Annotated in this window: 42 protein-coding genes, 2 tRNA genes and 1 riboswitch; of the genes, 24 read left to right on the top strand and 20 right to left on the bottom strand. The window is 70.2% G+C overall.

The genetic code is table 11. The annotated features are described in order from the left end of the window. Nucleotides 1-3 precede the first annotated feature (3 nt). The 6 genes from ACFHWS_RS02090 to ACFHWS_RS02065 form a co-directional block, all read right to left on the bottom strand. Nucleotides 4-3072, bottom strand: coding sequence for an AAA family ATPase (locus tag ACFHWS_RS02090; RefSeq protein WP_416567522.1), 3069 nt, complete (start codon nt 3070-3072; stop codon nt 4-6). A 312-nt stretch (nt 3073-3384) separates the two neighbouring features. Continuing rightward, a complete protein-coding gene (locus ACFHWS_RS02085; RefSeq protein ID WP_416556319.1) occupies nt 3385-3573 on the bottom strand; it encodes a hypothetical protein in 189 nt (62 codons plus the stop codon). 828 nt (nt 3574-4401) lie between these two features. Continuing rightward, a tRNA-Val gene (locus tag ACFHWS_RS02080) sits at nt 4402-4473 on the bottom strand. A 205-nt stretch (nt 4474-4678) separates the two neighbouring features. After that, nucleotides 4679-5143, bottom strand: coding sequence for a peroxiredoxin (locus ACFHWS_RS02075; protein ID WP_416567521.1), 465 nt, complete (start codon nt 5141-5143; stop codon nt 4679-4681). Between the two features lie 14 nt (nt 5144-5157). Continuing rightward, nucleotides 5158-5595, bottom strand: coding sequence for a DUF3052 domain-containing protein (locus ACFHWS_RS02070; RefSeq protein WP_123602854.1), 438 nt, complete (start codon nt 5593-5595; stop codon nt 5158-5160). Nucleotides 5596-5704: 109 nt separating this feature from the next. Beyond that, nucleotides 5705-8068 (bottom strand): transketolase C-terminal domain-containing protein, encoded by a 2364-nt coding sequence (locus tag ACFHWS_RS02065; protein WP_416556357.1) that lies wholly within the window; start codon nt 8066-8068, stop codon nt 5705-5707. 407 nt (nt 8069-8475) lie between these two features. On the opposite strand from ACFHWS_RS02065, the gene ACFHWS_RS02060 reads away from it, so the two are divergent. The 4 genes from ACFHWS_RS02060 (at nt 8476) to aceE (ending at nt 13569) form a co-directional block, all read left to right on the top strand. Further along, nucleotides 8476-9387 carry an ATP-binding cassette domain-containing protein gene (locus ACFHWS_RS02060; protein WP_416556317.1) on the top strand — a complete coding sequence of 304 codons (912 nt, stop codon included), beginning with the start codon at nt 8476-8478 and terminating at the stop codon, nt 9385-9387. After that, on the top strand, nt 9374-10171 hold the full coding sequence (locus tag ACFHWS_RS02055; protein ID WP_416556316.1) for an ABC transporter permease subunit: 798 nt from the start codon (nt 9374-9376) through the stop codon (nt 10169-10171). Before ACFHWS_RS02060 ends, ACFHWS_RS02055 begins: the two co-directional genes overlap by 14 nt. Nucleotides 10172-10256: 85 nt before the next feature. Next, complete coding sequence (locus ACFHWS_RS02050) at nt 10257-10661, top strand: YjbQ family protein (protein WP_199757666.1); 405 nt, start codon at nt 10257-10259, stop codon at nt 10659-10661. 145 nt (nt 10662-10806) lie between these two features. Beyond that, the gene (aceE, locus tag ACFHWS_RS02045) at nt 10807-13569 is read left to right on the top strand and encodes a pyruvate dehydrogenase (acetyl-transferring), homodimeric type (protein ID WP_416567520.1); all 2763 of its coding nucleotides are present in this window, start codon (nt 10807-10809) and stop codon (nt 13567-13569) included. Nucleotides 13570-13642: 73 nt separating this feature from the next. Here the strand turns inward: aceE and ACFHWS_RS02040 are convergent, their stop codons facing one another. Then, nucleotides 13643-14113: an SRPBCC family protein gene (locus ACFHWS_RS02040; RefSeq protein WP_416556314.1), complete on the bottom strand. Its 471-nt coding sequence runs from the start codon at nt 14111-14113 to the stop codon at nt 13643-13645. A gap of 190 nt (nt 14114-14303) precedes the next feature. Here ACFHWS_RS02040 and gltX point away from each other — a divergent pair, with 190 nt between their 5' ends. Beyond that, a complete protein-coding gene (gene gltX, locus ACFHWS_RS02035; protein WP_416556313.1) occupies nt 14304-15737 on the top strand; it encodes a glutamate--tRNA ligase in 1434 nt (477 codons plus the stop codon). Nucleotides 15738-15753: 16 nt separating this feature from the next. On the opposite strand, the gene ACFHWS_RS02030 is transcribed toward gltX, so the two are convergent. Then, a complete protein-coding gene (locus ACFHWS_RS02030; protein ID WP_416556312.1) occupies nt 15754-16326 on the bottom strand; it encodes a copper resistance CopC family protein in 573 nt (190 codons plus the stop codon). 267 nt (nt 16327-16593) lie between these two features. Here ACFHWS_RS02030 and ACFHWS_RS02025 point away from each other — a divergent pair, with 267 nt between their 5' ends. Continuing rightward, the gene (locus tag ACFHWS_RS02025; RefSeq protein ID WP_278170509.1) at nt 16594-17241 is read left to right on the top strand and encodes a hypothetical protein; all 648 of its coding nucleotides are present in this window, start codon (nt 16594-16596) and stop codon (nt 17239-17241) included. A 35-nt stretch (nt 17242-17276) separates the two neighbouring features. On the opposite strand, the gene ACFHWS_RS02020 is transcribed toward ACFHWS_RS02025, so the two are convergent. Both ACFHWS_RS02020 and ACFHWS_RS02015 read right to left on the bottom strand, forming a co-directional pair. Continuing rightward, nucleotides 17277-17522, bottom strand: coding sequence for a hypothetical protein (locus ACFHWS_RS02020; protein WP_416556311.1), 246 nt, complete (start codon nt 17520-17522; stop codon nt 17277-17279). After that, complete coding sequence (locus ACFHWS_RS02015; protein ID WP_416567519.1) at nt 17522-18214, bottom strand: phosphatase PAP2 family protein; 693 nt, start codon at nt 18212-18214, stop codon at nt 17522-17524. Before ACFHWS_RS02015 ends, ACFHWS_RS02020 begins: the two co-directional genes overlap by 1 nt. A gap of 58 nt (nt 18215-18272) precedes the next feature. On the opposite strand from ACFHWS_RS02015, the gene ACFHWS_RS02010 reads away from it, so the two are divergent. The 5 genes from ACFHWS_RS02010 (at nt 18273) to fabF (ending at nt 23350) form a co-directional block, all read left to right on the top strand. Further along, nucleotides 18273-19475, top strand: coding sequence for a PucR family transcriptional regulator (locus ACFHWS_RS02010; protein ID WP_416567518.1), 1203 nt, complete (start codon nt 18273-18275; stop codon nt 19473-19475). 137 nt (nt 19476-19612) lie between these two features. Continuing rightward, nucleotides 19613-20818 carry an acyltransferase domain-containing protein gene (locus ACFHWS_RS02005; protein ID WP_416567517.1) on the top strand — a complete coding sequence of 402 codons (1206 nt, stop codon included), beginning with the start codon at nt 19613-19615 and terminating at the stop codon, nt 20816-20818. 38 nt (nt 20819-20856) lie between these two features. Next, the gene (locus ACFHWS_RS02000) at nt 20857-21801 is read left to right on the top strand and encodes a beta-ketoacyl-ACP synthase III (RefSeq protein ID WP_416556307.1); all 945 of its coding nucleotides are present in this window, start codon (nt 20857-20859) and stop codon (nt 21799-21801) included. A gap of 86 nt (nt 21802-21887) precedes the next feature. Next, a complete protein-coding gene (locus tag ACFHWS_RS01995) occupies nt 21888-22127 on the top strand; it encodes an acyl carrier protein (RefSeq protein WP_123602866.1) in 240 nt (79 codons plus the stop codon). Beyond that, nucleotides 22124-23350, top strand: coding sequence for a beta-ketoacyl-ACP synthase II (fabF, locus tag ACFHWS_RS01990; protein WP_416556306.1), 1227 nt, complete (start codon nt 22124-22126; stop codon nt 23348-23350). The genes ACFHWS_RS01995 and fabF overlap by 4 nt, the downstream gene beginning before the upstream one ends. 84 nt (nt 23351-23434) lie before the next feature. Here fabF and ACFHWS_RS01985 read toward each other — a convergent pair whose 3' ends face one another. Both ACFHWS_RS01985 and ACFHWS_RS01980 read right to left on the bottom strand, forming a co-directional pair. Continuing rightward, a complete protein-coding gene (locus ACFHWS_RS01985) occupies nt 23435-25174 on the bottom strand; it encodes a glycoside hydrolase family 3 protein (RefSeq protein ID WP_416556305.1) in 1740 nt (579 codons plus the stop codon). Between the two features lie 93 nt (nt 25175-25267). Further along, entirely contained in the window at nt 25268-25759 is a 492-nt protein-coding gene (locus ACFHWS_RS01980) for a DUF3145 domain-containing protein (RefSeq protein ID WP_416556304.1), read from the bottom strand. Nucleotides 25760-26153: 394 nt separating this feature from the next. Here ACFHWS_RS01980 and ACFHWS_RS01975 point away from each other — a divergent pair, with 394 nt between their 5' ends. Further along, nucleotides 26154-26483, top strand: coding sequence for a hypothetical protein (locus ACFHWS_RS01975; protein WP_278170518.1), 330 nt, complete (start codon nt 26154-26156; stop codon nt 26481-26483). Nucleotides 26484-26583: 100 nt separating this feature from the next. Here the strand turns inward: ACFHWS_RS01975 and ACFHWS_RS01970 are convergent, their stop codons facing one another. After that, nucleotides 26584-27243, bottom strand: a complete 660-nt coding sequence (locus ACFHWS_RS01970) for a carbonic anhydrase (RefSeq protein ID WP_416556303.1) — start codon at nt 27241-27243, stop codon at nt 26584-26586. A 509-nt stretch (nt 27244-27752) separates the two neighbouring features. Here ACFHWS_RS01970 and ACFHWS_RS01965 point away from each other — a divergent pair. From ACFHWS_RS01965 to ACFHWS_RS01950, 4 genes are all read left to right on the top strand, one after another. After that, entirely contained in the window at nt 27753-29897 is a 2145-nt protein-coding gene (locus tag ACFHWS_RS01965) for a HelD family protein (protein ID WP_416567516.1), read from the top strand. Nucleotides 29898-29942: 45 nt separating this feature from the next. Next, on the top strand, nt 29943-30851 hold the full coding sequence (locus ACFHWS_RS01960; protein ID WP_416556301.1) for a cation diffusion facilitator family transporter: 909 nt from the start codon (nt 29943-29945) through the stop codon (nt 30849-30851). Nucleotides 30852-31019: 168 nt separating this feature from the next. Then, nucleotides 31020-31150, top strand: a riboswitch (cyclic di-AMP (ydaO/yuaA leader). A 4-nt stretch (nt 31151-31154) separates the two neighbouring features. Beyond that, complete coding sequence (locus tag ACFHWS_RS01955) at nt 31155-32339, top strand: coiled-coil domain-containing protein (protein ID WP_416567515.1); 1185 nt, start codon at nt 31155-31157, stop codon at nt 32337-32339. A 410-nt stretch (nt 32340-32749) separates the two neighbouring features. After that, a complete protein-coding gene (locus ACFHWS_RS01950) occupies nt 32750-35707 on the top strand; it encodes a glycosyl hydrolase (RefSeq protein WP_416567514.1) in 2958 nt (985 codons plus the stop codon). A 161-nt stretch (nt 35708-35868) separates the two neighbouring features. Here ACFHWS_RS01950 and ACFHWS_RS01945 read toward each other — a convergent pair whose 3' ends face one another. Continuing rightward, nucleotides 35869-36747 carry a serine/threonine-protein kinase gene (locus ACFHWS_RS01945; RefSeq protein WP_416567513.1) on the bottom strand — a complete coding sequence of 293 codons (879 nt, stop codon included), beginning with the start codon at nt 36745-36747 and terminating at the stop codon, nt 35869-35871. 112 nt (nt 36748-36859) lie between these two features. Then, the gene (locus ACFHWS_RS01940) at nt 36860-37219 is read right to left on the bottom strand and encodes an STAS domain-containing protein (protein WP_278170530.1); all 360 of its coding nucleotides are present in this window, start codon (nt 37217-37219) and stop codon (nt 36860-36862) included. Nucleotides 37220-37650: 431 nt separating this feature from the next. On the opposite strand from ACFHWS_RS01940, the gene ACFHWS_RS01935 reads away from it, so the two are divergent. Next, a complete protein-coding gene (locus ACFHWS_RS01935; protein ID WP_416556298.1) occupies nt 37651-38046 on the top strand; it encodes a hypothetical protein in 396 nt (131 codons plus the stop codon). An 84-nt stretch (nt 38047-38130) separates the two neighbouring features. Here ACFHWS_RS01935 and ACFHWS_RS01930 read toward each other — a convergent pair whose 3' ends face one another. Beyond that, complete coding sequence (locus ACFHWS_RS01930; protein WP_416556297.1) at nt 38131-40851, bottom strand: cellulose binding domain-containing protein; 2721 nt, start codon at nt 40849-40851, stop codon at nt 38131-38133. 243 nt (nt 40852-41094) lie between these two features. Here ACFHWS_RS01930 and ACFHWS_RS01925 point away from each other — a divergent pair, with 243 nt between their 5' ends. Continuing rightward, entirely contained in the window at nt 41095-41532 is a 438-nt protein-coding gene (locus tag ACFHWS_RS01925; protein ID WP_416556296.1) for a hypothetical protein, read from the top strand. Nucleotides 41533-41708: 176 nt separating this feature from the next. Then, a complete protein-coding gene (locus ACFHWS_RS01920; RefSeq protein ID WP_416556295.1) occupies nt 41709-42125 on the top strand; it encodes a hypothetical protein in 417 nt (138 codons plus the stop codon). Between the two features lie 104 nt (nt 42126-42229). Here ACFHWS_RS01920 and ACFHWS_RS01915 read toward each other — a convergent pair whose 3' ends face one another. Together ACFHWS_RS01915 and ACFHWS_RS01910 are read right to left on the bottom strand one after the other, a co-directional pair. Continuing rightward, nucleotides 42230-43546: a hypothetical protein gene (locus ACFHWS_RS01915; protein ID WP_416556294.1), complete on the bottom strand. Its 1317-nt coding sequence runs from the start codon at nt 43544-43546 to the stop codon at nt 42230-42232. 523 nt (nt 43547-44069) lie between these two features. After that, nucleotides 44070-44828, bottom strand: a complete 759-nt coding sequence (locus ACFHWS_RS01910; RefSeq protein WP_416556293.1) for a S1 family peptidase — start codon at nt 44826-44828, stop codon at nt 44070-44072. A gap of 285 nt (nt 44829-45113) precedes the next feature. Here ACFHWS_RS01910 and ACFHWS_RS01905 point away from each other — a divergent pair, with 285 nt between their 5' ends. Further along, nucleotides 45114-49046, top strand: a complete 3933-nt coding sequence (locus ACFHWS_RS01905) for a patatin-like protein (RefSeq protein ID WP_416567512.1) — start codon at nt 45114-45116, stop codon at nt 49044-49046. Here the strand turns inward: ACFHWS_RS01905 and ACFHWS_RS01900 are convergent. Then, a complete protein-coding gene (locus tag ACFHWS_RS01900) occupies nt 49011-51110 on the bottom strand; it encodes a prolyl oligopeptidase family serine peptidase (RefSeq protein ID WP_416567511.1) in 2100 nt (699 codons plus the stop codon). The genes ACFHWS_RS01905 and ACFHWS_RS01900 overlap by 36 nt on opposite strands. 263 nt (nt 51111-51373) lie before the next feature. Here ACFHWS_RS01900 and ACFHWS_RS01895 point away from each other — a divergent pair, with 263 nt between their 5' ends. Beyond that, nucleotides 51374-52966 (top strand): restriction endonuclease, encoded by a 1593-nt coding sequence (locus ACFHWS_RS01895; protein WP_416556290.1) that lies wholly within the window; start codon nt 51374-51376, stop codon nt 52964-52966. A 65-nt stretch (nt 52967-53031) separates the two neighbouring features. On the opposite strand, the gene ACFHWS_RS01890 is transcribed toward ACFHWS_RS01895, so the two are convergent. Then, nucleotides 53032-54288, bottom strand: a complete 1257-nt coding sequence (locus ACFHWS_RS01890; protein WP_416557622.1) for an FAD-binding protein — start codon at nt 54286-54288, stop codon at nt 53032-53034. 78 nt (nt 54289-54366) lie between these two features. Here ACFHWS_RS01890 and ACFHWS_RS01885 point away from each other — a divergent pair, with 78 nt between their 5' ends. From ACFHWS_RS01885 to ACFHWS_RS01875, 3 genes are all read left to right on the top strand, one after another. Then, a complete protein-coding gene (locus ACFHWS_RS01885; protein ID WP_416567510.1) occupies nt 54367-55371 on the top strand; it encodes a 2-hydroxyacid dehydrogenase in 1005 nt (334 codons plus the stop codon). Nucleotides 55372-55634: 263 nt separating this feature from the next. Next, on the top strand, nt 55635-56456 hold the full coding sequence (locus ACFHWS_RS01880; RefSeq protein ID WP_416567509.1) for an alpha/beta fold hydrolase: 822 nt from the start codon (nt 55635-55637) through the stop codon (nt 56454-56456). A 512-nt stretch (nt 56457-56968) separates the two neighbouring features. Then, nucleotides 56969-57042 (top strand) — tRNA-Ile (locus ACFHWS_RS01875). Nucleotides 57043-57671 lie beyond the last annotated feature (629 nt).

Below are 57671 nucleotides of genomic sequence, written 5' to 3'. Positions count from 1 at the left end.
TCGTCAGGAGCGCCGATCAGCGGCGACCTGCCCGTTCACCGAGTCGGCGCCGAATTCCCCCGCCGACAGGATCTTGCCCATTTTTTGATACTCACGTCTGGTCGCGTGAAGCAGATGTGCCATGGTCACCTTGCCACCGTCGGCGGCGGCGAGGAAGGCGCCGGCGAGGGCGATGTTGCGGATGTTCCCGCCGGGCAGATCGACCTGCCGCGCCAACAGGTCGAGATCGACCGCCGGGTCCAGCGGTGCCTGCTCGGGCCAGACCTGCGCCCAGATGCGGCGGCGGTCCGCCTCATCGGGGACCGGGAAGTCGATGGTGGCGTGCAGCCGGCGGGTGAACGCGTCGTCGAGGTTCTTCCGCAGGTTCGTCGCCAGGATCACCACTCCCTCGTGCTGCTCCATCCGCTGCAGCAGGTAGCTGACCTCCAGGTTGGCGTACCGGTCGTGCGCGTCGCGGACCTGGGAACGCTTACCGAACATCGCGTCGGCCTCGTCGAAGAAGAGCACCGCGTTGCTGGTGGCGGCCTCGGCGAAGATCCGGGACAGGTTCTTCTCGGTCTCGCCGATGTACTTGCTCACCACCGTCGACAGGTCGATCCGGTACAGATCCAGGCCGAGTTCGTGGGCCAGCACGTCGGCGGCCATCGTCTTGCCGGTGCCGGACGGACCTGCGAACAGCACCGCCAGGCCGCGCCCGTTGGCCAGCTTGCGCTCGAACTCCCAGGACTCGTAGACCAGCGACCGGTAGCGGAGCTGGTTGGCAATCTCCCACAACTGTTCCATCCGGTCGGCGGGCAGCACGATGTCCGACCAGCCGTAGTGCGGCGTGATCCGCTGCGCCAGGTCGGCTAGCTTGCGGTTTGACTGCAGGCGGCACGCCGCGTACAGGTCGTCCTGGGTGATCCCGGGAGCCTCGGGTGTCCGGGCGTACGCCAGGTTGTGAGCGGTCGCCGCGGCGTCGCGGATCTGGCCACCGGTGAGCCGGAACTTGCCGGCGACGGCGGCCAGGTCCAGCGTGCCCTGGTCCGCCTCGGCGAGCGCGCCGCCCCAGATGCGCAGCCGCTCGGGGTAGCCGGGCGAGGGAAACTCCAGCCGGGCGAAGGTCAGGCCCGCCGGCAGGTCGGCCAACTCCCACGAGGTGTCACCGGCCAGAAACGCCGGAGCAGGGTACGCCGCCAGGGCGGACAGCAGCAGCGACAACCGCGGTCGGGCCTGCTCGACGAGCAGGGAGTCGACGTCCGCCCAGCACATCACCGCGCCCTGCAGCCGGGCCTCCCGCTCGACCAGGCCGACCAGCGTGGCGAACTCGTCGAACGGGCGGTCGGCCAGCAGATCGGCCGACACCACCAGCAACGGCGCGTACCAGTGGCGCGCGCACGCCGCCGCGACGCTGCGCCGGCCGACACCGTAGTCCCCCTGGCAGTAGACCACCAGGTCGTCGCCGGCGTGCTCGCTCAGCCTGGCCAGTGTCTTCCCGAACTCCGCCGGGAAGTGCAGATCATCGAGGGTCAGGGTCGGTGCGACGATCCGGGCGTACGGCTGAAGCTGCTCGGCGAGGTCGTCGTCTTCCAGCAGGAACCCGACGACCCGTGGGTCCAACCGGAGGTTGTTACCCAGCAGTGAGTGCACCGGTGCGGTCGGGTCCTCTGTCGACGTGACGAGCCGATGCCGGAGCAACGGTGCCGACGGCGCGAACCGGGCTCGCGCGGCCATCCGCGACTGACGGTCCGCGCACAACATCGTGAGAACGAGATCGACCGTCGGCAGCCGGCGGGTCAGATCGTCGTGCAGGTAGCCGTACAGCCGCTCGTAGCTCCGGTCGATCTCGGGCGCGAGGCAGGCCACGATCACTTCGACGTCGAACGGGGCGAGGTCGAACATTCCGGCCAGCGTGACCAGCCGCAGACCCACACCGCCCCGCAGGCTCTGTGCCACCCGCTCGCCGATCTCGTGGGACAACTTGTCCAGCTCGGCGGCGGTCCTCGGGTCGTCGTCGCCCGGCGGCGCCCAGTCGGGTACACCGTCCAGCAACGCGTCGGCTTCGGCCTCGGAGACATAGAAGGTGGAGAGCTCGCCGCCGGGCCGGGGCCGAGCCTTCCGGACCCGCCTGACCTGCCTACCCAGCACCAGGTCGAGCCGGGAGAGTTCGGCCAGCAGGTGTTCCGTCGAGTTGGCGTACCCCGCACCGTCCATGGATCCCAGCACCTCGTCCCGGTTGTCCCCGACCGGTACATCATTGCCGCCGGAAGCGGCCGGCGCGATCGTGGATACGCCGACAGTCAGCACCGGTCGGCCGCTCCCCGGTCGGATGTCCGCCGCCCGGTCCGCCCGGATCTGCTGGTAGAGGACCGTGGTGTCCACCGACGGGCGCACCCCGAACTCCTGGTCCACCACCGACGTACACAGCTCGTACTGCCGGAGCGCGGCGATCCGGTCGCCGGCGGCGTAGTGCAGCCGCATCAGCTGCCGGTGGGTCCGCTCGCGCGCCGCGTCGTGGCGCAGCACGGTCTGGCCGAGGCCCACGCCCTTGGCGTAGAGACCACGGGCCTCGCAGTAGCCCATGAGCTGTTCCTGCATCGACAGGTAGGTGTCGCGTAGCCGGTCCCGTTCGGAACCACACCAGTCGTGGTACCAGGTGGCGAGGAGGTCTCCACGGTAGAGATCCAGCGCGTGCTCGACCGCATGCGCCTGGTCGTCGGAGAGCGCTTCGCCGGGCACGTCGCGGACCGCCGCGTAGCTCTCCTCGAACGCGTCCACGTCCAGCCAACAGGACGCCTCCGGGTTGATCCGCACCCAGCCGGGGTCGATGACGACGAGTTCGCTCGCCGGGCGCTGGTCGTTCGGCTGGTCCTGCATGCTCGTGTTGAGCCGCCACAGTGCCTGGCGCAGGTACTTGCGGGCAACGCCGGGCTCGGCCCCCGGCCACAGCAGTTCCGAGATGGATTCGCGGGCGTGTGTCCGGTTCCGATGAATGAGCAGGTAGCCGAACAGCTCGAGCGCCTTGCCCGGCGGCGCACTGAGCGGTTGGCCACGCCGGAGGATCGAGACATCGTCAAAGAGTCTCACCTGCACGACGTGTCTCCTTCGTACCGCGACGGCCCGGCCGGCCACCGCCCGCGCGGGCACCGAGCGGCGCTCGCCGTCAGGTTGCCGCACGTCGTCCCCGGGGCACCGTAGCAATCAGGACATACGGGCGCTACGCTACTCCACGATGGTCTGACTGGTCACCACTTCTGTCGTCGACTGGCCACTCGGCCACGACACCCGGGTCGTCGATCGGCCCCGACAGAATGCCTCCGCATCGACGTGACGGGTGGTCCTTCCGGCCCTTGGATCCGCGGTGACGAAGAGATGCGGACTGTCCCGGCACCCGCAGGCCGGCGGTCAACGCGCCCGTCGCCCCATCTGACTCACCAGCGCCTGGGTACGCCCCACCAGATCCGCGAGCTCCCGCCAGCTCGGCGCCGGCATGATGTCCGTTCCGAGTTGCGTGCCCAACTCCAGTCCGGCGAACCGGACCAGCGCGTCGAACCTGCCGGCGATGTCGGCAGCTGCCGTGTCCCCGACACCCATCTGTGCGACGGGATCCGTCCGTGCGCCCCGCCCCGGTCCTGCCCTTGTCGACCCGCCGCAAGCTGGGGCCGATGGCCAACCGTCGAGGAACATCCGTGCGTCCGCGTCCGGCAGCGTGGCGAGCCGCCGGTCGGGCAACCGCAGCGTCTCCCCCCGCGTCCGCCATCAGCATCCAACCGGCGGCGGTATCGGCCACCAACAGCGGCGGCACCGCGTCGGGCCGGCGGGCGGCGATGCCATTGAGCCCCACCGCCAGGCGACACCGGTTTCTGTTCCAGCGTGATCCCCCAGGGGGATTCTTATCCCGCAACGGGATCACGATGAAAACGTGTCGCCGCCCCAGAGACGGCGTCCGGTAGCCGACAGGAGCCTGGCCTCGACACCGTCCCCGACGACCGCTGCCGCCGAACCAGGATGAACCATCCCAATGCGGCGAAGACGACGAGCAGCGCCACCGCGAACAGGGCCGTTCCGAGCCAATGCGGCACCGGGACAAGAAACGGGACTTGCTGGATGAGCAGACCCGCGCCGAGCGACGCTTGGCACCCACCGTTGCGGACCGGCAGAGACCGCTGACTCATCGTCGGTCGAACGAAGCGAAGCCGGGACAGGGGTGATCGACGCGTCACGGCGGTGTGGACACCGAGAACGATCAGAAGGAGGCCGCAGAAAGTCAGCACCAGGCGGGCAGCCACCAACAGGGGATCGGCGTCACTCAGGCTCATGCGGCAATCAATCAGCTGGATGTCAAGGCCGCAAGTCGATCTGGCCCCACCGAGGTCCGGACGGGCTGGCCCTCGACGACGCTCCGTCGCTGGTCGGGATGGGTGGGCGCGGCAGGTTTCGAACCTGCGACCCCTCGCTTGTAAGGCGAGTGCTCTCCCACTGAGCTACGCGCCCGGGCATCACAAGAACTGCCGGCCCGGCGGCGGCCAGTTTACCCTGCCGTCTCCGGCGCGGCGCGACCGAGTTCCCGGCGGTCGGCGACCGTACGGCCGGCAAGCGGACTGCCCCGGCCCGCGGGGCCCGCCGGACGGTAGCGGGTCCCGCAGGGTCGGACGCTGGTCAATCGGCCCGGAGGCTGGTCAGTTGTCCGTGACGCGGGTCAGTTGGCCAGGTCGGCCAGCGCCTTGCGCCACACGGCCTGGTCACGGGCCTGACCCGGCCCGTTCATCTCGGCGAAGCGGACCACGCCGGTCATGTCGATCAGGAACGTGCCCCGGTTGGCGATCCCGGCGGCGTCGTTGAACACCCCGTACGCCTGGGCGACCGCGCCGTGCGGCCAGAAGTCGGCGAGCAGCGGGAACTGGAAACCTTCCTGCTCCGCCCAGATCTTGTGGGTGTAGACGGAGTCCACGCTGACGGTGAGCGTCTGCACGTCGTCGTTGACGTAGGCGTCGATGTTGTCCCGGACCTCCAGCAGCTCGCCCTGGCAGGTGCCGGTGAACGCGAGCGGGTAGAAGATCAGCAGGACCGCCTGCCGACCCCGGAAGTCGGCCAGCCGCATCTCCTGGTTGTTCTGGTTCTTGAGGGTGAAATCCGGTGCCGGCGTGCCGACCTCGACGGGCATGTGCGCTCCTTCACTCACTTCTTGGCCTTGGCCCCACGGCGCAGTACCAGCCGTGCGGCACTCCAGTCCTTGCCGGCGTTGACCATGGAAGTCTGTTGCAGTCCGGCGCTGGGCGCGGACTCGCTGATGTCACTCGGCTCGACGTGGCCGTCACGCCCGGCCTTGGGCGTCAGCAGCCACACCACCCCGTTGTCGGCCAGCGGGCCGAGCGAGTCGACGAGCAACTCGAACAGGTCTCCGTCACCGTCGCGGTACCACAGCAGCACCGCGTCGACGACCTCGTCGGTGTCCTCGTCAACCAACTCGCCGCAGCGGTCGGTCAGGGCGTCGCGGAGATCCTGGTCGACGTCGTCGTCGTAACCCATCTCCATGACCACCATGCCCGGCTCGATGCCGAACCGGTCCGCCAGGCTCCGTACGCCGTCGGCGGCCTGACCAGCGGTCGCGCTCACTGTTACTTGCCTCCTCGTCTTGAGCTGCCGGTATCCGTCGGACACCGATAGCGGGTAGTTCACACAGTTGTGCCGCCCGGCGCAAGTGGCGCACCGAGTTCACCGGAATTTACCGTGCCAGCAGCGCTCGGGCACCCTGGGTGATGGCATCTTCGCCGACCAGCACCTGGTTGGCGACCGGGCCGAGGGGGACGTAGGTGTCCAATGCCGCTATCCGGGCAGCGGCTCCGACGTACCCGGCTTCGACCAGCGCTGCCAGCACCCCCTCACCGACCCCGCCGGAGCGGCGGGTCTCGTCGACCACCAGCACCCGGCCGGTCGCCGTCGCCTCGCGGATAATGTCGGCCACCGGCAGCGGCATGAGCCAGCGCAGGTCGACGACCCGGCAGCCGGCCCCTTCGGCGGCCAGCCGGGCCGCGACTCGCAACGACATCCGTACGCCGTTGCCGAAGGTGATCACCGTCAGGTCCTCGCCGCTGCCGACGGAGTAGCTGCGGGCCCGGCCGACCGGGATGTGCCGGGCGCCCCACTCCCCTGGCGGGGTGTACGGCGCCAGCCACAGTCCGTCATCCGGACTGTGCAGGTCACGGGTGTCGTAGAGGGCGACGGGCTCCAGGAAGACGCACACACTGCCGTCGACCGCCGCGCTGGCCAGGCAGGACCGCAGCAGCCCGGCGGCGTCGTCGGCCCGGGCCGGCACGGCCAGCACCAGGCCGGGGATGTCGCGCAGCACCGCAAGCGAGTTGTCGTTGTAGAGATGTCCGCCGAGGCTCTCCTGGTAGGCCAGACCGGGCACCCGCAGCACCATCGGGTTGCGGTAGCCGCCCCGGGAGAGGAACTGCAGCGCGGCGGCCTCACCGCGCAGCTGGTCCTCGGCGCTGTGCAGGTGGCTCAGGTACTGGATCTCCGGTACCGGCAACTGACCGGCCAGCCCGGCGCCGAGTCCAATGCCGAGGATCGTGGTGCCGTCGCCGGTGGTGTCGAAGACGCGGTGGACGCCGAACCGATCCTGCAGCCCGGCGGTGACGCCGTACACGCCGCCCTTGACGGCGACGTCCGCACCGAACACGGTCATCGCCGGGTACGCCAGTAAACCGTCGGCGAGCGCTGCGGTGATCGTCTGGGCCAGGGTCATTGGCCCGCGTTCCTCCGGCAGCCGGGTGCCGAGGGTGGTGGCGCGGGTGGTGGCCGCCGCTCCGGCCGCGCGGGCACCGGTGTCGGCGACCACCCGGGCGACCCGGATCGGCCGGCGCGGGGCGAGAGTGGCCACGACCTGTCCGGCGGTGTCGAGCTTGGCCTCCCCGATGACCTCCTCGGCGACCTTGCGCACCTGCCAGCCGACTTCGTCGTACCGGGAAATGATCTCGTCGGGGCTGGCCAGGCCGGCGGCGACCAGCAACCGCGCGCTGCCGACCAGCGGGTCTCGGGCGACGTCGCGGTCGATCTCCTCGGCCGACCGGTACGCCGATTCGACGTCGACGCCACTGTGCCCCATCAGCCGGACGGTGGACAGGTGCAGCACCGCCGGCCGGCGGTGCTCGCGGACCCAGGCGGCAGCCTCGGCGGCGACGTCGTAGGTGGCCGCCAGGTCGCACCCGTCGGCGGCGAAGTACCGCAGTCCTGGTCGGCAGCGCAGCGTCTCGGCGACCCAGCCGTCCGGCGACCGTACGCTGCCGCCCAGTCCGTTGTCCTCGCAGACGAACAGCACCGGCGTGGACAGCCCCGCGTGGTCGGCCCAGCCGGCGGTGTTGAACGCCGACGTGGCGGCGGCGTGGTTAACTGCCGCGTCGCCGAAGCTGCAGACCACGATGGCGTCGTCCGGCCAGGGCAGCCGGGGTTCCAGGTACGGCCGGCCGACTGCGGCTGACCGGGCCAGCCCTGGTTGACGTTGCCGGACGGTCGGCACCATCCGGCGCATCTGGTCGATGCCGAGCGCGGTCCCGACCGCCCGGGGCAGGTGCCCGCCGGCGGTGCCGGCGGTGGGCACGACGTTGATCGCGGTGTTGCCGAACACCTTGCCCCGGCCGCCGGTGGTCGGGTCGGAGGCGGAGGCGACGGCGCCGCGCAACACGTCCCAGGCGGCGTCGGTGACCGGGTCGGTGCCGGGTGCGCAAGCGTCGGTGCCGGCCACGGGGTCGGCCGCGTCGGAGCGAAGGCCCGGCTCGACGCCGGGCTCGTGGCCGGCGGCGAGGCCGGCCTGGGCGAGCCGGGCGCAGTAGAAGCCACCGGACCGGTAGTGCAGTAGCGCCGGGTCGGTCACCCGGACGGCAGCGGCCAGCGCCGCGTTGCCCTCGTGGCCGGACGAGCCGAGCGTGTAGAAACCTTCTCCGAAGCTGCGCAGCCAGCGTTTGGCCAGGTCGAGATGGCGGCTGGTGAGTTGGGCGTCGAACAGCGCCAGCGCGGACTGCCCGGTGAGCAGGGTGCCGTCGCGTACCGGTTGTTCGGGTGCCCGTCGGTCCGGCGCGGTGTCCATCGCGGCGACCGCGGTGCGGAACCGTTCGTCGAGGTCCTGCGGGGTGGTCACGTCGGACAGCATTACCGACGCCCGCCAGGCGCGGCCACCGGGCGGCGGACGGGCCGCCACTGGGCCGGGTCGGGGCAGACTGCAGCGCCGCTGGTGGCCGGGGAGGTCATGGTCGCGATGCTACGCGGCAGCCCGGCAAACGGCAGCGCAGCCGCGCCGCCAGGCGCGGCTTGGACACGGCAGCGCAGCCGCGCCGCCAGGGGGGTCACTTGCGGGCGGCGGATAGCATAAGGTTCAGTACGTTCTGAACGTTCGTAACAACCGTTGATCGTCACAGCCGTTGATCGTCACAGCCGTTGATCGTCAAACGCTTCGAGGCGCAGCGTCGACAACCCGAGTCAAGGAGGCGAGGTCCGATGGCTGACCCGGCCATCCGTACCGAGCAGTTGATCAAGACCTACGGCCGTAACCGCGGCCTTACCGGTCTCGACCTACAGGTCGAGACCGCCGAGGTGTACGGGTTCCTCGGCCCCAACGGGGCCGGCAAGTCCACCACCATCCGGCTGCTGCTGGATCTGATCCGCCCGACCAGCGGCACCGTGCGGGTGCTGGGGCTCGACCCGCACGCCGACGGTGTCCCGCTCCGCCGACGGATCGGCTACCTGGCCGGCGACTTCATCGTGGACGGCCGGCAGACCGGCCACGAACTCCTCACCTACCTGGGTAACCTGCGCGGCGGCGTGCCGAAGGCCCGGATCGCAGAGCTGGCCGACCGGCTCGACCTCGACCTCGGTCGGCGGATCAAAGGGTTGTCCAAGGGCAACCGGCAGAAGGTCGGCGTCGTGCAGGCCTTCATGCACTCCCCCGAGCTGCTCATCCTCGACGAGCCGACCAGCGGTCTGGACCCCTTCCTCCAGCAGGAGTTCGTCGCGATGGTCCGTGAGGCTAAGGCCGCCGGGCAGACCGTCTTCATGTCATCGCACGTGATGAGCGAGGTGCAGCAGACCGCCGACCGGGTCGGCATCATCCGCGACGGCCGGCTGATCACCGTCGAACGGGTCGAGGACCTACGGGAACGAGCGGTACGCCGGATCGAGATCGTCTTCGACGCACCGGCGCCGGTCGACGAGTTCGCGATGGTTCCCGGGCTCAGCGACGTCGTGGTGCGCGACAACCGGCTCAGTTGCCGGCTCGACGGGCGAGCCGATCCGCTGATCAAGGCGGCGAGCCGGCACACCGTCGTCAGTTTCCTGGCCGAGGAGCCCGACCTGGAGGACCTCTTTTTCACCTACTACGAGCGGACGGAGACCGACGGTGTTGCTGCGTAACCCGTTCACCAAAGCGCTGCGCGACAACCGCCGGTCCATGCTGGGCTGGGCGGTGTCGATCGCAGCGGTCGGCACCATGTACGCCGCGTTCTGGCCGACCATGCAGACACCGGAGATGGCGGATGCGCTGGCCGCGTATCCGGAAGGGATGCTGGAGGTACTCAACTTCGACGACGTCACCAGCCCTGCCGGCTATCTCGGCAGCGCCGTCTACGGGCTGCTCATCCCCCTGCTCGTTGCAGTGTTCGGGATCGCCGCCGGGGCCCGGGCGATCGCCGGTGACGAGGAGGCCGGGTCGCTGGACCTGCTGCTCGCCCACCCGGTCAGCCGGGCGCGGGCCGCGCTCCAGCGGTTCGCCGCGCTGGTGGTCGGACTGGTGCTCACCGGGGCGCTGCTGTGGCTGGCGCTGGTGGCGATCCGTGGTCCGGCCGAGTTCACCGCCGTCGGGGTCGCTGCGCTGGCCGCGATGACCCTGCATCTGGTGCTGTTCGGCACCGCGTTCGCCGCCCTGGCGTACGGCGTGGGGGCCGCTACCGGCAGCCGGGCGACGGCGCTCGGCGGCGGCGCGGCGGTCGCCGTGCTCGGCTACCTCGCCAACGCCGTCCTGCCCCAGGTCGACGCGTTGGCGTGGGCCCGCCACGTCTCCCCGTTCCACTGGTACCTCGCCGGCGATCCGCTGGTGAACGGGGTGCAGGTCGGCGGCGTACTGCTGCTCGCCGGCTTCGCCGCGGTCTGCGTCGCAGTCGGCACCTGGCGCTTCACCCGCCGCGACATCGCCGTGTGAGGATTCCGCCGGCTGGCCGGTCGGGTGGATGCGGCACCTGCCGTGCCCACCCGGCCGGACCGACCCGGCTGCCACACTGGCAGGCATGGACTCCGACGTGATCTCCATCCGGACCGGCTCCCGGCCCGTGGTGCGCGACATCACCGCCGAGGCGGGGCGGTTCGTCGCCGGACGCGGCGACGGGCTGCTGCACGTGTTCGTACCGCACGCCACCGCCGGCATCGCGATCATCGAGACCGGTGCTGGCTCCGACGACGATCTGCTCACCGCCCTGGACCAGCTGCTGCCCACCGACGACCGCTGGCAGCACCGGCACGGCTCGCCCGGGCACGGCCGGGACCATGTGCTGCCGGCGTTCGTCGCCCCGTACGCGACGTTGCCGGTGCTCGACGGCCGGCTCGCTCTCGGCACCTGGCAGTCGGTCTGTCTGGTCGACCCGAACGGGGACAACGCCGACCGCAAGGTCCGGTTCTCCTTCCTCGCCGGCTGACCCGCGCTGCCCGGAGCCGGTCGAAGTTACCGTCTGGTACCTGTGTCCCAGATCGCCTCTATGGCGACCGCACGTGACGCAACCGGCCTCCAGGGGGCAGGATGGTCAGCAGAGACCTATCCCACACACAACTGAGGGAACGCCTGTGGCCACGGAACGCAAGCGCCCGGTGATCAGCGACGGCCTGCCGAGCCAGCTTCCGGACATCGACCCTGAAGAAACCAGCGAATGGGTCGAGTCACTCGACGGAGTGATCGACGAACGCGGCGCCAAACGCGCCCGCTACGTCATGCTGCGCCTGCTCGAACGGGCTCGGGAGCGTCAGGTCGGGGTGCCGCCACTGACCACCACCGACTACATCAACACGATTCCGCCGGAACGCGAACCCTGGTTCCCCGGCGACGAGATGATCGAGCGGCGGATCCGCGCGTACATCCGGTGGAACGCCGCGGTGCTGGTGCACCGCGCGCAGCGGCCGGAGATAGGCGTCGGTGGCCACATCTCCACGTACGCCAGCGCGGCGTCCCTCTACGAGGTGGGGATGAATCACTTCTTCCGTGGCAAGCAGCACCCCGGCGGCGGTGACCACATCTTCTTCCAGGGGCACGCCTCCCCCGGCATGTACGCCCGCGCCTTCGTCGAGGGCCGGCTGTCGGAGCAGCGCCTCGACGGCTTCCGGCAGGAGCTGTCGCACGCCGGGCTCGGCGGCGGCCTGCCGTCGTACCCGCACCCGCGACTGATGCCGGACTTCTGGGAGTTCCCCACCGTCTCGATGGGCCTCGGCGCGATCAACGCCATCTACCAGGCCCGGTTCAACCGGTACCTGCAGCACCGGGGCATCAAGGACACCTCCGACCAGCATGTGTGGGCGTTCCTCGGCGACGGTGAGATGGACGAGCCGGAGTCGCTCGGCGCGATCGGGGTGGCCGCCCGCGAGGAGCTGGACAACCTCACCTTCGTGATCAACTGCAACCTGCAGCGGCTAGACGGCCCGGTGCGCGGTAACGGCAAGGTGATGCAGGAGCTGGAGGCGTTCTTCCGGGGTGCCGGCTGGAATGTGATCAAGGTCGTCTGGGGTCGGGAGTGGGATCCGCTACTCGCCGCGGACACCGACGGCGCGCTGGTCAACCTGATGAACACCACGCCGGACGGCGACTACCAGACCTACAAGGCCGAGTCCGGCGCGTACGTACGGGAGCACTTCTTCGGCCGCGACCCGCGTACCCGCAAGATGGTCGAAGGGCTGTCCGACGACGAGATCTGGAACCTCAAGCGCGGCGGACACGACTACCGCAAGCTGTACGCGGCGTACAAGGCAGCGACCGAGCACACCGGCCAGCCGACGGTGATCCTGGCCAAGACGATCAAGGGCTGGACGCTCGGCGAGCACTTCGAGGGCCGCAACGCCACCCACCAGATGAAGAAGCTGACCCTGGACGACCTGAAGACCTTCCGGGACCGGCTCTACCTGGACGTGCCGGACGAGCAGTTGGAAGCCAACCCGTACCTCCCGCCGTACCTGCGCCCGGCCGACGATTCCCCGGAAATGACCTACCTGCAGGAGCGCCGCAAGGCCCTCGGCGGGTACGTGCCGACCCGGCGCACCGCCGCCCGCCCGCTGGCGGTGCCGGGCAGTGAGCGGTTCAGTGACGTCAAACGCGGCTCCGGCAAGCAGAAGGTCGCCACCACGATGGCCTTCGTCCGGCTACTCAAGGACATCATGAAGGACCGCGAGTTCGGCAAGCGGTGGGTGCCGATCATCCCGGACGAGGCGCGGACGTTCGGCATGGACTCGCTGTTCCCGACGCATAAGATCTACTCACCGCACGGGCAGAAGTACACCGCGGTGGACCGGGAGCTGTTCCTGTCGTACAAGGAGTCGACCGCCGGGCAGATCCTGCACGAGGGGATCAACGAGGCCGGGTCGGTGGCGTCGTTCACCGCCGCCGGCACGTCGTACGCCACCCACGACGAGCCGATGATCCCGCTGTACATCTTCTACTCGATGTTCGGCTTCCAGCGCACCGGTGACGCGTTCTGGGCGGCGGCCGACCAGATGGCCCGCGGCTTCGTCCTCGGGGCCACCGCCGGGCGGACCACGCTCAACGGCGAGGGCCTGCAGCACGAGGACGGTCATTCGCAGCTGCTCGCCGCAAGCAACCCGGCGGTGGTCGCCTACGACCCGGCGTTCGCGTTCGAGATCGCCCACATCGTGGAGAACGGCCTGCACCGGATGTACGGAGAGTCGCCGGAGAACATCTTCTACTACCTGACGGTGTACAACGAGCCGATCGTGCAGCCGGCTCAGCCGGACGGGCTCGACGTGGAGGGCCTGCTCAAGGGGCTCTACCGGTACGCGGCGGCACCGCAGGTGAGCCGGGCCGACGGCGGCGAAGCGCCCCGGGCGACGATCCTCGCCTCCGGCACCGGTATGCAGTGGGCGCTCAAGGCGCAGCAGCTGCTCGCCGAGGACTGGGGGGTGGCCGCCGACGTGTGGTCGGTGACCTCCTGGACCGAGCTGCGTCGGGACGCGGTGGCCTGCGAGGAGCACAACCTGCTCAACCTGGGCGGTGAGACGCGGGTTCCGCATGTACGCACGGCGCTGGCCGACGCACCGCAGTCGGTGGTCGCGGTCAGCGACTGGATGCGGGCGGTGCCGGATCTGATCGCCCGGTGGATTCCGGGCGACTACACCTCGCTGGGCACCGACGGGTTCGGGTTGTCGGACACCCGGCACGCGTTGCGGCGCCACTTCCATGTCGACGCCGAGTCGGTGGCCGTGGCGACGTTGCGGCAGTTGGCGTTGCGCGGCGAGGTGCCGGCCGAGGTGCCGACTGGCGCCGCCAAGAAGTACGCGATCGACGACGTCAACGCCGCTCCGGTCGGGGAGACCGGCGGCGACTCCTGATCGATCCACGGCCGACCACGGCCGACGGGCCCTGGCGGGTGACCGCCGGGGCCCGTTCGCGCGGTCGGGTCGGTCAGCAGATGTTGGTCCGGTCGCCGGCGCTGGCGGCGTGCCGGGCGGCGGCCAGGTCGGACAGGCGCCCCAGGGAGGTCTCCAGGTCGGCACCGACCCGGTGCTTGCCGAGTCGCAGCAGGGTCGCGCTGACCTGGCCGGCCGGCCACCGTACGACGGTCAACCGCACGGCGGTGCCGTCCCCCTCCGGGGTGAGTTCGACCTGCACCTCGGTACGGGCCTCGGCTCGCAGGCCGGGGCCGGCGGCGCGTTCCCGCCAGGCGATCAGCTTGGGCGGCTGGAACTCGATGACCTCGGCGTCCGCGGCGGCGCCGTCCGAGGTGTGCACCCGCATCCGGCGGATGTCGCCGCCGATCACCTCGGCCTGGCGGACGCCGGCGAGCCAGTCCGCCAGCAACGCGGCCTGCCCGACCACCTCCCAGACGGTGTCGATCGGGGCCTCCGCCCGTCCGCTGCGTTCGATGAGGATCATCTGCCTGCCTGTCTCTGCCTGCTCGTCCTGACAGGCGCAGCCTAAATCACATTCTCCACAAAAGGTGCAGACTTCGCTGTTCGCCCGGCCGGCACCGCGACCGCCGCACGCCGACCGGGGCCGACCGGAGCCAACGGCAGTGACCGGACCTGGCCGTCGGGCGGGGATCGGCCGCCCGTAGGCTGGGGCCGTGACGGTACGCGTACGCTTCGCCCCATCCCCCACCGGTATGTTCCATGTCGGCGGTGCCCGGTCAGCACTGCAGAACTGGATCTACGCCAAGCAGCACGGGGGCGTGTTCGTACTTCGGGTGGAGGACACCGATGCGGCCCGCAACCGCCCCGAGTGGATCGAGGGGATCCTCAGCGCGCTGGACTGGATCGGCATCCGTCGTGGTTCGTACGAGGGGCCGTACTTCCAGTCGACCAACGCCGGCGAGCACCGCGCGGCGGCCGACCGGCTGCACCAGTCCGGGCGTGCCTACTACTGCGACTGCGCCCGCGCCGACGTGCAGGCCCGCACCGGCAGCGAGTACCGCGGGTACGACGGGTTCTGCCGCGACCGGGGTCTCGACGCCGGTGCTGGACGGGCCCTGCGGTTCCGCACTCCGGACACCGGCAGCACCACGGTCGTCGACCTGATCCGCGGCGAGCCGACGTTCGAGAACCAGTTGATCGAGGACTTCGTCATCGCCCGGGGCGACGGCTCACCGGTCTTCCTGCTGGCCAACGTGGTCGACGACATCTCCCAGGGGATCACCCATGTGATCCGCGCCGAGGAGCACCTGCCGAACACCCCGAAACAGCAACTGCTCTGGGCAGCACTCGGGGTCAAGCCACCGGTCTGGGCGCACGTACCGGTGGTCGTCAACGAGAAACGCCAGAAGCTGTCCAAGCGCCGCGACAAGGTGGCGCTGGAGGCGTACCGCGACGAGGGGTACCTCGCCGACGCGATGCGCAACTATCTGATGCTGCTCGGCTGGGCGCCGAGCAACGACCGGGAGATCGTGCCCTGGTCGGTGATCGAGGAAGAGTTCCGGCTGGAGGGGGTGAACCCGTCCCCGGCGTTCTTCGACGAGCGAAAGCTACGCGCCTTCAACGGCGAGTACATCCGGGCGCTGCCGGTCGAAGACTTCATCGCTGCCTGCCAGCCCTGGCTGACCGGGACTCCGTCGGCACCGGCGCCGACCGGCAGCGGTATCGCGCCGCCGCCGTGGCGGGCGACCGACTACGACCCGACGACGTTCGCGGCGGTCGCCCCGCTCGCTCAGACCAGGATCGCCGTACTCAGCGAGATCGTCGCCAACGTCGATTTCCTCTTCCTCGACGTCCCGGTGATCGACGACGCCGCGTGGGCAAAGGCGATGAAGGACGGCTCGGCCGACCTGCTGGACGCGACGATCGCCGCGTTCGCGGCGCTGCCGGACTGGTCCGCCGAGCCGTTGAAGGCGGCCCTGGAGCAGGTCGGCGCCGGTCGTGGCCTCAAACTCGGCAAGGCCCAGGCACCGGTACGGGTCGCGGTGACCGGCCGATCCGTCGGGCTACCGCTGTTCGAGTCGCTGGAAGTCCTCGGGCCGGAGCGCACGTTGCGTCGGCTGCGCGACGCGCGCGCCCGGCTCGACTGACGCTGCGACGGTCAGGTCAGGTGCTACGGCGGCGGACGAAGAACGCTCCGGCCGCCACGGCGACCAGCAGGACGACGGCACCGACCAGCCACGGCCACCAGGGCGTCGACTCGGTGGAGCTGGTCGCCTGCGGAGTCGGCGCCGGGGTCACCTCCGGTGTCGGTTCGGCGGCGGTGGGGCTGGGCACCCCGGTCGGTGACGGATCAGCGGTCGGCTCGACACCGACCGTCAAAGTGAAGGCAAGTGTGCCTTTGACCCAGTGCCCATCAGTAGACAACACATTGTAGTCCACTGTGTATTCGCCGACGGGTCCGGGACGGAACGGCACGCTCACCGCCTTGCCGTCCACTACGGGCGCCCCGGTGGACGCCGCAGCGCCGTCCGGACCGGTCACACTCAGTTCGGTCTGCTCCTGGTTGAGATTGGCCAGAAAGGTGAGGCGGACCGTCTCGGGTGCCTGCGCAAGCTCCGCGCCGTCAGCCGGATCGCTCCCAGTCAGCACGTTGTGCGCCTGGGCCGGTGCTGCCCCGAGCAGCACCGCGAGCATCCCGACGAACACCGCGAGCAACACCCCTGGTACGCGTACCACCCTGTCCCCCACCTGTTGCGATCGCCCGATACGATCGGTCGCCAGACAACGTACCGGGCCGCCATCGGCCGACCTCCCTGGTTGGTCGGTCACCGGTCGTCGATAGTTCCCGAAAAATCCGTCCAGCGGGTGCAACCGTCCAGGGTCATGCGGAGTCTCTCACAGTGAGGGTCCGCGCCCCCGCCCGCCGCTGATTACGTCGGGCAGCCATCGGGTAGTGAGCACATCGACTAGGGACCTGACCTCCGCGGGGCGAGGGAGTTGACCATGGGACAGCGGGCAGCCAGCCGTCTCTTAGCGGCCGGTGCGCTGCTCCTGGCATTCGGCACGTCCATTTTGTCGGCGAACCGGGTGTACGCGGCACCACCTGCACCAACGACCGTCACCATCGAAGGTGACGACCTGCCGGAGCCGCTCGCCGTGCACGCCGACGCCGACGCCGAGTTGTTCGCGGCCGTGCTGAGCCAGGTCAGCTGGCTCACCGGACCGGGTCAGACCAGTTCCCCGGAGCCGGGTGACCTCGGCCCGAAGTACCTGGTCGTGGTCATGGTGGCGGACGAGCCACACCGCACCTACGAGCTGTATCCGCTGGCCGAGGGTGGCCCGCGCGCGTTCCGACCGGCGGAGCAGCCCGGTGACGGCAAGACCACGGCCGGCTGGTTCTTCGGCCGGCTGACGATGTCCGAGACGCTGCGGGCGGCCGGCGCACCGCTGCCGGCCCGCCCGGACAGCATCAGCGGTGGCATCGGCGGCGGTGAACGGGTGATCCCGGAGGACGCGCTCAACCCAGGTGAGGACATCGACAAGATGCTCACCGACCTGCGACAGGTCATGATGCTCAACGCCGCCGTGGTAGTCGGCATCACCCTGGGTATCGCGGGGATCGCCCTGCTGGTACGCCGCCGGACCAGGTGACCGGCCGGGCCGTGCAGGTGACCGGCCGGGCCGTGTCAGCACCAGCGGTGCGGCGGGCGTTCCCGACGTACCACCCGGGAGTTCGGCCGGACCCCGAGGTGACGGTGCGCGCTCGCCCAGCCCCGTTGCCCCGCGCAGCAGGTCGACGGCGGCCGCGGGTCGGCCGGGCCGCCCCGGCCGGTTCCCTGCCCGGTCAACGTCCGACCGGGTGACGGTTGGTCCCGCTCCCCCGGATGGTCCCGCTCGACGCCGCCGCTGTGGCCAGCCCCCAGGTACGCCATCACGAACTCCTCACCTCGCACGAGCCGTCCCGAGACGACACCTTGCCAGGTACCAGGCCGGCCGCCGCCGGCCCCCCCGCCCGTGGTGACCAGAGGCGGGCAGCCAGCGCCACCACCGTCACCGCCGCCAAGGCGCCGCCGATCACGTCGACCGGCCAGTGCGCGAGCAGCACCAGCCGGGTCGCCGCGATGAACAGCGCGCCAGCTCCGGCGAGCACCGCCACCAGCAACCGCCCGGTACGCCGTACCCCGGGCCAGACCAGCAGGACGACCGCGAACGCCGCAGCCGCGGCGTTGGTGGTGTGCCCGCTGGGGAAGCCGTTGGCGGCGATCGTCACGAAGCCGTCCGCCGGGCGGGGCCGGTGCAGCAGCCACTGCCCCAGTTGCCAGCTGACCGGGGCCGCGACGGTCACCGTCGCGCAGAACCAGGCCCGGGGCCGGTCCCGGCGCAGGGCGAACAGGGTGGTCGCGGCGACTCCGACGGCCAGGAACGACAGCGTCGCCGCCAGATCGGTGGCGGCCCGCAGGACCGCCACCAGCGTCGGCCGGTCGGCGGCGTAGGCCCGCAGCCCGTCGGTCACCGGGGCGTCCAGTCGGGCGACCAACGCGGGAGCCACCACCAGACCGGTGGTCAGCGCCGCGAGGACGAGCAGGGCCAGCAGCGGTACGACCAGCGGCGGACGGGCGATCATCAGCACATGTTGGCACGGCCGGCGCGGGCGTGCCCGCTGGCCGTGACACCCTGACGGGGTGGCGACCAAGCGCAACGACGCCGGGCTCACCGCGACCCTGCGTCGTATCGAGCGGTCGGCCGGGGCACTGGCGACCGCGAGCGTGGCCCGGATGGACGAGACCCTGCCCTGGTTCCGGGAGCTGCCCGCCGACCAGCGTTCCTGGGTGATGGTGATCGCCCAGGCCGGGGTGCGGTCCCTGGTGGAGTGGCTGCGCGACGGTGGCGGCGCGAACGGGAGCCCGCAGGAGGTCTCCGACGAGGTCTTCGCCGCGGCGCCGCGGGCGCTGGCCCGGTCGATCAGCCTGCAGCACACTGTCGCCCTGATCAAGGTCACCATCGACGTGGTCGAGGCGCAGGTGCCGCACCTGGCCGCGACCGGCGAGGAGTCGCTGCTGCGCGAGGCGGTGCTGCGGTTCTCCCGGGAGATCGCCTTCGCCGCCGCCCGGGTGTACGCGCGGGCGGCGGAGTCGCGCGGCGCCTGGGACGCCCGGCTGCAGGCGCTGCTGGTCGACGCGCTGCTGCGCGGCGACTCGTCGGACGTGCTGGCCAGCCGGGCCGCCGCGCTGGGCTGGACCGATGCCTCGCCGGTGTCGGTGGTGGTGGGGCGGTCACCGGGCGGCGAGGTCAGCGCGGTTCTGCAGATCGTCTACCGGGCCGCCCGGCGGATCGGGGTGGAGACGATCGGCGGCGTGCACAATGACCGGCTGGTGGTGGTGCTGGGCGGGGCGGCCGATCCCGCGGCGGCGACCGGCAAGCTGCTGAGCGCGTTCGGCGCCGGCCCGGTGGTGGTCGGACCGATGGTGGCCAGCCTGGACGAGGCGACCGAGTCGGCTCGGGCGGCGCTGGCCGGATACCGAGCGGCGCCGGCCTGGCCGGCGGCGCCCCGCCCGGTCGCGGCGACCGGTCTGCTGCCGGAGCGGGCCCTCGCCGGTGATCCCGAGGCCCGCCGTCGGCTGCGCCGCGACGTGTACGGAACCCTGGTCCGGGCCGGCGGGCAACTGCTGGAGACCCTGGACGCGTTCTTCGCCGCCGGGGCCGTGCTGGAGGCGACAGCGCGGGCACTGTTCGTACATCCGAACACGGTGCGTTACCGGATGCGGCGCATCGGTGAGGTGACCGGGCTGTCGCCGTTCGCCGCCCGCGACGCGTACGCGCTGCAGATGGCCCTGGCGATCGGCCGGCTGGATCCCCCGCCGCTGCTGCGCACCTCGCCTGACTGAACGCGCTTCCGAGCAACATTTGCGGGCAAAAGACGTGCACATCCGACGATATTTGTAGGAATCCTCCAACGGCGGTAGTGCGGATTGGTATCTCAGCGCACCCAAGTGACCCGTGGGTATCAGGAAGAGTCATAGCCGTGCTCGCCGTACTCTCCCCCGGCCAGGGGTCCCAGAAGCCCGGCTTCCTCACCCCGTGGCTCGACCTGCCCGGCGCCGAGGCCCGCCTGCGGTGGTGGTCCGCGCTCGCCGGGGTCGACCTGGTGCACCTCGGCACCACCGCCGACGCCGACGAGATCAAGGACACCGCTCGCACCCAGCCGCTGCTGGTCGCCGCGGCCCTGCTCGCCGCCGAACACCTGCCTGGCGGATTACCGGCCGGGCACCGTCGGGGCGGGCTGTACGACGTCGCCGTCGTCGCCGGTCACAGCGTCGGCGAACTCGCCGCCGCGTCGCTGGCCGGGGTCCTGCCCGCCGAGTCGGCCATCACGCTGGCCGCGGTCCGGGGCCGGGAGATGGCCGCCGCCTGCGCGCTGGAACCCTCCGGGATGGCCGCCGTGCTCGGCGGCGACCGGGACGAGGTGCTGGCCGCGATCGACCGTCACGGACTGCACCCGGCGAACCACAACGGAGCCGGTCAGATCGTGGTGGCCGGAGCCACCGGCCAACTGGAGAAGTTCGTCGCCGAGCCGCCGGCCCGGGTCCGGGTGGCGGTGCTGCAGGTAGCCGGGGCGTTCCACACCCCGTACATGGCCCCGGCCGAGCAGGCGCTCGCGAGCGTCGCCGCCGGGATCATCCCGGCCGACCCCACCCGAATTCTGCTGTCCAACCTGGATGGCGCGGCCGTCGACCACGGCCGGGAACTGCTGCAACGCCTCGTCCGGCAGGTGACCGCACCGGTGCGCTGGGATCTGTGCATGCACACCCTGGCGGACCTCGGTGTCACCGGAATACTGGAGCTGCCACCGGCCGGCACCCTCGCCGGTCTGGTCAAGCGGGAGTTCAAGGACCGCGGCGTGCCGGAGATCGTCACCCTGAAGACCCCGGACGACCTGCCTGCGGCGCGGGCCCTGATCGCCCGGCACGGAATGGCCCCCAGCCACGAGCCCACCAGGCAGTTCCGGATCGTCGTGTCGGCCAGCGCCGGCACCTTCGAACCAGCTGCCGGACTCGCCGAGGGCGACCCGCTCACCGCCGGTCAGATCATCGGACACGTCACCACCCGGCAGGGTCCGGTCGAGGTCGCCGCACACGACGCTGGTGTGCTCACCGAATGGCTCGCCCACCACGACGACCCGGTCGCACCGGGCCAGCCGCTGGCCCGGATCAGCGGTTCCGCACTGTGAGCGCGCGCCCCGACAGCGCGCCGGGAAAGGCAGCAACCATGACCGGATCGCAGATCGTGGCACTCGGGCACTACCAGCCCTCCCGGGTGGTCACCAACGACGAACTCGCCCAACTGGTGGAGACCGACGACGCCTGGATCCGGGACCGTGTCGGTATCGTCACCCGCCGGATCGCCGACTCGGAGACCGTCGCCGACATGGCCTCGGCGGCGGCCGAGAAGGCGCTGGCCAACGCCGGCCTCACCGCGGTCGACATCGACCTGGTGGTGGTAGCGACCTGCACCGCCATCGACCGCAGCCCGAACGTCGCCTGCCGGGTCGCGGCCCGGCTCGGCATCACCGCCCCAGGCGCGTACGACATCAACACCGCCTGCTCGGGCTTCAGCTACGCGCTCGGCACCGTCGACCACGCCGTACGGGCCGGTGCCGCACGCAACGCCCTCGTCATCGGCGCGGAGAAGCTCTCCGATTTCACCAACTGGACCGACCGCTCCACCTGCATCATCTTCGGCGACGGCGCCGGTGCCGCCGTGGTCACCGCCACCGGCGGCAACGAGCCGGCCGGGATCGGACCGGTGGTCTGGGGCTCGGTTCCGGACAAGAGCGACGCGGTACGCATCGAGGGTTGGCGGCCGTACATCGAGCAGGAGGGCCAGTCGGTGTTCCGGTGGGCGACCACCGCGCTCGCCCCGTTGGCCCTGCAGGCCTGCGAGCGCGCCGGGGTCGACCCGACGGAAATCGCCGCCTTCGTCCCCCACCAGGCAAACGCCCGGATCATCGACGGCATCGCCAAGCGGCTCGGGATGCCCGGCGCGGTCGTCGCCAAGGACATCGTCGAGTCCGGAAACACCTCGGCGGCCAGTGTGCCGTTGGCGCTGTCGAAGCTGGTCGAGCGGCGGGAGATCCCGTCCGGCGCCCCGGTGCTGCTGTTCGGCTTCGGCGGTGGACTCACCTACGCCGGGCAGGTCGTCCGCTGCCCGTAAGCTCCTACCGCCCGCTCCGAGGTGGAGCGGGCCGCCCGCCGATCCGGCAGGCATCATTGGTTCAACCGAGAGGAAAGTAGAAACCCATGACCCGTGACGAGATCACCGCCGGCCTCGCCGAGATCCTCGAAGAGGTCGCCGGGGTCAACCCGGACGACGTGGCCGGCGACAAGTCGTTCACCGATGACCTGGACGTCGATTCGCTCTCCATGGTCGAGGTCGTGGTGGCCGCCGAGGAGAAGTTCGGCGTGAAGATCCCGGACAACGAGGTGCAGAACCTCAAGACCGTCGGCGACGCGGTCGCCTACATCGAGACGCAGGCGTGACGATGGTCGACGTCGTCGTCACCGGGCTCGGCGCGACGACCCCGCTCGGCGGGGACGTCGCGGCGACCTGGGATGCCATGCTCAACGGCAAGTCCGGAGTCGACAAGCTCACCCACGACTGGGCCGCGCAGCTGCCGGTCCGGATCGCCGCCGAGTTGGCGTCCGAACCCGCCGAACGGTTGGACCGGGTCAAGCTGCGCCGGCTGGACCGATCCGAGGCGATCGCGCTGATCGCCGCAGGTGAGGCGTGGACGGACGCTGGGCTGGACGACGCCGGCGTCGACCGGGAACGGCTCGGCGTCAGCATCGGTTCCGGCATCGGCGGCGCGCTCACCCTGCTCGCCCAGGACGACATCCTGGAAGCCTCCGGGCCCCGACGGGTGTCGCCGCACACCGTACCGATGCTGATGCCCAACGGCCCGGCCGCCTGGGTCGGGTTGGAGTTCGGTGCGCAGGCCGGCGTCCACTCGGTCGCCAGCGCCTGCGCGACCGGCGCGGAGGCGATCGCGCTCGGCCTGGACATGATCCGGGCCGGCCGGGCCGACGTGGTGATGGCCGGCGGCACCGAGGCCGTGGTGCACGGCCTGCCGATCGCCGGTTTCGCCGCGATGCGGGCCATGTCCACCCGCAACGACGACCCGGAACGGGCGTCGCGACCATGGGACAAGGCCCGCGACGGGTTCGTCCTCGGTGAGGGTGCCGGCGTCGTGGTGCTGGAACGGGCCGAGCACGCGGCGGCCCGCGGCGCCCGGGTGTACGCCCGGCTCGCCGGGGCCGGGCTCACCTCCGACGGGTACGACATGGTGCAGCCGCACCCCGAAGGGCTCGGCGCGGCCCGGGCGATCCGGCTGGCCCTCGCCGACGCCGGAGCATCCGGCGGCGACATCGTGCACGTCAACGCGCACGCCACCTCGACCCCGGCCGGCGACCTCGCCGAGCTGGTGGCGCTACGCGAAGCGATCGGCGACCACCCGGTGCTGACCGCGACCAAGTCGATGTCCGGCCATCTGCTGGGTGCGGCCGGCGCGTTGGAGTCGATCGCCACCATCCTGGCGATCCGCGACAGCGTCGTCCCGCCGACAATCAACCTGGACGACCCGGACGACCAGCTCGACCTCGACGTGGCAGCGCAGAAGGCTCGACCGATGGACGTACCCGCCGCGTTGAACAACTCGTTCGGATTCGGTGGGCACAACGTCGCGCTCGTCTTCACCCGGGTCTGATAGCCGACCGGGTCACGACGACAGCCGGCGGCGCTCCGGCCCGCCACGGCCGGAGCGCCGCTGGCGCCTGGTCGACGCGCGTTGTCAGCCGGTGCAGCTGGTGGCGGGCAGGGCGGACACTGGCACCGGCAACCGGCCGGGCGCCGGTACGGCACCCCGCAGTACGTCGGCCAGCGCGGACATCGACGCCGGGCTCGAGGAGTAGGTGGCCAGCAACGTCGCGGACCGGGCCTCGGCAAGCAGGTGCGGGGTGTCCATGGCAACAGTCACCGCCGCGTCGACGTTCAGGTCGGACGGGCCGTCGCCGTAGCCGACCAGGTGCACGACCGTACCGCCCTGGCCGACCACCTCGACGCCGGCGGCGCGCAACTCCTCGATCAACAGCGCCCGGGTACGCTCCCGGCCACCCGAGGCGGTGACGGTCACCGGCCCGTCGACCCCGGCGCAGTTCCCACGCACCTGGGTAACGGCGGCGGCGGCCAACCGCCGGGCGGCTGCGTAGTGGTCTTCGGCACCGAGCACCGTCATCGGCGGGGTGGGCTCCTCGGCGAGCCGCTGTTTGAGGGTCAGCACCCGGGTGACCGCCTGCACAAGTCGCGCCCGGGGCAGTGACCCGTCGCGCAGCGCGGCGAGCAGACCCTCGTATGCGGCCGTCACGTCCGGCGGCATGAGGATCAGGTCGTTCCCGGCGTTGATCGCCGCGACGGCCGCGTCGCCGGGCGACAACACGCGGGCCGGCGCCATGTTCATCCCGTCGGTGACCACCACCCCGTCGAAGCCGAGTTCGCCGCGGAGCAGGTCGGTGAGGACCTTGCGGGAGAACGTCGCCGCCACCCCCGGGTCGACCGCCGCGACGTCCAGGTGTCCGGACATCACCAGGCCGGCGCCGGCGTCGATGCCGGCCACGAACGGCGGCAGGTCGGCGGCGACGAGAGCGGTCCGGTCCTGGTCGAGCACGGGCAGGTCGCCGTGGGAGTCGACAGCGGTGTGGCCATGCCCCGGGAAGTGCTTGAGGGTGGCCGCGACGCCGGCCGCCTGCAGGCCGCGGACGGCGGCGGCGACCTGTCCGGCTGCCGCGTCCGGGTCGGCGCCGTACGACCGGGAGCCGATCACCGTGCTGTTCACCCCGAGGACGTCGGCTACCGGCGCGAAGTCGACGTTGACGCCGAGCGCCGCGAGTTCGGTACCGGCCGCCCGCCAGGCCGCCTCGGTCAGCTCCGGCTGCCCGGCCGCACCGGCTGCCATCGCGCTGGGCAGCAGCGTCACCCCCTGGTTGATCCGGGTGACGATGCCGAACTCCTGGTCGGTGCCGATCAGCAGCGGCAGCTCGCCGACGCCGTCGGGCAGCTCGGCGGCGGGCAACCGCCCGGCGGCGTCCTGCAGCCCGGTGGTCAGCTCCCGCACCTGGGTGGTGCTGTCGACGTTGGTGGTGGGTTGGTTGCTGCCGGTCGGGTCGTCGGCCGAGAAGCCGACCAGGATCAGGCCACCGACCCGGTAACGGTCGATCATCTCAGCCGGGGTGTCGACTCCGGCGAGCTGCTGGTTACCGGCCGCCGACCCCGGCGAGACCTCGGTCGCGGACGCTCCGTACGCGTACGGCATCAGCACCTGACCGACCAGGTCCTCGTCACTGAGAGTCGCGGTCAGCTGGGCGGCCGGCGACGCTGCAGGGCTGGCTTTCGGTTCGCCGGAAGGGCCTTTTGGACTGCTGGGAGTGCTGGCTTCAGGCCGGTCGCCGGGTCCGGCGCAGCCGCTGGTGACACCGAGGATAGCCAGCAGAACGGAGGCGATGGTTACGCGGGGTGAGGGGAGCACACCGGCCATCCCATCAGGCTACGGTCGCGGCGGCAACCCGTGGCCGGCTGGCGTAGGTTCGTGCCCGGCTCACCCGGCCGGGTCTCTCACCCGGTGACCGGGTCAGCCCACCCGGGTGAGCAAAGTCACCGGCGCTCCTTCACCGGCGTGCCGGTACGGCTCGAGTTCGGTGTCCCAGGCGGTGCCCATCGCCTTGTCGAGGGCGTGCGCGACCGCTTCGGGAGCCGGCGACGCCGCGATGATCGCCCGGATCCGGTCCTCGCCGAGCTGGATGTCCCCGGCCGCCCCGATGGTGGCCCGGAACAGGCCGCGACCGGGTACGTGCATGAACCGCTCCCCGTCGGCACCCGGGCTGGGTTCCTCGGTGACTTCGAAGCGGGTCATCGGCCACTGTCGTAGGGCAGCGGCCAGCTCGGCCCCGGTCCCCGCCCGGCCGGTCCAGCTGCACTCGGCACGTCGGCCGTTCGGATCAAGCGGCTGAGCGGTCCAGTGCAGGTTTACCGGCGCGACAAGGACGCGCGATATCGCCCATTCGACGTGAGGGCACACGGCGAGCGGGGTCGAGTGGACGTATACGACGCCACGCGTTGGCACGGTGACCTCCCGGAGAGCGAGGTGCGTCTTCCCCTACGACCTCGACCACCGGGCGGTGGGACCAATGATGACTGGTGTGACGGGTGATGCGCCAGTTAATCGGCGAACTGGTCACGGAAATTGTCGCCGCCCGACTCCTCGGGTCCGCCCCGCCGCTGGGAATGCCGGCTCCGGGTGCGTCGTTGTCCCTGCTGGTCGGCCGGAAACCATGGCCGAGCGCAAGGTGGCCGAGCCGATCTGCGGCCAGCCGTCCGGTAAGATGAGGGCGGCGTATGCCCGACACCCAACGAACCCGTTCGTGTGATCAGCCGCACCGCCAGCCCTGCCCGTACCACCAGACTTGCCCGTACCACCAGTCCTGTCCGTACCGTCAGTCCTGCAAGGGAGTCCCCCCGTGGCGAGCAACACCTCCAAGACCGCGCGCGCGTCAGTCCGCGCCGGCCAGGCCGGTCAGGGTGGTGCCCTGAGCGTCCTCGGCGAGTTCAAGTACCTGATCCCGCTCAACGGCGGCAAGCACGCCTATGTCCGCAACCTCACCAACGGGAAGACCGCTCACCTGCGTACCGACTCGGACGCGTTCGTGGAGGAGATCCGGTCGCTGGCCGGTGCCGGCCACGCCGCGAAGATCCGGTTGGAGATCAACGCGCTGGCGGCCGCCCACCCGGGTCACGGCTGGGAGCTGACCGAGAAGCGGCTCGTCGAGGCCGGGGTCTTCGAGGCCTGAGCATGATCTGACGGGTCGGCGACGACCCGGACCTTGGACGGCCCCGCCGGGCGACACGCCCGGCGGGGCCGTTTCCGTCGCTGGTGGTGGCGGTGGCTGCTCAGTTGAGCAGTTCCACCTGACCGTTTCCGAGGTCGTAGACCCCGCCGGTGACGTCGATCCGCCCGTCCGCGAGCGCCGCGGCGAGCAACTCCACCTGCCGCAGCCGATGCACGGTCCGCCGCACATTGGCCCGTACTGCGAGGGGCTGCACGTCGGGGTGCCCGACACCGACCTCGGTCACCGCCGGAGCGATCTGCTCCACCAGGTACCCGATGCTGCCGGCCGGGCGGCTGCCGGTGCGTTGCGCGCTGATGGTCGACGCCACCGCTCCGCACCGCTCGTGTCCGAGCACGATGACCAACGGCACACCCAACGCGCCGACGGCGAACTCGATCGACCCGACGATCGCCTGGTCCAGCACCTGAGCGCCGGACCGTCCGACGCAGATCGAGCCGAAGTTCTGATCGAAGATCGCCTCCAGCGGCACCCGCGAGTCGATGCAGCCGAGCACGAACGCGATCGGATGCTGCTCGCCGAGCGCCGCGCTGGCCGCAGCCGCCGACACGTCGTGACCGTGCCGTGGTCGTCCGGTGACGAAGCGCTGGTTGCCGGCCAGCAGCTCAGCCAGCGCCTCGGCCGGGCCGGGGTGATCGGGTGGTGGCGGGCCGGACGGACGCGGTGCCCGGGAGTCCGGCATCGGGAACGACGGTGACGACATGGTTGCAGCGTGGCGTGCTACTGGCCGGTCGGGAAGGCAGTTGCGAGTCTTCTCACCGTGCTGGTTCCAGATCCGACCTACCGGGGTGCGTCCAAGTCGGGACCGCCAGCGACATCGGCGGCGGTGACGAACGGTGGGCAGGCCTCAGAAGTTCAGCGTCCGGCTACCGGACGGAGCGGTGCTGCGCGGGCGGTCGAGCGGCCCGGGCGCTGCGGAACTGGCGCCCGGTCGCCCGGCTGGTCCGGCTCTACGAGGTGCCCGGAGCCGGCGTGCTGGCCAGGTGCGGCACCTGGCGACCCCATCCGGGCTCGGCAGGGCGGAGCGCGGTCGCCGGGTGCCCCGGGAGCCGGCACCGGGCTGGCGCGCGGACGGTAACGTCGTTAGGCTGCCGGGTCCGATCACGTGACGGGGTCACCACGCTCCGCCGTCGCTGCCCGGCGCCGTGACCGTCCGCCGACGGACCGGCCGCCCTGCCCCGGCCGGCCCGCCCTCGCCCAGGAGCCGCAGCGTTGACCGACGCCACCACGTTGGACCAAGAAATCGCCGCCGAGCAGCGGCACGTCGACCGGGTCTACGCCCGGTTGGCGCAGCTACGCCAGGACGCGGTACGCGCCGAGCGGGACGGCTACCGCCTCGCCCGGGTGGGCAACGTCGGCGCCCTGGTGGAGCGCGACGCGATGGTCTTCCACGCGGCCCGGCGGCGGCATCTGCTCGACGCCGAGCACGAAGGGCTGGTGTTCGGCCGGCTCGATCTACGCGACGGCGCGGTGTTGCACGTGGGTCGGCTCGGCGTGCGCGGCGAGCGGGCCGAGCCGCTGCTGATCGACTGGCGTGCCCCGGCCGCCGCCGCGTTCTACCAGGCGACGCCGGCCCGACCGCGGGGCGTGGTGCGGCGGCGCACCATCCAGTCCCGGGGCGAGCGGGTCACCGGCGTCTCCGACGATCTGCTCGATCCGGCGGCCGCGCCGGCCGGGATGCGGGTGGTCGGCGACGGCGCGCTGCTGGCCACCCTGGCCCAGGCCAAGGGACGTGGGATGCGCGACATCGTGGCCACCATCCAGCAGGAGCAGGACCAGGCGATCCGGTCGCCCGCCACCGGGGTGACGATCGTCTCGGGCGGCCCTGGCACCGGCAAGACCGCGGTCGCGCTGCACCGGGCGGCGTACCTGCTCTATTCGGACCGGAGCCGGTTCGCTGGCGGCGGCATCCTGGTCGTCGGCCCGACCGGTGTCTTCGTCGAGTACATCGCCGCGGTGCTGCCGGCCCTGGGCGAGGAGAGCGCCACCCTGAGGTCGTTGGGGTCGCTGCCACCGGGAGTGTCGGCGACCCGGACGGATCCAGCGGCGGTCGCCGTGCTGAAGGGGTCACTACGGATGCGGCGGGTACTGGAACGGGCGGTACGTGACGCGGTACCGGACGGGCCGACCGAGCTACGCCTGCTCTACCGGGGGCAGTTGCTGCGGCTGCGCGGCCCGGAGCTGGACGGCATCCGAGCCCGCGCGCTGCCCCGGGGCGCACGGCGCAACGAGGTCCGGCGGGCCGGTATCGACGGGTTGTTCGAGGCGTTGTGGGCGCAGGCCCGGCAGTTGGTGGCCCCGGCCCGGCTGCCCGGCCAGGCCGAGTTCGAGGACGAGTTGTCGGACCGGGACGATTTTCGGGACTTCCTGCGGGCCTGGTGGCCCCGGCTGCTGCCGCGACACGTGCTGGGCTGGCTGGCTCGGCCGGACCGGCTGCGTCGGTACGCGCGGGGAGTGCTCGACCCGGCCGAGATCACGGTGCTGGCCGATTCGTTCGGTGACCTGGCGGACAACGGGCTGACGATCGCGGACGTGGCGCTGCTGGACGAGTTGGACGAACTGCTCGGCCGGCCACCCCAGCCCCGCCGCCGGCACCGGGATCCGTTCCAGATGGCCGGCGGGGTGCGTGAGGTGACGACCTTCGCCGACCGGGACCGGGCGGCCCGTGCCGCCGCCCGGGAGCGGCCGGCCGACTACCGGGAGTACGCCCACGTGGTGGTCGACGAGGCACAGGACGTGTCGCCGATGCAGTGGCGGATGATCGGGCGCCGGGGCCGGCTCGCCTCCTGGACAGTGGTCGGAGATCCGGCGCAGACCGCGTGGACCGGAGATCCGGCCGAGCTCGCCCAGGCCCGGGACCGGGCGTTGGGGCGGCGGCCGCAGCGGGAGTTCCAGCTGACCACGAACTACCGCAACCCGGCGGAGATCTTCGAACTGGCCGCCGAGGTGATCCGCGAGGTCGCTCCGGACGCCCCGTTGCCGACGGCGGTCCGATCGACCGGGGTGGCGCCGCGCCGGGACCGGGTAGCTGCGGCGGTGCTGCCGGCTGCCGTCCGTACCGCGACCGCCGAGATGCTGGCCGCCGTGGAGGGGACGGTCGGCGTCATCGCCGCGGTGGCCCGGCGGGACGAGGTCGCCGGCTGGCTCGGCGAGCTGACGACCTCCCGGCTACAGGTGGTGTCGAGCCTGCAGGCGAAGGGCATGGAGTACGACGCGGTGGTGCTGGTGGCCGGCGAGGAGATCCGTGCCGAGTCCGAGGCCGGGGTGCGCACGCTCTACGTCGCGCTCTCCCGGGCGACGCAGCGGCTGGTCACCATCGGCCTCGACCCGGAGTCGACTGCACATATTGCTATGTGAGCATTAGTCTACTGACGAGACGCCGGGCAACGGAGGGTGGCAGGCGTGGGAGTCGGACACGATCACAGCGCCGGGAGCACCGGCCAGCGACACTACGGGCGTCTCTGGGCCGCCTTCGCCCTGCTGGCGGGCTTCATGGTCGTCGAGGCGGTCACCGCGCTGGCCACCGGCTCCCTGGCGCTGCTGTCCGACGCCGGGCACATGTTCACCGACGTGCTCGGCATCGGCATGGCGCTCGCGGCGATAGCCGCGACTCGGCGACCGACCGGGGAGCCGCAGCGAACCTTCGGCCTCTACCGCCTCGAGGTGCTGGCCGCGCTGGCGAACGCCGTACTGCTCGCCGGGGTCGCGCTCTACGTCCTGGTGGAGGCGGCCCGCCGGTTCGCCGATCCAGAGCCGGTGACGGTCGGCCCGATGCTGATGGTGGCGGTCGCCGGACTGCTCGCCAACATCGTCGCCTTCGCCCTGCTGCGCCAGGGGGCCGGGGAGAGCCTCAACGTACGGGGCGCCTACCTGGAGGTACTCGGCGACCTGCTCGGCTCGGTGGGGGTGCTGGTGGCCGCCACGGTGATCGCCACCACCGGCTGGTGGTACGCCGACCCGCTGGTCGCCGTCGGTGTCGGGGTGTTCATCCTGCCGCGCACCTGGCGGCTGGCCCGGGCCGCGCTGCGCATCCTGGTGCAGGCGGCGCCGGAGCATGTGGAGGTCGCCCGGGTCCACCGCCGGCTGGCCATCGTGCCGGGCGTCTGCGACGTGCACGACCTCCACGTCTGGACGCTCACCCCGGGCATGGAGGTGGCCTCGGCACACCTGGCCGTGACCCCGTCGGCCGATATCGGCACGGTGCTGCGGGACGCCCGGACGGCCCTGCACGACGAGTTCGGTATCGAGCACGCGACGCTGCAGATCGAGCCGCTGGCCCCCGCCGACTCCTGCGGACCGGCCGACTGGTGATTAGCAGATGCTTAAGTTTCGTGACCTTACCGCGACGGTCACAGCCACGATATACGTATATTTCTGATTTTTCCAGACATAACATGGCTATCGATACCGGGACGACGACCCGGGGAGCCGGTAGTCTCGGCCCCGGTCTCCGCTCGGGCGGCGCCCCTCCGGCGCCCGCGGAGGCCGTCGCCTAATCGCCGTACGGCGAGCCGGGGAACCACGTACCTGGGGTGCATCCGCGTCACGCGGTAGGGATCTTCCGTCCCGAACCCGTCAGCTAACCCGGTCGGCGGCTGACGGAAGGAATGCACAGTGTCGCGCACAGTCCACAGAAAAACCCGATTCACGTTATTGGCGGCGTTGACCGCCGCCCTGATGGCCGTCACCGGCACCCCGACCGGCTCGCCGGCCGGAGCCGCCCTGCCCGCCAACCGGCCCGACCGGGTCGACAACGAGGGAGGCACCGACAGCCTGCGCAAGGAGCTCGATGCGGCCTCGAAGGGCTGGATCGACGCCAAGGCGGCGCTCAACCATTCGAAGGACCGGCAGAAGAAGCTGTCCGAGCAGCTCGACACGGTCGGTGCTGAACTGGAGCAACGGAACAGGAACGTCGGGCACATCGTCGACCGCGCGTACCGCAACGGCCGGCTCGGCCCGGTCTCCGCGCTACTCAACAGCACCTCGCCGGAAGGGTTCATCGACCGGGCGGCGGCGCTGAGCGCGGTGACCGCCAACGAGGAGAAGCAGCTCCGCGAGCTGTACCGTACCCGTGACCAGGTGACCAGGTCCAAGGCCGCGATCGAGCATGAGATCCGGGAGCAGCAGAAGCAGGTCACCATCATGGACCAGCGCCGGAACCAGGCGGAGCGGGCACTGGCCGTCGCGGTCGCCGCCGAGAAGCAGGCGGAGGAACAGGCGAGGCAGCAGGCGGCGGAGGAGGCCGAACGGGCGGCCGCCGCCAGCGGTTCCTCCGGCTCCGGGTCGTCGGGATCCGGGTCGTCGGGATCCGGTTCCTCCGGCTCCGGGTCGTCGGGATCCGGGTCGTCGGGATCCGGGTCGTCCAACGCGTCGGCGACCCCGGCTCCGCGCAACGCGAACGGTTCCTGGCCGGCCGAGTCGTGCAACGTCGACGACCCCACCACCTCCGGCTGCATCACGCCCCGTACGCTGCACGCCCTGAACCAGGCGAAGGCTGCCGGCTTCACCCGCTACGTGTCCTGCTTCCGCAACGGCAGCTCCGGCGAGCACCCCAAGGGCCGGGCGTGTGACTTCGCCGCCCAGCCCAACGGCTTCGGTGGAGTGGCGACCGGCGGTGACAAGAGCTACGGCGACAACCTCGCGAACTACTACATCAACAACGCCGACCGGCTCGGTGTGCTCTACGTGATCTGGTACAAGCGGATCTGGCTGCCCAGCAGCGGCTGGAAGACGTACAGCGGTGCGGGTGGCGACCCGTCCAGCGACCACACCAACCACGTGCACCTGTCGGTGTACTGACGTCGCGCGCATGGGGGCGGACGGCCACGTCGGCGGCCGACCGCCCCCATTTTCTATTCGCGACGGAATCAGCATACGGAGTTATTTGCGCAGCATCGGCAGACCGATCGGCATAACGACCGACGGCCACCGGCAACTATGCGAGAGCGCTCTACCACCACGCAGTCACACCCGGCTCACGCTGGGCACATTGCAGCTCGCGCGACTGAGAGAGCGCTCTCACAGTTAGATATATAGCAGCAGCGGTACGGCTGTCAACAGACCGCGACGACCCCGTGCCGGATGCACGAAACTTCATGTCGGGATATTGACAGAAGCCCGCATGTCTGGTGACCTCCTGGCAATAACTCATTAATGGTCGTGAAATTTTTCGCGATCGTGGACCGCGCCCTACCCAACCCGGAGGCACCATGAACCTGTCGATCCGTGGCGCGCGAACAGGTCGTACGCCGCGCCGGATCCTGGCAGCCACCACCGTGACGGCGCTGGCCGCCACCGGACTGATCTTCGGCGTACTGCGCACCGCCGACGCCGCCATCGTCGGCGCCGGCAGCTACACCACCACCCGTCCGGCGGGCGCGGCCGCCCCGACCGCCTGCGGCAGCATCTCCGCCAACCCCCGGCAGTACGTCACGGGCAGCGCCCCGGCTGGCGCGGTGCCGACCAACGACTGGTGGTCGTCGCTGTTGTTCAAGCGGTACAACTGTGCCTACTCCGACCCGCTGCACGCCCACCCGATGTCGTTCCAGCCGACCGCTGGCGGGCTCGGCGTCTCCTACACCACCGAGGCGGCGATCTCCGGCACGTCGACCGGCGTCGGCGAATACCACTACCCGTACACCCGGGAGTTCACCCTCGGCGTCGCCGGACTCAACGCCCCGGACGTCAAGGTCGACGGCTGGACCGACTGGACGGTCAGCCCGTACTGGTCCGACGGCACCCGTACCCTGCGCGCGACCGTCGGCCACGGCCTGCCGTTCGTATACGCCCAGGTCACCGGCGGCAACGCCGAGCTATCGTTCCCCGGCACCCCGACGGTCTGGCACCACAGCGGCACCCGGGTCGGCTTCTCCATGCGCGGCCACGACTACGTCGCCTACGCCCCCAGCGGAGCGACCTGGTCCGTCAACGGGACCACCATCAGCTCCACCCTCGCCGGCCGCAGCTACTTCTCCGTCGCGCTGCTGCCGACCGGCGCCGGCACCAGCGCCGCCCGGCGCACCGCGCTGATGGACAGCTACGGTCGGTACGCCCACGCTCACGTCACCGGCACCCGGGTCAGCTGGAGTTACGACCAGGCCGGCAGCACTGTCGACGCCACCTACAGCTTCACCACCACGGCCCGGGAGGGCTCCGCCACCGGCACGGTCGTCTCCCTCTACCCCCACCAGTGGAAGCACCTCGACGGCGGCAGCCCGATCGCCGAGACCTACGTGTCGGCCCGCGGCCCGATGCGCAACCTGGTCGGTGCGACGTCGTTCCGGACCGCGATGCGCTTCCACGGCGTACTGCCGGAGGTGCCGGCGGTGGCCACCAGCGTCGGGGCCGACCTCGCCACGCTCACCGCACACCTGGACCAGGCCGCGTCCGGCGACCCGCTCGCCGGCTTCGACAACGACACCTACTGGACCGGCAAGGCGCTCGGCCGGGCCGCCCGGCTGGCGGAGATCGCCGATCAGCTCGGCCGCACCGCCCAACGCGACCATCTGCTCACCGCCATCCGAAACCGGCTGACCGACTGGTTCACCGTCAGTCCAGGCAAGACGCAACGGGTGTTCTTTTACGACCAGGCGTGGGGCACCCTGGTCGGCTACCCCGCCTCGTACGGCTCCGACACCGACCTCAACGACCACCACTTCCACTACGGCTACTACATCGCCGCCGCCGCGACGCTGGCCAAGTTCGACCCCACCTGGGCGTCGACCAGCCAGTACGGCGGCATGGTCGACCTGCTGATCCGCGACGCCAACAGCTGGGACCGCAACGACCCGATGTTCCCGTTCCTGCGCGACTTCGACATCTACGCCGGCCACGACTGGGCCGCCGGGCACGGAGCGTTTTTCGCCGGCAACAACCAGGAGTCGTCCTCGGAGGGGATGAACTTCGCCAACGCCCTGATCCAGTGGGGACTGGCGACCGGCAACACCGCGATCCGCGACGCCGGGCTGTACATCTACACCACCCAGTCGGCGGCCATCCAGGAATACTGGTTCGACTCCTCGGACACCAACTTCCCGGCCTCCTTCGGCCACCGGTCGGTCGGGATGGTCTGGGGCGACGGCGGAGCGTACGCCACCTGGTTCAGCGCCGAGCCGGAGATGATCCAGGGCATCAACATGTTGCCGGTCACCGGCGGCTCGCTCTATCTCGGCTACCGGCCGGACTACATCGCCACCAACAGAAACGCGCTGGTCACCAACAACGGCGGCCCGCCGACGGTCTGGCAGGACATCCTCTGGTCGTTCCAGGCGCTGGGCGACGCCAACGGCGCCCTGACCGACCTGCGGGCGAACCCCAACTACCCGGTCGAAGAGGGCGAGAGCCGGGCGCACACCTTCCACTGGGTACGCAACCTGGCAGCGTTGGGCCGGGTCGACACCGGCGTCACCGCGAACACTGCCCTGTACGCGGTGTTCAACCGCAACGGTGCCCGCACCTATGTGGCGAGCAACATCAGCGCATCGCCGGTCACGGTCACCTTCTCCGACGGCACCCGGATGACCGTACCGGCCGGCCGGACCGCCACCACCGGGGCGCATACCTGGAGCGGCGGCAACGCTACCGGTGCCCCGACCACCCCGAACCCGTCACCGAGCCTGTCCCCCACGCCGCCGACCTCGCCCACGCCGGATCCGACCACCCCGCCGGTCACCTCGGACCTGTTCCATCTGCGGTCCGCCGGGGTGCTGAGCAACACCGCCGGAACGAACGCGACGACGGTCACGGTGCCGTCGGCCGGCGGGGCGAACCACGACGGTACGCCGCACAGTCCGGTCACCTTCCGGGCCTGCGGGTTGACCGGTGCGTACCGGTCGGTGGCCAGCACGTTCGACCTCCAGGTGGACGCAGGCACCTCGGTCGGTGCGGGCATCCAGGCCCGGGTGTCGTACGACTTCACCGGCTCCGGCAGCTACGGCCGTACGGAGACCTACCATTACTTCGCCACCGACCCGGTGCCCGGCACGGAGTCCTACCGGCAGGGCGCCGGACTGAAATCCGCCTCGGGTGAGTTCCGGGCGATGAGCAACGGGTGCGTCCGGCTGGAGTTGTGGAATGCGATCGGCAACGCACCGACCACGGTTCGGGTTGACGTGGCGAACGCCGACGCCGGTCCGTCGACCCTGCGGGTGCCGTTCCGGATCGGCTGATCCGACCAGCACCTCCGACCGGTGCCGAAGGAGGAACCCTTTCCCGACGCGGGGCGCCGGGAAAGGGTCCTCGCCGTTGACGATGCCGGACGTGCCGCGACGGCGGAGCCACTTCCCGGACATCTGCTACATATTGCACAATCCCCCAGCATGACCGATAATTACCAGATCCAGGGCAGAACGTCGTGACTCGCCCTGGCGACGCCGCTGCCGCTATCTGGGCCGACACCGCTGTCGCTGTCGCCGAGCAGGTCCCAGAGCGCGAACGCCGCCTCGACGCTGGTCGGTCGGTTCTCCGGACGCTTGCTCATGCAGGCCCGGCAGAGATCGGCCACGGGACGCGGCAACCCGGCGACCGCCAGCACCGGAGTGGGAGCCAGGGCCCCTGTCCGCACACCGGTCACCGGCGACCCCGGGCTGACCCCCGGGTACGGCAACCGCCCGGTCAGCATGTGGTAGAGCAAGACGCCGAGGGAGTAGACGTCGTCGCCCGGTCGACCGGAGCCAGCCACCGTGCCGGCCGACCGGCCGGCCACCGGCGGGCCCGCCAACCGAGCCAGCCCGAAGTCGATGATCTTAGCGCCGGACCGGGTCAACATCACGTTGCCGGCGGTGAGATCCCGGTGCACCACGCCCCGCCGGTGGGCCACTGCCAGGACGTCTGCGGCGGTGCCCGCCGTGCGCACTGCGGTCGGCCACGGCAACGGACCGCCGGTCAGCCGGTCAGCCAGCGACTCGCCGCAGATCAGCTCCATGACGACATACGACGACGTGCCGCCCCCGGGTAGCGGCAGTTCGCCGACGTCGTAGACGCGGGGCACACTTGGATGCCGCAACCGCTGGGTGATCGACGCCTCCCGGCGGATGTCGTCCCTGGCCCGTCGGTCGTCGGCGGCGGCCGGTGCCAGCAACTTGATCGCGAACGGTCGGGCCGAGTGGACGTCGATCGCCTGGTAGACGACCGATACCCCACCCCGACCGATCGGACGAAGAAGGACATAGCGCCGGAGAATGGTGGTACCCACCAGCAACCATGTCACGATGGACCATTTTCCGGCAGGACAGCGCTACCGACAAGATCTACCGCCGGGTGTTAACACGGCCCTAATCAGCCGTTCGAGCTGCGGCCGGACGCCACCGACCGCCGCGAGTTCAGGAGAGCGGCACCTCGCGCTCAGCGCTGTCGCCGACATACGGCTCAGGCGCGCCGAACAGGCCGAGCAGCCCGGTCACCCACAACTGACGGTGCACGAACCGACTCGGCTCGGTCACCACCAGCTTGATGCCGCTCACCTCGGCCGCCTGAAAACCGGCGACCATCGCGCTGATGCCCACCGAGTCGATAAACGTCACCAGCCGCATGTTCAGCTGGATCCGGGTCGGACGGCCGTTGGTCAGCACCGCCTGCACCGCTTCACGCACCTCATGCGCGGTATCCACGTCGATCTCACCCTGTGGTGAAATCTCGACCACTGCGCCAGGCAGGGTCGATGTGACAACCGACAGGCTCACGCGAGCACCTCCACTCGCCCATCCGGGCGTCTCGTCAGTACGCGGGCCGCGACCGAGAGTATTCCGGTACGGGCGTCGCCGCCAGCTTCCGCCGGGCCGGATCCGCATCCGACGGGCACAATAATCGCTAACAATCAGACATCCCGCATCATAGCCCCCTGCGCGCTGAGCTACGGCACGGACACCCAGGCACGATCCGTAGAGGCTTGGAGCGCCTGAGTGCTCACCACGAACCTCTGGTGCCCCACCGGCCTCCGGCTCCGAGCCGGCTGTCGTCCCAACAGTAGCGGCCCGATACGACAGAAGACAGCCGTAACGGCGCGCCGACGAGGGGGTTTGCCGCCGACCAGGGCTGGGCACGTGGAGGCAACCGCAGCGCGCCACGGCCGCCGGGCGCTACCGGCATCCGTGGCGCTGGAGGAGGTAGCAGCATGTTCGCGACCAATCTGATGGAGCGCCGCCGCAAGCCGCAACGCGTCACCGACCAGGCCTGGGCGCATCTGGTCTCGGCGGTCGACTCCGCCGGCGACGCCGCTCGCCTGGCCCGCCGGCACACCTCGAGCCTCGCCACCGAGACCGGATCGCGGATGGGCCCGGCCAGCGCGGAGGCACGGCACCGGGCGCGAGCTGCCGTCGACGCGCTCGCTGGCCGTCGTCTGGCCATGCCGTGGGCGTGGCTCGCCGGTGCGGCGGCGGCCGGGGTGGCCCTCGGCTGGCTGGCCGGGGCGATGACCCGGTCGGTGCTCCGGCCCGGCGAGCGGTTTGACGAGGCGCGAATCGAGTTCGTCGACGTGGACGAGCCGACCGGCAGCGCCCCGCGAGGGTGATCGGCCCCGACCGCAGCATGACCGCTGGGGGCGGCGTCGACCGAGGTCGACGCCGCCCCCCTGGTCATGGACCCGCCACCTGGCTCAGGCCGCTGCGCAGCTCACGACCGCTGGAACTCCGTTACCAGCTGTCCAGTTGGCCAGGAAACCCAGCGTGGTACTGGCCCCGGGACCAAGGTCACCGTTCCACGACGCGTTTTGAACTGTGACATCGTCACCGCTCTGCGCGTGCTGCCCGCCCCAGAGCTGGGTGATCCGCTGACCGTCGGGAAAAGTCCAGGTCACCGACCAGCCGGTGATCCCGGTGCTGCCAGTGTTGGTCACCCGGACCTCACCCTGGAAGCCGCCCTGCCAGGAGCCGACCACCTGGTAGACCGCCGTGCATCCGCTCGGCGGCGGGGTGGTCGGACCGGGGGTGGGGCTGCCACTCGGACTCGCCGTGGGACTCACCGACGGGCTCGGACTGGCCGACGGGCTGCCGGACGGGGTCGGGCCGACGGTCGGTGACGGCGGCGCACCGAGCCGGTCCGCCATCAGAATGCCGCGGCCGTTGGTGCCGAGGTACACCCGGCCGTACACTCGGGGATCGCCGGTGATCGCGTCGCCCATGTTGCCGTACTGATGCTGGTCGTCGTTGATCCGTACCCAGCTGTCACCGGTATCGTCGGAGCGGAACACCCCGGTGACCCCGTCGATCGTGCCGACCAGGAAGACGGCGTGGTAACCGGCCCCGGGTGCGGCCTTGCCGAACCCGACGTTGCGGCCAGCAGCGACGCCAGCCACCCGGCTGAACGTGGCACCGGAGTCGGTGGAACGGAACAGGCCGGAGTCGCCGGCCAGCCAGATGTGACCTTCGTGGCCGGCGACCGTAGCGAACCGGCCCTGCTCGGCCGGCAGACCGGTGGCCGCCGAAACGACGAAGCTTCGACCCCCGTCGGTGCTCACATAGAACTGCCCGTCCGCGTAGGCGTAGAACGTCTCGCCGTCCACCCGATCGGCCTCCACGCGCGCCCCGGCAGGCACCCCGGTGGACGGGCTGAACCCGCCGCCGAAGCTGGTCGCATGGTGCACGCCGACCCCGCCGGGACTCCACACCACCGCGCCACCGTCGGCCGCAACGGCGACCGTACCGCCGGAGGTGACGCCAGCAGGCTCGCTGCCGGCATACCAGTTGGCCCCGGAGCTGTACGAGTAGGCGATGTGGCTGACACCGGAGTCGCCGTTGCCGACCCGGACCATCTGCTGCGGGTTCAGCTCGGCGTAGTCGATGCTGGTGTTGCCGGAGAGGTTGGGCTGGTCATGCATCATCGCGGGCACGGTGTCCGGGTCGGTGTGCCGGAAGCCACCGATGTCGCCGAGCCCGGAGATCAGGAAGGCGTCGCCGGTCGGCGGGCTGACCAGGTCGAGCACCGCAGTCTCTTCCAGGCCCTCGACCATGGTACGGATGGCGACCGTGCCGCCGTCGTCCAGCGCGGTGAGGTTGGTCGAGCCGTAGATGGTGGCACCGGTGCCGTACATGAACCGGTCCGGGTCGTGCGGGTCGATCGCCAGGGCCTCGGTCATCCAGCCGAGCTTCGGGGTGACCTCCGGCGGCTGCGGGTTAGCCCCCCAGGAAAGCCACGGCGAGCCGCTGATGTCCATGGTGTAGTGGTCGGTTCGGTTCGGGTAGGTGATGTCGTAGAACGACGTCCAAGAAGCGCCGCCATCGGTGCTGCGGTAGATGAACGTGTCCGGCCACCACGAGCTGTAGCCGGTCACCATCACCGTGCCCGGGTTGCTCCGGTCCACGCTCAATCCGGAGTAGCCGTACCAGTTGTTCGCGGTGTCGTCCGACGGCGTCGGGCTGATCCGGATCCACTCGCCAGTCGCGGTGGCGTACTTCCAGACGTCGCCGTGGTCGCCGGCGTAGGGACCGCCGTTGTCACTGGTGGCGATGTAGAGGGTGCCGGTCGCATGGTCGATCTTGCCCTGGTGGGCAATGAAGCCGGTTGGCTGACCGGCGAGCCGCTGCCAGGTCACCCCGGCGTCGGTGCTGCGGTAAACCGTGTTCTGCAGGTCCGCCACCCCGACGTAAATGTGCGGCGTACGGCTGCCGGCGCTGCCCGTCGACTCGTCAAAGGTCACCCAGACCACCCCCGGCTGGTGGTCGAGGTACCCGTTCGGGTCGGCCGGATCCTCGGCCCAGTTGCCGGGGTTCGGGAAGCTGGTCACCTCGGCCCAGGTCTGGCCGTGGTCGGTGCTGCGCCACAGGCCGTTGCCGTTCTCGGCGCCGAAGTAGACGACGCGGTTGTCGTTCGGGTCGACTGCCAGCCGCTCCCCCATGCCCCGGCCGGGCATGTTGCCGCCGACCTTGAACGGCAACTCGGTCGCCTGCCAGGTGTCGCCTCGGTCGGTGGAGCGCAGGATCGCGCCGTTGTTCGGGTCCCAGTCGTTGGTGTACATGCCGACCGCCGCGTAAAGCCGGTTGGTCTGCACCGGATCGGTGGCCAGGCTGAGCACACCGTTCCAGCCCCAACGATCCCAGCCCACCCAGTCCAGCAGCGGGGTCCACGACTGGTCGGCCTGGCTCCAGCGGTAGGCCCCGCCGATGTCGGTCCGGGCGTAGATGAGGTCAGGTTCGGTCTCGTTGAAGACGATGCCCGGCACGAAGCCGCCGCCGTCGATTCGGACGTTGCGCCAGGAGTACGGGTCAGCGGCGACGGCGCGGGCGGGCGAGGCGGCTCCATCGGCCATCACCTGGGTGGCGACGGCCGCGACGCCGGCGAGCACCACCGCCGCGAGTGTGCCGGCAAGGGTTCTGCGCATGTAACGGGCTTCCTCTCTGCACAGGCAGACGAATGCTGCGTCGGGTTTGCCGGGGGTGCCCAGGCCCCACTTCCGGCTTGCCGACTCCCGCAACCGGCCGATGCCCAGACGCTCACACACACCGCGACAAGGTGTCAATAGTTTGGTTGGCAAACAAAGAAAACCCGCACCACCGACCCGTCCGGCGACGCTCGGCGGCGGTACGAGCGCACCGGACGGCGGCACCGACAGTAGGCTGGTCAGGTGGGGCAACGGGACCAGCAGGACTGGGCGCGGCAGCGCCGGCAGGCAATCGCCGCCCATGCGGCCGACCAGCAGCGCCGTCGGGCCAACGAGGCCCAGCAGGCCGCGGATCTGCTCGCTGAGTTCGTCGCGACCGCCCGGCGTCACGGAATCGCCGCGCAGCACCTGTCCGCCCAGCCACACCACGGCCGGGGCCGGTACCGGACCGGGCTGCACGGCTGGTACCTGAAATCGGACCGCGCCCTGGCCGTCGGTACGGACGGGAACCTCTACCTGTTGACCGTCCCGGCCAGCCTGCGGTCCAGGTTGACCGGCATACGCGTCTCTCCCATGGAGCCACGGCTGGTGATCGGTGCCGGCGGTCGCGACGGCGAGTCCATCCCGCTCGCCACCCTGCTCGAACGGCGGCTCGCCACAGGCCCCGGGCAGTCCGGCTGACCGAAGCGGCGCCCTGTCCTCGATTGGACATCATCAGGCTCTAGTTACACTCCGCTGTCAAACATAGACTTCAAATCACTTGCCGTTCTGCTCGGGCCCGGCGGACGGCACCGGTTCCATCCCTTTCGGCATCTCGCGTCCACACTGCGGAATGCCAGTTTGCGAGGAGTCCCACCATGTCCGAATCATTCAGCGCGGAACGTGACGCCGGCATCACCGAACAGCCGCCGGTGTCCAAGACCGAACGGGAGCAGGCCAGCATCGCGCTGGTCCCCGCCACCACGTCCGGGATGCCGCCGACCGCCCAGAGCTTCTTCGCGGTCGTCAACTCCAACGGCACTTTGGCCCGCGGTTTCGGCGCAGTATCCGCAACCCGTCTCGCCACCGGCACCTACCAGGTGGTCTTCAGCCACAACCTGACCGGATCGGCCTACGTCGGCAGCATCGGCCTGTCCGGCAGCCTCGGCGCGTCGGCCCCGGGTGAGATTACCGTCGTGGGTCGGGCCGGTATCCCCAACGGGGTGTTCATCCAGACCTTCGCCAGCGCCGGAGTGCTGGCCGACCGCGGCTTCCACCTGGCAATCCTCTCCTGACCGGCCGGTTCTGTTGATCAGCCCAGAACCGCGCGCGACCGGAAAGGCTGCGGGCCCGGACTCGTCAGAGTCCGGGCCCGCAGATAGTTGAGCTATGGAACTGGTCAGTTCACGGTGATCCGGACCGAGTCGAAGGCCGGAGTCTGGTTGGCCCGCTCCGACATCGGCAGCCGGTGCGAACCGTCGCCGGCCCAGACCGAGCACTGCGCGGTGCCGGACTGCGGCATGCCTGAAACCTGAATGGTGATCTGGTCCGGCTCACGACCACCACCGCCATCCTCGGTCGCCACGAAGAACTCCGGTGCCGGAGCCGGGTCTGGCGCGACCTCGGTCGACTGCAGCATCCGGCACGCGGTGTGGAAGTGACCACGGGTTAGGCCCTGCTCGTCAAGCAGCGAGCTCTCGACGTAGTAGCCACCCTGAGCCGCCGGGAGGAAGCGGTCCCGAACCAGGTTACGGGTGCTGACCTGGATGGTGAACGGCTCTTCCACGCCAACCTCGTCCGGGAACTCAGTGATCAGCAGCGACGGGTTGTTGGCTGCCGCGCCAACCTCACCGAACTGCGTGTCGATACACCGGTTGCCGACCTGGAAACCGTCGTGGTCGTCCAAGTTACTGTCGTCACAGCTGTTGGCCAGGATTTCCAGCCCGTCGTTGCCGCCGTCGTCGCCGTTGTCCCCGCCACCGTCGTTGTTGTCGCCGTTGTCCCCGCCACCGTCGTTGTTGTCGCCGTCGTCGCCGTTGTCCCCAACGCCGTCGTTGTTGCCGTCGTCGTCGCCGTTGTCCCCGCCACCGTCGTTGTTGCCGGGACGGTTGACGAGCTCGCAGGTGGCCAGTTCGTCGAGCCCACGCGGCTGCGGCGCGACCCGGCCGATGGCGATCGCGATCCGGTCCATGGTGGCGACCCGCTTACTGGCCAGCGGGCCGAGGATAGCGTTGTTGATGAAGTTCGGCCCGCCCTCGCCGACGCTGTCGGCGAGCCGGTTGTTGGCCTCTTCGATCTGCTCTTCCAGCAGGCCGAGGTTGCGCTCCACCTCGGTGCGCGCCGCAGCGGGGACCTCCGGCAGTTTGTCCGCCACGGACGGACACTCGATGGTCGGAGCCGCGACAAGGGTGGTGCCGCTCTCGCACTCCTCGAGGGTGGTCTGTCCGTCACCCCAGTGGTGCCGTACCTCGCGACCGTTCTCCCGAGTCACGGTGGTGGTCACGCCGCCTTCAGCCGTCGAACCAGGGCTCGGGGCGACACACTCCGTGGCGGTACGCAGCTGGTCGTTGGCAGAGGAGACCTGGGTGACCGCGACGATTCCCGCGAACACCGCGACCGTGCCGAGGACAGCGATGATGCGTTTGTTGCGGCCACTGACAGTGCGCTGGTTTCGGCCACGCGGGGTCGAACTGCGCCGTTGTGCCGACCTGTACATGGGGGTTACCTACTCCTTCTCGTCGAGGGCGGCGCGGTTGACAGGCGTCGTCCAGTGGGGCAGCCGTGTTCTGCTAGCTGGTCAAACGGGTGCCATCAAACGCCCACTTCCATTACCGGAACGAGTTCGCACCACGTTTACGAGAAGCCACGCTAAAAGCGGGTTATCCGAGCTGTCAAGCAGCCCGATCCTGCATCCAGGGAGTCTCACGGTTAGTGAAAAATTGGCAGGCGTCCCTCAACCCGCCGACATCATACTTTCGGTCAATGGGCCGGGTTCAACCTCGGCTGAAAAATCTTGCCTCGGCAGCTCAGAGCCGCGTGACGGACACCGACCGCATTCACCTCGTTCGACCAACAAGGCGACCCACGTACCGCAAGCTACCGCCTGGAAACTCAGCGGAATCGCTACGAGTCGAACCGATACCGCAGTGAGATATTCCACCCGCCGGGTGATCGCAGGGGTGCGCCGCACCGGCGGACCGGCGCGGCGCACGGAAAGTTGGGGTTCAGGCTGGTGCGGGTCAGGCAGGCAGGCCACCCACCTGGGTGTCGATCCAGGAGCGGATCGACGGCAGGTCGCCGTAGATCGACGGGCCGGTGGCACAGGTGGAGTTGTTGTTACCGGCGCGGCTGGTGGCGCCGATCAGGTACCACCGCCCGGAGACCCTCCGAACCTGCGGACCACCGGAGTCCCCGTAGCAGGCACCGGCGTTGCCGTTGGTGTTGTTGGTACAGATCTCGTACGCGCTGTCGATACGGCGACACCGACTGTCCGCGACGATCGAGGTGTCCAGCTCGTGGGCGACGGTCGGGGCCGAGCCACAGCCACGCGGAGCACAGGTCTGGCCCCAGCCGATGATCCGGGTGGCGGTGCCGACCGCACCGGAGGTGGTCGGGATCGGTGCCGGAGCGTAGGTCACCGAGCTGGCCAGCTGCATCAACTTGACGTCGATCCGCGGATGATTGACCGCGCGGGTCACCCGGACCACCGTGCCGCCGCTGGTCCGGTTGACGCTGCCCACCCGCACCGAGGCCGGAGTCGGGCAGTGCCGGGCGGTGACCACCCAGTTCGACTTGATTAGTGAACCGGTGCAGCCGGAGGTGTAGACCATGAACGGGTAGTTTTCGGTGGCCGGACGGCCGTTCACCACCAGGGTGCCGATCTCGTCGGCGGTGCTGGACGGCGGTGCGGCCTGCGCCGTGGTGGCCGGCATCGCGAGGCTGGCGGCGGCGAGCCCGGTGGCCAGCAGCAGCCGGGACAGGAGCGGGAGTGCCTTCATCGTGCGTGTCCTCATCGTCAGGGGGTACGCGCCGACCGATGGCGGCGCGGCGACAAACAGGTTGTTCGGCCTTGTCGGACAGGCGTTGCTAGGTACCCGATGCGAACTCTATCGACAAACGGCGATATTTCAATGCGTCTAGGGATGCCGGTCCTGCCCTACCACCGGGTGATGGGGCGCCGGACGCCGCATGTCACAGGATGAGGTCGCCTGGGATCGGCCCGGCACGCCCGCGGCCCGTGCGACCATGCGAATGCCTCCCGGTGCTGCCGAGCGGAGGTGAACATGTCGGAGGATCGAGATCCCCTACCGGAGGAGAACGCTCTACCCAACCGCCGTGAGCTGCGGATCGCCCTGGCCATGCGCGGCGGTGTCAGCCTGGCTGTTTGGATCGGTGGGGCGGTCGCGGAACTGGATGTGCTGCGCCGGACCACACCCGGCCCGCAGGGCACCGCGACCCTGCGGCGGGGGAAGTCCCCGGAACGCCCCGCCCAGCAGCAGCGGGCCGAAATCTACGCCAGCATGCTCCGGCTCGCCCGCTACGACGAGGTCAAAATCGACGTACTCGCCGGTGCCAGTGCCGGTGGTCTCAACGCCGTCGTCTACGGCGTGGCTCAGTGCGTCGGCTCGACCGTCGACGCGGTCCGCAACCTCTGGCTCGACGACGCCGACCTGTGGCAGATGATGCGGCAACCCCGCCCGGTCGGTCGGGTACCGTCGCTGCTGGCCGGCGACAAGTATCTCTACCACCGCATCTGCCGGGCGCTCTACCGGCTGCGCGACCGGGGTCACGCCGCACTCGCCACCGACGACATGACCGTCGACCTGTCCGCCACCCTGCTGGCCCAGGACCAGAACCAGGAACGCAGCCTGGCCGAAGGACAGGCCCAGTTCCACTTCACCCGCCGCGACGCTCCGCTCGACACCGGGATCACCGACTTTCCCGGACCCGCCGACCGGCCGGACGCCACCGACCATCCGTGTGACGATCCGCCGCACCCGGTCAAGTACCGGCTGGATCGACTCGCTCTTGCCGCCCGCGCCACATCGTCGTTCCCCGGGGCGTTCGAGCCCGCGTCGATCCACGCCGTCGCCGGTCACCACAACAGGTTGGAGTACGGCGCCGGCACGGACCGGACCTCGGTGCCGGAGATGTCGATGGTCTTCTCCGGACTGCGGCCGCGGAGGACCAGTCTGTACATCGGGTCCGAACCGTACTACGTGGTCGACGGAGGGATCTTCGACAACATTCCGATCCGGCGGGCGCTGCTGGCGATCTGCCGGACCGCAGCCGTCTCCCCCACCGACCGACGGTTGATCTACCTGGACCCGGATCCGTCACCGTCGGCTCGTAGCTCCCCGACTCAGCCGGACAGCAAGGGTGCCCTGCACTGGCTCCGGGTGCTGCTGCGGGCGATCGCGTTGAAACAACGCACCGAGACCGAGGAGGGCGAGCTCGGGCACATTCGCAGCACCAACGACATCGGCCTCGCCGCCCAGATCCGGCAGCACCTCATCACCCAGCAGATCATGCTCACCAGAGCGCGCCGCCGGCCCCTGGGCAGCTGGCGACCACCGGCCTGTGAGTGCCGGACCTGCCGCCGAACGCTGATCAGCGACCGAGTCGTCAGACGTGATAGCGATCCGCCACCACCGCTACCGGATCATTATCGTGACTATCGACACTCCGTCGACGCCCAGAAGCTCGCCGAGATTCTCACGAAGCCGGCGGAGTACTCCATCGGCCGACCGGCACTGTCCGGGCCGTATCAGGTTCTCGGCGAGTACGAGGCGCTGAACATCCAGGCACAACTCGACGACATCTACCACCAGGGAACGGGGAACGACGAGGAGGAGTTCCAAGACATCGAAGCGGCCTACAGCGCCACCACCATGCTGATCTCCTGGATCCGTGCACTCGAGGAGAAGAATCGCAACTCCGATTACCACGACGACCAGGCAGCGGGCGACGAGGCAGCCAAACGCCTACGGAAGGTCAAGGGCAAACTTTACCGGCTGCTGGCGCTGGCCGACCACATCCGGGACCTGGCCGGCGCCGAACTGCTTCGGGACTTCCAGGGATCGGGCGGCGCGCTGGAGAACCCGGACCTGCTGACCGCCACCCGACGCGCCCGCGCCCTGCAGCACGGGCTGCCAGGTCTCCCCGACAAACTCCGCCAAGCGATAGCCGACGGGCAATGCGACGATCAACAGTTCAACCGCATGCTGTTCGAACAGTACCCGGCGAAGTACATGGCCAGGGAAGTCGACATGTCAAGCCCTGGGAGGACCGCGCTGCACGAAATCTGGACGCTGGCCGAGGACCTTAAAGTAGAGTTGCTGGAGATTGGCCAACCGATCGCCAGGCGAAAACTGCGCAGCGACGACGACCTGTGTCCAAAGGACCGGCGAGCCTGGTGCGACTCGGCATTCAAGGACGTCCACGAGTCATCACTGCGCAAATTGAGCATCAAGAAGCTGCACACCATCTTCGCGGTAGCCGGCGGCGTGCCGGGAGTTCAACCCGTCGTCCATTACCACAAGATCACCGGCAACCAGGAGAGCCCGCTGCAGCAGAAGTTCCGCAACATCGACTGCAGCGAACGGCGCAAGCGCCTGACCGAGCGGCTGCGCACCGGCCGACTCGAGCCAGCCGATCCGGTAATCAACTCCCGTGCCAAGCTGGCCGGTACCACGCTGCACAACTTTGGATCCTTCCTCCGCCGGTCGTGGCGGGCCAACGACTGGGCCTGGGGCCGGCTGGACGCCACTGCCGGCATCACCGACATGATCGTCGACGGGCTTTGCGGTTGCTGCGACGACAACGAGCTCAACCGCGTCTGGCAGCGATGGGTCCAAGAACCCGTCCCCGGTGTGTCGGGACGGGAATGGCGACGGATCCTCACCGGCAGCAACGGTGACCTACCGCCCGCGCCTACCAGAATGAGCCGCTTGCAGCCTGACCAGCGGGAGTGTCTCAAGCGCGCGCTGAAGAGCTGGCTGCAATATCAGGTTCTGCTGGAGGAGGACCAGGAAGCCAGGGAAACGGGCCGGCCCGACAACCCTGACCAACCCCGGCAGCCAGCGGCGATGGACCACTGGGAGCAACTCACCAACCGGGTGTCCTGCGGCAACGAAGGCGTCCGAGACCTTCCGGTCGCCTACCGCTACGGTCTGTCCAGCCGAGCGGCCCACCTCACCTACCGGGCCCTCTGGCCGGCCGGCAAGGGCTGGCCGACCAGGGTCGGCCGCGCCCTGCTGCTGCTGATCCGGCCGCTGATCGTGTTGCTACCACTGGCCGCTGACCCGGCCCGCGCCGCCGCCACCACCCTGCTGGTCCTGCTCGGCTACGCGTCGATCGCCGACGCGTCCCGCGCCGACGAGAACCACCCCGGCTGGGTCGCTGGCGTCGCCGCGCTGCTCACGGCTGCCGCTATCGTCGCCGGCTGGATCCGGGGCACCCGAGACTGGGCACGGCTCGACCGCGAGACCGAATCGTGGAGCGAGGAGTGGCACCGGGTCGGCCATCAGATGTGGTGCACCGCGCGGCGCTGGCGGGCCCTGGGCCTGGTGCTGGCGGTCGTCTTCACCGCAGGAGGCGTCGGGCTGCTCTGGTTGCTTCCGAGCGGCAGCCTGCTCGGCAACCGCCCGGAAACCCTGACGATCGTCGGCACCGTCACCGTCACCACCTTGTGGTGGCTCGCCCACCGGCACGACCCGGCCCGGATCCCGCTACCCCGCCTCCGGCGCCAGAAGCAGCCGTACGACGCGGCGTGGAGCGCGGCGAACCATCGTCGTCACGTCCCCGTCCGGCGGGCCGTCTTCGTCTGCGCCATGCTGCTTCTGCTCCTGCCGCTGGTCATCTGGAAACAGCCCCGCCGGCTGCTGGAAGGACTCGCGCTCGAGTCGCTGCGGCTGGTGACCCCCCGTGCCGAGGTCACCGTGCAGGGCGTTCCCGAAGCGCACTTCCCGGCGATCGGAATCGGACTGCTCGCCGTAGCGCTGAGCGCGGTCCTGCTCTGGGGCTGGACGAAGCCGTGGCCGGCTCTCGCCGCGATCATCGGCACCGGCATAGTAGTCGCAACCGCCGCGCACCTGCTGTGTCCCGGCCGGATCACCAGCGGTCAGCTGACCGGGCTGCTCGTCGTCTGGGCGTCCTGCATGGCGGTCGTCACCGTCTTCCTACCTGTTACCGAGCAGTCCCCGGATCGGGTCTGACGCCGCCCGGCGCTCACCGGTCAGGGTGCGCCGGACAAACTCCAGCAGCAGTGCCCATTTGAACGCCTGCTGTGCGTTGTCCGCGGCTGCGGAATGCCCACCCTCGACGTTCTCGTGGTAGGTGACGTCGTGGCCGTACTCGCGCAGCCGGGCGACCATCTTGCGGGCATGGCCGGGATGGACCCGGTCGTCGCGGGTCGAGGTGAGAAAGAGCGACGGCGGGTACGCCGTGCCCCGTCGGATGTTCTGGTACGGCGAGTACTCCCGCAGAAACGCCCAGTCCGCCGGATCGTCGGGGTCACCGTACTCGGCCATCCAGGAGACTCCAGCGAGCAGCTTGTGATATCGGCGCATGTCCAGCAGCGGCACCTGCCCGACGATCGCGCCGAACAGCTCCGGGCAGCGGGTCAACATCACGCCCATCAGCAGCCCGCCGTTGCTGCCGCCGTAGGCGCCGAGCCGGTCCGGGCTGGACAGGCCACGGGCGACCAGGTCGGTGGCGACGGCGGCGAAGTCATCGTAGGCGCTGAGCCGGTTCTCCCGCAGCGCGGCGGTGTGCCAGCGCGGTCCGTACTCGCCGCCGCCCCGGATGTTGGCGACCACGAAGCTGCCGCCCCGGGCCAGCCAGCCAGCACCGACGACGCCGCTGTAGGTCGGGGTCCAGGCGATCTCGAAACCCCCGTACCCGGTCATCAAGGTGAGCCCGGCCGCCGGTCCGGGCGGGCTGGTCTCGCCCGGTGTGACCAGGAAGTACGGCACCTCGGTGCCGTCGGCGGAGACGGCGAAGAACTGCCGGACGGTCATCTGGTCCGCGTCGAAGAATGCCGGACCGGTCTTGACCGGCCGCATCGGCCCGTCAACGGTGCCGTGCAACAGCGTCGGTGGCCGGATGAACCCGGCGGTGTGCAGCAGGAACTCGTCGCCTCGGTCCGGCTCGGTGTCGGCCACATCGGTGTGGTCGAATCCGCCGGCGTCGGGCAGCGCGCGCCGCCGCCAGCCGTCGTCGCCGGGGGTCAGTACGGTGATCTCGCTACGGACGTCGGTGAGGGTGACCAGCAGCAGATGGTTGCGGGTCCAGGCGTGGTAGCTGTAGGCGGAGCGCTCGGTCGGCTCGAAGACCGCGGTCAGCTCCCGTTTGCCGGCCAGGAACTCGTCGACCGGGGTGACCAGCACCGCGCCGGCCGGGTAGGTAGTGTCACCGGCCTGCCAGTCGCTGCGCAGCTCAATCAGCAGCCACTGCCGATGCAGGTCGATCTCGGCGTCCGAGGGCACGTCGACCAGGCCCCAACCGCCGTCGGGCCGCAGCAGGTAGGTCCGGTTGCGGAAGAACTCGGTGCGCCGTACCGCCAGGTCACGCTCGTAGCCGGCGGTCGGGTCGTGTACCACGGAGACGGTGACATCGTCGACCTCGCCGGCGAACGCCAGCGGGGCGTCGGCCAGCGCGGTGCCGCGCTGCCAGCGCCGGATGGTCCGCGGGTAGCCGGATTTGGTGACGGTGCCGGGCCCGAAGTCGGTGCCCACGTAGATGTGGTCGCGGTCGATCCAGCAGACGGTGCTCTTCGCCTCCGCGACGATGAAGCCGTCCGGCACGAAGTCGCGGGTGGTCAGGTCGAACTCGCGGACCACCGCGGCGTCCGATCCGCCCCGGGACAGCACCACCAGGCACCGGTCGTACCCGGGCCGCAGCACGTGGGCGCCCTTCCAGACCCAGTTCTCCCCTTCGACCCGGGCGAGTTCGTCGAGGTCGAGCAGGATCTCCCAGCTCGGCTGCGGCCGACGGAACTCGTCGAGGGTGGCCCGCCGCCACACCCCGCGGGGATGTCCGGCGTCCTGCCAGAAGTTGTAGAGGTGGTTTCCGCGCCAGGTCGGGTCGGGGATCTTGTCGGCGGAGTCGAGCACCTGCTTGATCTGGTCCCGCAGCTGGGTGAACCCCGGCTCGGCGGTCCAGCCGGCGGTGGTCTCCGCGTTTCGGTCGCGCACCCAGTCCAGGGCAGCGTCACCGAGCACCTCCTCCAACCAGAGGTACGGATCGCCGCCGTGCGACACCCGGCCGTCCATCACCATCCGTCTTCCTCCCCGCCCCCGGCCCGCTCTACGGGGGTACGCACCAGGATAGGCAAACTCGTCGTACCGCACCGCCCAGCAGAGGGTGCTGTCTCAAGGCCGGCTGCGAACGTCGCCGCCGAAGCTGGACACTGGACGCTACCGTGACGGTCGGACAAGATTGACGCACGTCCAACCTGCAGACGTGCGACCGGTGATCCGTCCGGGCCGGGTGGCGCAGACGGTTGGGGTGGGAGTGGACCGGCGACGATCGGGGCTGACAGATGAGCAGCATGCAGGAGGCGCAGCGGGCACACGCCCAGCAGGTGCACGCCCAGCACCGGGCCCAGGCCTTCGCGTACCGTCAGCATCAGCAGATGGTCTGGGAGGCGGAGAACGCCCGGCAGGCCGCCGAGCAGGTCGCCACCGAGGACGAACGCCAACGCAAGCGTCTCTACACCGAGGCCCGTGCGGCGAAGGTCGCGGCGGCCAACGCGAACCTGCGGTCGCGGGTAGCCGAGCTGGAGGAGCTGCTCGCCGACACCCTGGCCGTCGACGACCACATCGACCTCGAACGGCTCAAGCGCAGCAGCACCCCACCGCCGTTCGATCCCGGTGATCTCGCCGTACCGCTGGCCGCACCGCAGTGGTCCGACTTCGCCCCGCCGGAGCCGGCCGGTCTGGGCCGAATGTTCGGCGGCGAGGTCCGCCACCAGCAGCAGGTCGCCGAGGCGCGACAGGCGTTCGAGCAGGCCACCGCGAAACACGAGGCGGCGGAGGCGCAGCGGCGCCGCCGGCTGGCCGCAGCCGAGGAAAAGTACCGTCAGCAGTGCGAGAAGCTGGCCGCCAAGATCGCCGCGCACAACGCGGCGATCGATCGGTTCTCCGCCGTCTTCGCCGCCGCCGACCCGAAGGCCGTCGTCGAGTACTTCGGGCTGGTGCTCGGAAACTCCGTCTACCCGGACGACTTCCCGCAGCGTTACCGGCTCGCCTACCTGCCCGAGTCCCGTCAGTTGGTGGTCGAGTACCACCTGCCGGCGGTCGAGGTCGTGCCCCGGATCCGGGAGTACCGTTACCAGCCGGCCGACGACGAGGTGACGGCGGTCGGCCGCTCGGCGACCGAAATCGCCGACCGGTACGCCGACCTCATCACCCAGATCACCCTGCGTACGGTGCACGAGTTGTACGAGGCGGACCGTACCAGGCTGCTGGAGACTGTCTGTATCAACGGCATCGTCGAACGGATCGACCCGGCCACCGGCCGACCGGCCCGGCCCTGCCTGGTCAGTCTGCGTACCACCCGGGACGAGTTCGTCGCGATCAACCTGGCCAACGTCGACCCGGCTGCCTGCCTGCGCCGGCTCGGCGCACGGATCTCCGCCGACCCGGTGGATCTGGCGTCGGTGCCCGCCATTGTCGACTTCGACCAGGTCGACAAGCGGTTCGCCAATGAGATCGACGTCCTCGCCGACCTGGACCAGCGACCAGACCTGCTGACCACACCGGCTGACCAGTTCGAGCAGCTGATCGCCGACCTGTTCACCAAGCTCGGGCTGCAGGTACGCCAGGTACGTACGACGGCCGACGGCACGGTGGAGTGCATGGCGCACGATCCCCGCCCGTTGTTCGGCGGCACGGTCGTCGTGCTGGCTCGGCGCGGCGGCGGAACCATGGACGTGTCTGCGGTCCGTGACCTGTTCGGCGTCGTCCAGGCGGAGAACGCCTCGAACGGCATCCTGGTGACCACCGCCGGCTACACCTCGGCGGCCTTCGACTTCGCTTCCGGAAAGCCGTTGGAGCTGATCGACGGCTCGGCGCTGCTGCACATGCTCGCCGAGACCGGCGGGGTCAAGGCCCGCATCGACCGCCGGGCCTGAGCCGCGACCGTCGCGGGTCAGCGGGTCAGCGGGTCAGCGGGTCAGCGGGTCAGCGGGTCAGCGGGTCAGCGGGGAAAGTACCGGTCCAGGAAGTCGTTGTGGAACACTCCGGTTGGGTCGTAGCGGGTTAGCAGGTCGGCGAAGTCGTCCCACCGCGAGTACCTGCCGGCGAGTTCGTCCCGGCCGATACCGAACAGCTTGCCCCAGTGCGGTCGGGGGGCGTACGGCGCCAGCGCCTGCTCGACCGCGGCGATCACCGGCGTCACCGCCGTAGCATCCGCGACCCAGGTGAAGTGGATCGCGACGCTGTCCCGCGAATGGTTCATGCTCAGCCACAGTTCGTCGGCGGCGACGGTACGAATTTCGCAGACCTGCAGCACGGGCGCGACCCGGTCGCGAATCCGGGCCACCGCGTCGAGGGCGTCTACCACGTCGCCGGCCGCTACCAGGTATTCCGACTGTAGTTCGGCACCGCTGCTCGGAGTGAAGTCGAGCCGGAAGTGCGGCAACCTGGTGTGCCACGGACCGGCCACCCCCAGCTGGCTGGTGCAGTTTTCCACCGGCATTCCGGGCACCGGGTGGCGGGGGCCGTCGGCGGCGGCGAGCCCCAACCCGGCGGCGTCGACCGGCGGATGGTCGTGGTCGGTGCGCCGTTTCACCCACACCTGGTCGATACCGGTCCCGGTCCAGTCGGTGAACATGCTGACGCTGTAGCCGCTGGCCTGGAGTCGGTCCCATCCGGCGACGAGCGCGTCGCGGGACAGCCCGTGATAGACGTACTGCGCCACATCGAAGGTCGGCTCGATCGACAGGGCAACGCTGGTGACCACGCCGAGCCCGCCGAGACCGACCACCGCGCCGGCGAAATCGGGATGGGACTGGTCCAGCCGGACCAGGTCTCCGTTGGCGGTCACCAACTCCACCGCCCGTACGGCGGTGGCGAGGTTGCCGTTGCCGCGCCCGGAGCCATGGGTAGCGGTCGTGCAGGCACCGGCGACCGAGATGTGCGGCAGCGAGGCCAGGTTGTGCAGCGCGTACCCGTGGGCGTGCAGGTGTTCGGCAAGCTCGCCGTAGCGGACACCGCCGCCGGCGGTGACCGTCAATGTCTCGGAGTCGACCGTCACCTCGGCGGGCAGGCCGGCGAGCGAGACGAGGTCTCCGTCGGTGTCGGCGATCCGGTTGAACGAGTGCCCGGTGCCGAGCACCCGCAGCCGGGCCGATCTGCCTACCACCTGTCGCAGTTCGTCGACGGTGGTCGGGCGATGGACGTGACGCGCGGCGAAGGTTACGTTACGCGCCCAGTTGGTGACCACAGCGGCCATCAGCCCGTTCTCCTCTCGCCGACCCGCCTCACCGTACCCTGGACCGACGCAAGCTACGGTCGCGCCGGAGGAGGTCCCATGCGGGTGGCGGTGTTCAGCACCAAGCCGTACGACAAGCGGTTCCTGGCCGCCGCGAACGCCGAGGCCGGTCACGACCTGGTGTTCCTGGAGCCGAGGTTGTCGGCGGACACCGCACCGTTGGCCGACGGCTGCGACGCGGTCTGCGCGTTCGTCAACGACGACCTCAACGCACCGGTGCTGGAGACGCTGGCCGGCGGCGGGGTCCGGCTGGTCGCGCTGCGCTCGGCCGGGTTCAACCATGTCGATCTGGCCACCGCGCGCCGGCTCGGGCTGACCGTCACCCGGGTGCCGGGCTACTCGCCGCACGCGGTCGCCGAGCACTGTGCCGGGCTGATCCTGGCGCTCAACCGCAAGATCCATCGCGCCTACAACCGGGTCCGGGAGCACAACTTCGCCCTCAACGGGCTGCTCGGTTTCGACCTGCACGGCCGGACCGTCGGCGTCGTCGGCACCGGCAAGATCGGCGTCCGGTTCATTCGGATCATGGCCGGGTTCGGCTGCCGGGTGCTCGCCGCCGACCCGTACCCGTCGGACGAGGCCATCGCCGCCGGCGCCAGTTACGTCCCGTTGCCGACGCTGCTCGCCGAGTCGGACATCACCACCCTGCACTGTCCGCTCACCCCTGACACCCATCACCTGATCGACGAGGACCGGATCGCGCAGATGCGCGACGGCGTGATGCTGATCAACACCAGCCGGGGCGCGCTGGTCGACACCGCCGCCGTGATCCGCGGTCTGAAGAGCGGCAAGATCGGCCATCTGGGCCTCGACGTGTACGAGGAGGAGGCCGATCTGTTCTTCGAGGACCTGTCCGACCAGATGCTGCGCGACGACCTGTTCTCTCGGCTGGTCACCTTCCCCAACGTGCTGATCACCGGCCATCAGGCGTTCTTCACCGAGGAGGCGCTGCACAACATCGCCACCACCACCGTCGGCAGCCTGACCGCGTACGAGCGGGAGGGCACCCCGGCGGACATCCAGCCCGACGCCCTGGTGCGCTGACCGACGAACCCCGTACGCGGGCGTCCGGGCCCAGCGCCGGCCGCGGCCCGGTCCGATCCGGCCGGGAGCAGACAGTGTCGAAGTCATGGCTGAAGGCCGGCCGGCCGGTTCCCCGTGCCCGCCGGTTCACACCGGTTAGCTTCCCACGTCTGCGGAAACTCTTCACCTTGACGGATGCTCAGCCCGGGCCGGCCCGGCAGCGCGGCCCGGTCGGCCGATCAAGGGGCAGGACCAGGAGCGCACCGAGAGTCAGGAGTGACGCCATGGGGTACCTCACCACGCAGGACGGCAGCCAGCTCTACTACAAGGACTGGGGTTCCGGCCCCGCCATCGTGTTTTCACACGGCTGGCCGCTGACCGCCGACGCATGGGACGGCCAACTGCTGTTCCTCGCCCAGCAGGGGTTCCGGGTCATCGCGCACGACCGGCGTGGGCACGGCCGGTCCAGCCAGTCGCCCGAGGGCAACGATATGAACGGCTACGCCGACGACCTTGCCGCGGTGATCGAGGCGCTCGGCCTGACCGACGCCACGCTGGTCGGGCACTCCACCGGTGGTGGTGAGGTGGCCCGGTACATCGGCCGGTACGGCACCGGACGGGTGGCGAAGGTGGTGCTCATCTCCGCCGTACCGCCGATCATGGTGCAGACGCCGGACAACCCGGACGGGCTGCCGCTGGCCGTGTTCGACGAGATGCGGGCCAACCTGGCCCACGACCGAGCGCTGTTCTACCGGGATCTGGCGATCAAGTTCTACGGCGTGAACCGGCCAGGTGCCGAGGTATCCGACGGCATCCTGCACCAGTTCTGGTCGTGGAGCATGCAGGCCGGGCTGTGGAGCGCGTACCAGAGTGTGGCGGCGTTCTCGGAGACCGACTTCCGTGACGACCTCGCCGCCTTCGACGTCCCCACCCTGGTGATGCAGGGCGACGACGACCAGATCGTGCCGATCGGGAACGCTTCGATGAAGACCGCCCAACTGGTGTCCGGCGCCCAGGAGGTCTATTATCCGGGCGCCCCGCACGGTATCACCGCCACCCACCAGGACCAGGTCAACCAGGATCTGCTCACGTTTTTAAAGAGCTGAGCCCGGCACCGGCCGCGTTCGTCGGCCTTAACCGACTCCGTCACAAGAAGCCGAGCGGTCCGTTTCGCCAGGACCGCTCGGTCCCCGCTGGCGACCACCTCTGCCTGCCCGACATCGGCCAGCACACCGGGGATTCAACCGCACTGCCACGTTTGTCCGGGTCCGTGGCGCCAACGCCAGCCCGACGAGCCGCAACTTCCGACCGGGCGTCCGCAGCAATGAGATCGACAGAGCCGCCGGCGGTGTCCGGCTGCTGGATCCGCCGATGCCGGGCCGCTTCGACCAGCACCGCGCGGCCGAATGACGACATCCCGACTACCAGCAGCCGACTGAGCCGTACGGTCGGCATCGGGTCCTGCCGGAACAACCAGCGGGCGGCGAGCTCGTATCACCCATAGACGCCAGTCGGCTACCGAACGCTTGACCATCACATTTCACGGTGAAGTGGGAAAATCTGCCTTGGTGCCACTGGTCCGTCACCACGCACACCGACCGGATAAGATTCCTTCGCCGGGGCGGTAGCTCAGCCGGTCAGAGCAGGGGACTCATAATCCCTCGGTCGCGGGTTCGAGCCCCGCCCGCCCCACTACCAGGTACAGCGTTCCGCGAACCGGATCCGGTTCTCGAGTGTTGCCGGTTGACGCCATGGGCCATTTGCATCCACAGCGGACTGCCGCCCAGCGACAGCACCACGGCGGCGAACAGGACGGCGGCCGGAGACCGGGGAGGGGGACAGAGGCGCTCGGGGCACCAACCACATCGTGCAGCGCAGCCCGGACGGCAGCAAGCCGGGGTTACCCGAACCTGTACATCACGTTCGTTGACGTGCGCGACGTCGCCGCCGCCCGCGCGCTGGCCATGATCACGCCCGGTGCCGCCGGTTAGTGGTTCCTGCTCTCCGGCGGCCCGGCGATCGCGATCAAGCAGGTCGGCGTCCTATTAGAGGCCAACCTCGGCGACGCGGACAAGCGGGTGCCCGCCCGAACCATACCCAATCCCGTCGTGCGGGTGGCGGCCCTGTTCAACAGGGCGTTCCGGGGCGATCCTCGCCGCCGCAACCACCGTGCCCGACAAGGGTTTTGGTCAAGAAGTGTGTCAAGCCCCGGGTTTGATGGAGAGTTGGTTAGCTGGTTTTCAGGGTTGCGGTGACCGGGTGGGTCATCGCGTGTAGCGCTTCGTACTCGGCGGGCGGGACGTGTCCGAGTTCGCCGTGGA

The sequence above is a fragment of the Micromonospora sp. LOL_013 genome, assembly GCF_048060315.1.
GTDB lineage: Bacteria > Actinomycetota > Actinomycetes > Mycobacteriales > Micromonosporaceae > Micromonospora_E.
This window is presented reverse-complemented; position numbering and strand designations above follow the sequence as displayed.

What these genes read in the sequence shown, in the direction of transcription:
- ACFHWS_RS02065 (WP_416556357.1), bottom strand. Translation starts at nt 8,068, where the DNA reads ATGGACACCGCGCCGGACCGACGGGCACCCGAACAACCGGTACGCGAC.
- ACFHWS_RS01895 (WP_416556290.1), top strand. Translation starts at nt 51,374, where the DNA reads ATGAGCAGCATGCAGGAGGCGCAGCGGGCACACGCCCAGCAGGTGCAC.
- ACFHWS_RS01995 (WP_123602866.1), top strand. Translation starts at nt 21,888, where the DNA reads ATGACCCGTGACGAGATCACCGCCGGCCTCGCCGAGATCCTCGAAGAG.
- ACFHWS_RS02050 (WP_199757666.1), top strand. Translation starts at nt 10,257, where the DNA reads ATGGACTCCGACGTGATCTCCATCCGGACCGGCTCCCGGCCCGTGGTG.
- ACFHWS_RS02075 (WP_416567521.1), bottom strand. Translation starts at nt 5,143, where the DNA reads ATGCCCGTCGAGGTCGGCACGCCGGCACCGGATTTCACCCTCAAGAAC.
- ACFHWS_RS01890 (WP_416557622.1), bottom strand. Translation starts at nt 54,288, where the DNA reads ATGGCCGCTGTGGTCACCAACTGGGCGCGTAACGTAACCTTCGCCGCG.
- ACFHWS_RS01880 (WP_416567509.1), top strand. Translation starts at nt 55,635, where the DNA reads ATGGGGTACCTCACCACGCAGGACGGCAGCCAGCTCTACTACAAGGAC.
- ACFHWS_RS01905 (WP_416567512.1), top strand. Translation starts at nt 45,114, where the DNA reads ATGTCGGAGGATCGAGATCCCCTACCGGAGGAGAACGCTCTACCCAAC.
- ACFHWS_RS02060 (WP_416556317.1), top strand. Translation starts at nt 8,476, where the DNA reads ATGGCTGACCCGGCCATCCGTACCGAGCAGTTGATCAAGACCTACGGC.
- ACFHWS_RS02040 (WP_416556314.1), bottom strand. Translation starts at nt 14,113, where the DNA reads ATGATCCTCATCGAACGCAGCGGACGGGCGGAGGCCCCGATCGACACC.
- ACFHWS_RS01915 (WP_416556294.1), bottom strand. Translation starts at nt 43,546, where the DNA reads ATGTACAGGTCGGCACAACGGCGCAGTTCGACCCCGCGTGGCCGAAAC.
- ACFHWS_RS01900 (WP_416567511.1), bottom strand. Translation starts at nt 51,110, where the DNA reads ATGGTGATGGACGGCCGGGTGTCGCACGGCGGCGATCCGTACCTCTGG.
- ACFHWS_RS01920 (WP_416556295.1), top strand. Translation starts at nt 41,709, where the DNA reads ATGTCCGAATCATTCAGCGCGGAACGTGACGCCGGCATCACCGAACAG.
- ACFHWS_RS02085 (WP_416556319.1), bottom strand. Translation starts at nt 3,573, where the DNA reads ATGGGTGTCGGGGACACGGCAGCTGCCGACATCGCCGGCAGGTTCGAC.
- ACFHWS_RS02000 (WP_416556307.1), top strand. Translation starts at nt 20,857, where the DNA reads ATGACCGGATCGCAGATCGTGGCACTCGGGCACTACCAGCCCTCCCGG.
- ACFHWS_RS01885 (WP_416567510.1), top strand. Translation starts at nt 54,367, where the DNA reads ATGCGGGTGGCGGTGTTCAGCACCAAGCCGTACGACAAGCGGTTCCTG.
- ACFHWS_RS02020 (WP_416556311.1), bottom strand. Translation starts at nt 17,522, where the DNA reads ATGGCGTACCTGGGGGCTGGCCACAGCGGCGGCGTCGAGCGGGACCAT.
- ACFHWS_RS02015 (WP_416567519.1), bottom strand. Translation starts at nt 18,214, where the DNA reads ATGATCGCCCGTCCGCCGCTGGTCGTACCGCTGCTGGCCCTGCTCGTC.
- ACFHWS_RS01950 (WP_416567514.1), top strand. Translation starts at nt 32,750, where the DNA reads ATGAACCTGTCGATCCGTGGCGCGCGAACAGGTCGTACGCCGCGCCGG.
- ACFHWS_RS02025 (WP_278170509.1), top strand. Translation starts at nt 16,594, where the DNA reads ATGGGACAGCGGGCAGCCAGCCGTCTCTTAGCGGCCGGTGCGCTGCTC.
- ACFHWS_RS01970 (WP_416556303.1), bottom strand. Translation starts at nt 27,243, where the DNA reads ATGTCGTCACCGTCGTTCCCGATGCCGGACTCCCGGGCACCGCGTCCG.
- ACFHWS_RS01910 (WP_416556293.1), bottom strand. Translation starts at nt 44,828, where the DNA reads ATGAAGGCACTCCCGCTCCTGTCCCGGCTGCTGCTGGCCACCGGGCTC.
- ACFHWS_RS01935 (WP_416556298.1), top strand. Translation starts at nt 37,651, where the DNA reads ATGTTCGCGACCAATCTGATGGAGCGCCGCCGCAAGCCGCAACGCGTC.
- ACFHWS_RS01930 (WP_416556297.1), bottom strand. Translation starts at nt 40,851, where the DNA reads ATGCGCAGAACCCTTGCCGGCACACTCGCGGCGGTGGTGCTCGCCGGC.
- ACFHWS_RS01985 (WP_416556305.1), bottom strand. Translation starts at nt 25,174, where the DNA reads ATGGCCGGTGTGCTCCCCTCACCCCGCGTAACCATCGCCTCCGTTCTG.